The 57,671-nt window shown below is 42.2% G+C and carries 58 protein-coding genes and 3 tRNA genes (1 of these 61 only partly in view); 28 read left to right on the top strand and 33 right to left on the bottom strand.

What is annotated here, in order from left to right; all coding sequences use genetic code 11:
* The 12 genes from BQ7997_RS03050 to rho all read right to left on the bottom strand — a co-directional run.
* Positions 1–188 carry the 5' end (the start) of a DEAD/DEAH box helicase gene (locus BQ7997_RS03050; RefSeq protein ID WP_073343403.1) on the bottom strand. Its footprint begins 1,921 nt before the window's first position, so only the first 188 of its 2,109 coding nucleotides appear in the window; it begins with the start codon at positions 186–188; its stop codon lies beyond the left edge, outside the window.
* 121 nt (positions 189–309) lie between these two features.
* Positions 310–1,584, bottom strand: a complete 1,275-nt coding sequence (locus BQ7997_RS03045; protein ID WP_073343400.1) for a phage integrase SAM-like domain-containing protein — start codon at positions 1,582–1,584, stop codon at positions 310–312.
* Positions 1,585–1,728: 144 nt separating this feature from the next.
* A tRNA-His gene (locus tag BQ7997_RS03040) sits at positions 1,729–1,804 on the bottom strand.
* A gap of 64 nt (positions 1,805–1,868) precedes the next feature.
* Positions 1,869–3,023 carry a CapA family protein gene (locus tag BQ7997_RS03035; protein ID WP_022136765.1) on the bottom strand — a complete coding sequence of 385 codons (1,155 nt, stop codon included), beginning with the start codon at positions 3,021–3,023 and terminating at the stop codon, positions 1,869–1,871.
* Positions 3,020–3,901 (bottom strand): bifunctional methylenetetrahydrofolate dehydrogenase/methenyltetrahydrofolate cyclohydrolase FolD, encoded by an 882-nt coding sequence (folD, locus tag BQ7997_RS03030; protein WP_022136766.1) that lies wholly within the window; start codon positions 3,899–3,901, stop codon positions 3,020–3,022. Before folD ends, BQ7997_RS03035 begins: the two co-directional genes overlap by 4 nt.
* Before the next feature lie 133 nt (positions 3,902–4,034).
* Positions 4,035–5,417, bottom strand: coding sequence for a cytochrome c peroxidase (locus BQ7997_RS03025; protein ID WP_073343398.1), 1,383 nt, complete (start codon positions 5,415–5,417; stop codon positions 4,035–4,037).
* Between the two features lie 17 nt (positions 5,418–5,434).
* Entirely contained in the window at positions 5,435–6,223 is a 789-nt protein-coding gene (locus tag BQ7997_RS03020; protein WP_073343395.1) for a cytochrome c biogenesis protein, read from the bottom strand.
* Positions 6,207–7,085 carry a cytochrome c biogenesis ResB family protein gene (locus BQ7997_RS03015; protein WP_073343392.1) on the bottom strand — a complete coding sequence of 293 codons (879 nt, stop codon included), beginning with the start codon at positions 7,083–7,085 and terminating at the stop codon, positions 6,207–6,209. The genes BQ7997_RS03020 and BQ7997_RS03015 overlap by 17 nt, the downstream gene beginning before the upstream one ends.
* Before the next feature lie 500 nt (positions 7,086–7,585).
* Entirely contained in the window at positions 7,586–8,908 is a 1,323-nt protein-coding gene (gene ffh, locus BQ7997_RS03010; RefSeq protein WP_022136770.1) for a signal recognition particle protein, read from the bottom strand.
* Positions 8,909–8,965: 57 nt separating this feature from the next.
* Entirely contained in the window at positions 8,966–10,288 is a 1,323-nt protein-coding gene (locus BQ7997_RS03005; RefSeq protein WP_022136771.1) for an MATE family efflux transporter, read from the bottom strand.
* 192 nt (positions 10,289–10,480) lie between these two features.
* Positions 10,481–11,947 (bottom strand): sulfatase family protein, encoded by a 1,467-nt coding sequence (locus tag BQ7997_RS03000; protein ID WP_073343390.1) that lies wholly within the window; start codon positions 11,945–11,947, stop codon positions 10,481–10,483.
* 197 nt (positions 11,948–12,144) lie between these two features.
* Entirely contained in the window at positions 12,145–14,388 is a 2,244-nt protein-coding gene (gene rho / locus BQ7997_RS02995) for a transcription termination factor Rho (RefSeq protein ID WP_073343387.1), read from the bottom strand.
* A gap of 234 nt (positions 14,389–14,622) precedes the next feature.
* Here rho and BQ7997_RS02990 point away from each other — a divergent pair, with 234 nt between their 5' ends.
* The gene (locus BQ7997_RS02990; RefSeq protein WP_022136774.1) at positions 14,623–15,459 is read left to right on the top strand and encodes a 4Fe-4S binding protein; all 837 of its coding nucleotides are present in this window, start codon (positions 14,623–14,625) and stop codon (positions 15,457–15,459) included.
* On the opposite strand, the gene tilS is transcribed toward BQ7997_RS02990, so the two are convergent.
* Positions 15,444–16,724 (bottom strand): tRNA lysidine(34) synthetase TilS, encoded by a 1,281-nt coding sequence (gene tilS / locus BQ7997_RS02985; protein WP_073343384.1) that lies wholly within the window; start codon positions 16,722–16,724, stop codon positions 15,444–15,446. The genes BQ7997_RS02990 and tilS overlap by 16 nt on opposite strands.
* 164 nt (positions 16,725–16,888) lie before the next feature.
* Here tilS and feoB point away from each other — a divergent pair, with 164 nt between their 5' ends.
* The 10 genes from feoB to BQ7997_RS02935 all read left to right on the top strand — a co-directional run bounded on the left by feoB (position 16,889) and on the right by BQ7997_RS02935 (position 29,078).
* The gene (feoB, locus tag BQ7997_RS02980; protein WP_073343598.1) at positions 16,889–19,375 is read left to right on the top strand and encodes a ferrous iron transport protein B; all 2,487 of its coding nucleotides are present in this window, start codon (positions 16,889–16,891) and stop codon (positions 19,373–19,375) included.
* Complete coding sequence (locus tag BQ7997_RS02975; RefSeq protein ID WP_044657127.1) at positions 19,372–19,587, top strand: hypothetical protein; 216 nt, start codon at positions 19,372–19,374, stop codon at positions 19,585–19,587. The genes feoB and BQ7997_RS02975 overlap by 4 nt, the downstream gene beginning before the upstream one ends.
* 51 nt (positions 19,588–19,638) lie before the next feature.
* Positions 19,639–19,710, top strand: a tRNA-Cys gene (locus BQ7997_RS02970).
* 147 nt (positions 19,711–19,857) lie between these two features.
* The gene (locus BQ7997_RS02965) at positions 19,858–20,238 is read left to right on the top strand and encodes an ISAon1 family transposase N-terminal region protein (RefSeq protein ID WP_022136870.1); all 381 of its coding nucleotides are present in this window, start codon (positions 19,858–19,860) and stop codon (positions 20,236–20,238) included.
* 28 nt (positions 20,239–20,266) lie between these two features.
* Positions 20,267–20,602, top strand: a complete 336-nt coding sequence (locus BQ7997_RS26215; protein WP_073343381.1) for a transposase — start codon at positions 20,267–20,269, stop codon at positions 20,600–20,602.
* 20 nt (positions 20,603–20,622) lie between these two features.
* Positions 20,623–21,102 carry a transposase gene (locus BQ7997_RS26210; protein WP_073343378.1) on the top strand — a complete coding sequence of 160 codons (480 nt, stop codon included), beginning with the start codon at positions 20,623–20,625 and terminating at the stop codon, positions 21,100–21,102.
* Between the two features lie 107 nt (positions 21,103–21,209).
* The gene (locus tag BQ7997_RS02950; protein WP_022136779.1) at positions 21,210–21,959 is read left to right on the top strand and encodes a phage integrase SAM-like domain and Arm DNA-binding domain-containing protein; all 750 of its coding nucleotides are present in this window, start codon (positions 21,210–21,212) and stop codon (positions 21,957–21,959) included.
* 264 nt (positions 21,960–22,223) lie between these two features.
* Complete coding sequence (locus BQ7997_RS02945) at positions 22,224–23,474, top strand: site-specific integrase (RefSeq protein WP_073343375.1); 1,251 nt, start codon at positions 22,224–22,226, stop codon at positions 23,472–23,474.
* Positions 23,475–23,481: 7 nt separating this feature from the next.
* Positions 23,482–24,768 carry a site-specific integrase gene (locus BQ7997_RS02940; RefSeq protein ID WP_022136781.1) on the top strand — a complete coding sequence of 429 codons (1,287 nt, stop codon included), beginning with the start codon at positions 23,482–23,484 and terminating at the stop codon, positions 24,766–24,768.
* Between the two features lie 299 nt (positions 24,769–25,067).
* Positions 25,068–29,078, top strand: coding sequence for a hypothetical protein (locus tag BQ7997_RS02935; RefSeq protein WP_022136782.1), 4,011 nt, complete (start codon positions 25,068–25,070; stop codon positions 29,076–29,078).
* A gap of 34 nt (positions 29,079–29,112) precedes the next feature.
* Here BQ7997_RS02935 and BQ7997_RS02930 read toward each other — a convergent pair whose 3' ends face one another.
* The 7 genes from BQ7997_RS02930 to BQ7997_RS02900 form a co-directional block, all read right to left on the bottom strand.
* Complete coding sequence (locus tag BQ7997_RS02930; protein WP_073343372.1) at positions 29,113–29,391, bottom strand: helix-turn-helix domain-containing protein; 279 nt, start codon at positions 29,389–29,391, stop codon at positions 29,113–29,115.
* A gap of 134 nt (positions 29,392–29,525) precedes the next feature.
* Entirely contained in the window at positions 29,526–31,091 is a 1,566-nt protein-coding gene (gene tnpC / locus BQ7997_RS02925; RefSeq protein WP_159436740.1) for an IS66 family transposase, read from the bottom strand.
* 77 nt (positions 31,092–31,168) lie between these two features.
* On the bottom strand, positions 31,169–31,576 hold the full coding sequence (tnpB, locus tag BQ7997_RS02920) for an IS66 family insertion sequence element accessory protein TnpB (protein ID WP_235817251.1): 408 nt from the start codon (positions 31,574–31,576) through the stop codon (positions 31,169–31,171).
* The gene (locus BQ7997_RS02915; protein WP_235817250.1) at positions 31,524–31,901 is read right to left on the bottom strand and encodes a hypothetical protein; all 378 of its coding nucleotides are present in this window, start codon (positions 31,899–31,901) and stop codon (positions 31,524–31,526) included. Before BQ7997_RS02915 ends, tnpB begins: the two co-directional genes overlap by 53 nt.
* 285 nt (positions 31,902–32,186) lie before the next feature.
* Positions 32,187–33,095, bottom strand: a complete 909-nt coding sequence (locus tag BQ7997_RS25765) for a GNAT family N-acetyltransferase (protein ID WP_073343364.1) — start codon at positions 33,093–33,095, stop codon at positions 32,187–32,189.
* A gap of 16 nt (positions 33,096–33,111) precedes the next feature.
* Positions 33,112–33,594 (bottom strand): GNAT family N-acetyltransferase, encoded by a 483-nt coding sequence (locus BQ7997_RS02905; RefSeq protein ID WP_073343595.1) that lies wholly within the window; start codon positions 33,592–33,594, stop codon positions 33,112–33,114.
* A gap of 266 nt (positions 33,595–33,860) precedes the next feature.
* Positions 33,861–34,370, bottom strand: a complete 510-nt coding sequence (locus tag BQ7997_RS02900) for a GNAT family N-acetyltransferase (protein ID WP_073343361.1) — start codon at positions 34,368–34,370, stop codon at positions 33,861–33,863.
* A gap of 159 nt (positions 34,371–34,529) precedes the next feature.
* Between BQ7997_RS02900 and BQ7997_RS02895 the strand changes: the two genes are divergently transcribed.
* Positions 34,530–35,183, top strand: coding sequence for a hypothetical protein (locus BQ7997_RS02895; RefSeq protein WP_073343357.1), 654 nt, complete (start codon positions 34,530–34,532; stop codon positions 35,181–35,183).
* A gap of 179 nt (positions 35,184–35,362) precedes the next feature.
* Here BQ7997_RS02895 and BQ7997_RS02890 read toward each other — a convergent pair.
* Positions 35,363–35,436: transfer RNA gene (locus BQ7997_RS02890), tRNA-Thr, on the bottom strand.
* A 103-nt stretch (positions 35,437–35,539) separates the two neighbouring features.
* Between BQ7997_RS02890 and BQ7997_RS02885 the strand changes: the two genes are divergently transcribed.
* Positions 35,540–36,142 (top strand): TlpA family protein disulfide reductase, encoded by a 603-nt coding sequence (locus BQ7997_RS02885; protein ID WP_073343354.1) that lies wholly within the window; start codon positions 35,540–35,542, stop codon positions 36,140–36,142.
* Positions 36,143–36,273: 131 nt separating this feature from the next.
* On the opposite strand, the gene BQ7997_RS02880 is transcribed toward BQ7997_RS02885, so the two are convergent.
* Positions 36,274–37,005 (bottom strand): class I SAM-dependent methyltransferase, encoded by a 732-nt coding sequence (locus BQ7997_RS02880; RefSeq protein WP_073343351.1) that lies wholly within the window; start codon positions 37,003–37,005, stop codon positions 36,274–36,276.
* 98 nt (positions 37,006–37,103) lie between these two features.
* Here BQ7997_RS02880 and BQ7997_RS02875 point away from each other — a divergent pair, with 98 nt between their 5' ends.
* Both BQ7997_RS02875 and BQ7997_RS02870 read left to right on the top strand, forming a co-directional pair.
* Positions 37,104–37,289 (top strand): hypothetical protein, encoded by a 186-nt coding sequence (locus BQ7997_RS02875; protein ID WP_022136515.1) that lies wholly within the window; start codon positions 37,104–37,106, stop codon positions 37,287–37,289.
* Between the two features lie 110 nt (positions 37,290–37,399).
* Positions 37,400–37,777 carry a hypothetical protein gene (locus BQ7997_RS02870; RefSeq protein ID WP_139260879.1) on the top strand — a complete coding sequence of 126 codons (378 nt, stop codon included), beginning with the start codon at positions 37,400–37,402 and terminating at the stop codon, positions 37,775–37,777.
* Positions 37,778–37,876: 99 nt separating this feature from the next.
* Here BQ7997_RS02870 and BQ7997_RS02865 read toward each other — a convergent pair whose 3' ends face one another.
* From BQ7997_RS02865 to BQ7997_RS02840, 6 genes are all read right to left on the bottom strand, one after another.
* On the bottom strand, positions 37,877–38,254 hold the full coding sequence (locus tag BQ7997_RS02865; RefSeq protein WP_022136517.1) for a VOC family protein: 378 nt from the start codon (positions 38,252–38,254) through the stop codon (positions 37,877–37,879).
* Positions 38,255–38,267: 13 nt separating this feature from the next.
* A complete protein-coding gene (locus tag BQ7997_RS02860; protein WP_073343347.1) occupies positions 38,268–39,413 on the bottom strand; it encodes a DUF4468 domain-containing protein in 1,146 nt (381 codons plus the stop codon).
* Positions 39,414–39,426: 13 nt separating this feature from the next.
* Positions 39,427–40,158 (bottom strand): MBL fold metallo-hydrolase, encoded by a 732-nt coding sequence (locus tag BQ7997_RS02855; protein WP_073343344.1) that lies wholly within the window; start codon positions 40,156–40,158, stop codon positions 39,427–39,429.
* A 67-nt stretch (positions 40,159–40,225) separates the two neighbouring features.
* Positions 40,226–40,870, bottom strand: a complete 645-nt coding sequence (gene pdxH / locus BQ7997_RS02850; protein WP_073343341.1) for a pyridoxamine 5'-phosphate oxidase — start codon at positions 40,868–40,870, stop codon at positions 40,226–40,228.
* Between the two features lie 31 nt (positions 40,871–40,901).
* Positions 40,902–41,606 carry a pirin family protein gene (locus BQ7997_RS02845; RefSeq protein WP_022138226.1) on the bottom strand — a complete coding sequence of 235 codons (705 nt, stop codon included), beginning with the start codon at positions 41,604–41,606 and terminating at the stop codon, positions 40,902–40,904.
* A gap of 60 nt (positions 41,607–41,666) precedes the next feature.
* Positions 41,667–42,668 (bottom strand): 2-hydroxyacid dehydrogenase, encoded by a 1,002-nt coding sequence (locus BQ7997_RS02840; RefSeq protein WP_073343593.1) that lies wholly within the window; start codon positions 42,666–42,668, stop codon positions 41,667–41,669.
* Between the two features lie 211 nt (positions 42,669–42,879).
* Here BQ7997_RS02840 and BQ7997_RS02835 point away from each other — a divergent pair, with 211 nt between their 5' ends.
* On the top strand, positions 42,880–44,217 hold the full coding sequence (locus BQ7997_RS02835; protein WP_073343337.1) for an OmpP1/FadL family transporter: 1,338 nt from the start codon (positions 42,880–42,882) through the stop codon (positions 44,215–44,217).
* Positions 44,218–44,304: 87 nt separating this feature from the next.
* On the opposite strand, the gene BQ7997_RS02830 is transcribed toward BQ7997_RS02835, so the two are convergent.
* Positions 44,305–45,594 (bottom strand): DcaP family trimeric outer membrane transporter, encoded by a 1,290-nt coding sequence (locus tag BQ7997_RS02830; protein WP_073343334.1) that lies wholly within the window; start codon positions 45,592–45,594, stop codon positions 44,305–44,307.
* A 163-nt stretch (positions 45,595–45,757) separates the two neighbouring features.
* Between BQ7997_RS02830 and BQ7997_RS02825 the strand changes: the two genes are divergently transcribed.
* Positions 45,758–46,261: an RNA polymerase sigma factor gene (locus BQ7997_RS02825; protein ID WP_073343331.1), complete on the top strand. Its 504-nt coding sequence runs from the start codon at positions 45,758–45,760 to the stop codon at positions 46,259–46,261.
* A 93-nt stretch (positions 46,262–46,354) separates the two neighbouring features.
* On the opposite strand, the gene BQ7997_RS02820 is transcribed toward BQ7997_RS02825, so the two are convergent.
* Positions 46,355–46,639 carry a YtxH domain-containing protein gene (locus BQ7997_RS02820; RefSeq protein ID WP_022138220.1) on the bottom strand — a complete coding sequence of 95 codons (285 nt, stop codon included), beginning with the start codon at positions 46,637–46,639 and terminating at the stop codon, positions 46,355–46,357.
* A gap of 280 nt (positions 46,640–46,919) precedes the next feature.
* On the opposite strand from BQ7997_RS02820, the gene BQ7997_RS02815 reads away from it, so the two are divergent.
* From BQ7997_RS02815 to BQ7997_RS02800, 4 genes are all read left to right on the top strand, one after another.
* Positions 46,920–47,600, top strand: coding sequence for a queuosine precursor transporter (locus tag BQ7997_RS02815; protein WP_022138219.1), 681 nt, complete (start codon positions 46,920–46,922; stop codon positions 47,598–47,600).
* 8 nt (positions 47,601–47,608) lie between these two features.
* On the top strand, positions 47,609–48,268 hold the full coding sequence (gene queC / locus BQ7997_RS02810; protein WP_073343328.1) for a 7-cyano-7-deazaguanine synthase QueC: 660 nt from the start codon (positions 47,609–47,611) through the stop codon (positions 48,266–48,268).
* Between the two features lie 623 nt (positions 48,269–48,891).
* A complete protein-coding gene (gene queF, locus BQ7997_RS02805) occupies positions 48,892–49,347 on the top strand; it encodes a preQ(1) synthase (protein ID WP_022138217.1) in 456 nt (151 codons plus the stop codon).
* Positions 49,348–49,352: 5 nt separating this feature from the next.
* Complete coding sequence (locus BQ7997_RS02800; protein ID WP_073343325.1) at positions 49,353–49,997, top strand: HD domain-containing protein; 645 nt, start codon at positions 49,353–49,355, stop codon at positions 49,995–49,997.
* Here BQ7997_RS02800 and BQ7997_RS26080 read toward each other — a convergent pair whose 3' ends face one another.
* Positions 49,998–50,306, bottom strand: coding sequence for a DUF6922 domain-containing protein (locus BQ7997_RS26080; RefSeq protein WP_073343321.1), 309 nt, complete (start codon positions 50,304–50,306; stop codon positions 49,998–50,000).
* Positions 50,307–50,406: 100 nt separating this feature from the next.
* The gene (gene rlmH, locus BQ7997_RS02790; RefSeq protein WP_044654264.1) at positions 50,407–50,880 is read right to left on the bottom strand and encodes a 23S rRNA (pseudouridine(1915)-N(3))-methyltransferase RlmH; all 474 of its coding nucleotides are present in this window, start codon (positions 50,878–50,880) and stop codon (positions 50,407–50,409) included.
* A 127-nt stretch (positions 50,881–51,007) separates the two neighbouring features.
* On the opposite strand from rlmH, the gene BQ7997_RS02785 reads away from it, so the two are divergent.
* The 7 genes from BQ7997_RS02785 (at position 51,008) to BQ7997_RS02755 (ending at position 56,588) form a co-directional block, all read left to right on the top strand.
* Positions 51,008–51,400 (top strand): DUF4783 domain-containing protein, encoded by a 393-nt coding sequence (locus BQ7997_RS02785; RefSeq protein WP_044654252.1) that lies wholly within the window; start codon positions 51,008–51,010, stop codon positions 51,398–51,400.
* Entirely contained in the window at positions 51,393–52,241 is an 849-nt protein-coding gene (nadC, locus tag BQ7997_RS02780) for a carboxylating nicotinate-nucleotide diphosphorylase (RefSeq protein WP_073343318.1), read from the top strand. The genes BQ7997_RS02785 and nadC overlap by 8 nt, the downstream gene beginning before the upstream one ends.
* 269 nt (positions 52,242–52,510) lie before the next feature.
* Positions 52,511–53,062 (top strand): RNA polymerase sigma factor, encoded by a 552-nt coding sequence (locus BQ7997_RS02775; protein ID WP_073343315.1) that lies wholly within the window; start codon positions 52,511–52,513, stop codon positions 53,060–53,062.
* Positions 53,046–54,092: a porin family protein gene (locus tag BQ7997_RS02770; RefSeq protein ID WP_073343312.1), complete on the top strand. Its 1,047-nt coding sequence runs from the start codon at positions 53,046–53,048 to the stop codon at positions 54,090–54,092. The genes BQ7997_RS02775 and BQ7997_RS02770 overlap by 17 nt, the downstream gene beginning before the upstream one ends.
* Before the next feature lie 11 nt (positions 54,093–54,103).
* Positions 54,104–54,628: a DUF4943 family protein gene (locus tag BQ7997_RS02765; protein ID WP_022137232.1), complete on the top strand. Its 525-nt coding sequence runs from the start codon at positions 54,104–54,106 to the stop codon at positions 54,626–54,628.
* Positions 54,629–54,813: 185 nt separating this feature from the next.
* On the top strand, positions 54,814–55,542 hold the full coding sequence (locus BQ7997_RS02760; protein ID WP_083589151.1) for a DUF4858 domain-containing protein: 729 nt from the start codon (positions 54,814–54,816) through the stop codon (positions 55,540–55,542).
* Positions 55,543–55,613: 71 nt separating this feature from the next.
* Entirely contained in the window at positions 55,614–56,588 is a 975-nt protein-coding gene (locus tag BQ7997_RS02755; RefSeq protein ID WP_073343309.1) for an NAD(P)H-dependent flavin oxidoreductase, read from the top strand.
* A gap of 145 nt (positions 56,589–56,733) precedes the next feature.
* Here the strand turns inward: BQ7997_RS02755 and BQ7997_RS02750 are convergent, their stop codons facing one another.
* On the bottom strand, positions 56,734–57,417 hold the full coding sequence (locus tag BQ7997_RS02750; RefSeq protein ID WP_073343306.1) for a WG repeat-containing protein: 684 nt from the start codon (positions 57,415–57,417) through the stop codon (positions 56,734–56,736).
* Positions 57,418–57,671 lie beyond the last annotated feature (254 nt).

Raw genomic sequence — 57,671 nt, 5'->3', positions numbered from 1 at the left:
TCTGGTGGTCTGCCAAATAGTAAGTTATCCAAACTAGTTATTATTGTGTCTTGAGGTATGGTTTTAGTTTCTCCTACTTTCCTAGAGGATAATATCTCAATGTACTCTACAGATGCATCATGTAAGTCACCATAAGTATTAGGTACTACTTCTGCTTGTTCTTTTGCCAGTCTGTCTTTTATGCTCATGTCTCACTTAGTTTGTAATTAGTATATAGATTGTAAGTGAACAAATATACTAAAGAGCCTCCATAATTCAATCAATTACAGAGGTTCTTTTGTGTTAAACTTACTTCACTTTTGAACAAGACTACTCATTATGGTTGCTAAATACATACTCAATCACTTTCTTGTTAGCTTCATTCTCTATCTTGAAGTCTCTTTCAATATAGATGTCAGTGACTTTCATAGCCTCATCAATATGATTCAATGCAGCATGAACTGTATATTTATCTATACCTACTTTGTTAACAGCTAATGTAGCCCATGAGTGCCTTGCAGCATAGTACTCCAAATCATCAATTTTGAGTATCTTGCCAATCTGCTTTAACCCAAGATTGATGGCTCTGTTGAAGTTCTTATAGGTTGAGTATAAGTGGTAGAAGCAGAACACCTTCTTCTGGGTGTAATCTTCATATTTCTTCATTAAAGGTAACAGGATAGGAAGAACATCTACTTTCATCTTAGCCTTGTCGAGTCTTCTGCCTGTTGTCTTAGTCCTGTAATAGGTAATTGAACCATCTTCCAGTTCACTACAGTTATACAAGTCAGCAGAGTTCATCCCTATAAGACAGAAAGAAAGGATAAAGCAATCCTTAGCAAGGTTAAAGGGGCATAACCTTTCCCTACCATTGGTATTGATGATATAAGGCAGTTCCCATATCTTCTTGATTAACTCTGCTGATAATGCTCTCTTCCTAGTTGCTTCTTGCTTTGGTATCTCCAAATTCTCAAAAGGTGAATTAGGTATTCTAATGACATTCCTGTCATAGTCATTGTACTTCTTCTTGGCTTCATTGAATAGATGCCTGATACTCCCCATGTATAAAGATACCATTCTATTAGAGGGTATTCTCTTTCCTTTCTTCTGAAGTTCTACCACCTGTTTAGCCCTTTTCTTGTGAAGGTATTCCATGAACTCCATCATTAACAACTTGCTAACTTGGTTGGTATTCAGTTTGTCCTTTCCTAAGAAGGCAATGAAGGTATTAAGGGCAGTTTGATAATTTCTCTTACCCTTGACCTCTGTAGCTGCTAACCAGTCTTTACAGAACTGGATAAAATCAATAGGAGTATTCTTCTCCTTCTCTTTCTGGATATAATCAAGTACATCACTTAAGGTTAAATTGGAAGCCTCTAATGGAAGCCCCATGCATAATTCTTCATAGTATCTGACCAATTTGTCAGCTTCCTTGATGTACTTTGGATTCTTTAGCTTGAAGTCCTTAGTCAGGTCTTCTGTTCTTACAAAGATATGAGTGGCCAACCTCTTAACCTCTCTGTTATAGGTTACTCTAATCTTCACATTGAAAGTTCCACCAACTTTCATTTCATTCTTTCTGATTTCTACCTTGAATGTCAGCATGTTAGGTATTGTAATTTTCCACCAACAATTAGCCAACAATTGGACTTTAACAGGTTATTTTATACCAGATTTAGCACCTGAATGATACTCTACCAACAAAGAAAAAGTCCTCATAAGTATCTAACTTACAAGGACTCTCTCTAGGGGTGGAAGACCGGACTCGAACCGGCGACATTCAGAACCACAATCTGACGCTCTAACCAACTGAACTACATCCACCATGTCTGCGTTTCTCTAACGCGGTGCAAAGATAGATATTATCTTTTAATCTCCAAAAGATTCTACTACTTTTTTTGATAAAAAGTATATTCTTTTATTCCCCGATTGTGCTTGCTGAAAAGGGTTCGCGCGTCATTCGTGAAGATTTTCAACGAGTTACGTGCTTGTAAAGGAATTGAGTCAGCCGGTAGGTTGACGGGGAGTAATTGATGATTTTTTTTCCCGGATTGCATCGGGCGGGCTGTCCATACCAGACTGTACTCACAATTATTGAGACGTGTGGTACTATCTTTTACTAATTCCATCCTTACCATAAGTCCGCCATCCGTGCGGCGGGCAGACATATTGGAGATATAATTTCCCAGTGAATAGACGACGAGATGCTTGTCGTTTGTCAGACTGTCCGTGCGTACTTCGATAGGTTGTACCACGTGCGGATGCGAGCCGATTATGTGGCTGACACCTTTTTGGAGTAACCAGTCGGTCAGGAACTTCTGTTCTTTGTTCGGCAAGGATTGATATTCTATCCCCCAATGCATACAGGCGATGATTGCGTCCGGTTGCAAGGCTTTGCTCGCTTCGATGTCTTTGGCGATAATCATTGTGTCGATATAATTCACAATGTTGGGAGGGGTGACGGGTATGCCGTTTGTGCCATACGTGTAATTGAGCAGGGCGATGAGGAATCCGTTCTTCTCCAATAGGAGAGGATATTGTTTCTCACGTGTTTCGGCGTTGACATATGTTCCGGCATGAGGAATCTTCAGTGTGTCGATTAACTGGATGGTACGTTCCAGTCCGGCTCTGCCACGGTCGAGACTGTGATTATTGGCAGTTACGAGGACATTGAAACCGGCATCATGAATGGCGGTCAGATATTCATCCGGCGCACTGAAGGCAGGATACCCTTTATAGGGCTTTCCGCCTAGTGTAACTTCCAGATTGGCGATAGCGAAGTCCGCTCTGCCTATTTCTTCTTTGACATATTCGAAACAGGTGGAATAGTCATAGCCTTTTGCGGTACGGGCGGCATTGATTTGACCTTGATGCTGCATCAAATCTCCTACGAAAAGGAGTCGTAGTGTGTCGGCAGGTATGATACTGTCAACTGCGGAGAGGGTATCAGATGAGGTATTATTAATAGAATCTCTCCTTGCCTGCGACCGTGAGGAGCAGGACAGGGAGAGAAATATGAGTATCAGAAACAACGAATGTTTCATTGATAAATAGCTTTCTTGCCGGCCAGCAGCGTATTTTTCATCAACGATACAATCGTCATCGGCCCGACGCCACCCGGCACGGGAGTGATGAATGAACACTTCGGAGCCACTTCATCAAACTTCACGTCACCGGTCAGTTTGAATCCGGATTTCTTCGTTGCGTCCGGCACGCGGGTAGTACCTACGTCGATAACTACTGCGCCTTCTTTCACCATTTCGGCTTTCACGAAGTTGGGCTGTCCCAAAGCGGCGATGATAATGTCGGCTTCTTGACATTCTTTCACCAGATCTTTGCTTCGGCTGTGGCATACAGTCACGGTGGCATCGCCCGGATAAGCCTTCTGCATCATCAGTGCAGCCATCGGTTTGCCGACGATATTACTGCGTCCGAGTACGACACATTTCTTGCCCGAAGTTTCTATTTCGTAGCGTTTCAGCAATTCGAGGATACCGTTGGGAGTGGCAGATACATAGCAGGGGAGTCCGATGGACATGCGGCCTACGTTAATCGGGTGGAAACCGTCTACATCTTTACGGTAATCAATGGTTTCGATTACTTTCTGTTCGGAGATATGTTTCGGTAACGGGAGTTGCACGATGAAGCCGTCCACATCGCTGTCTTCGTTAAGTTCGCGTACTTTCGCAAGCAGTTCTTCCTCGGTCACGTCACTTTCGTAACGGATAAGTGAAGATTTGAATCCGCAAACTTCGCAGGCTTTTACTTTGGCAGCTACATACGTTTCGCTGCCACCATCGTGTCCTACAAGGATAGCTGCCAGGTGCGGACGTTTCCCGCCACGAGCCACAATTTCGGCTACTTCGGCTGCAATCTCTTGTTTCACTTGTTCGGAAATGGCTTTTCCGTCTATCAGAGTCATATTTTCAGAGTATTTATTGGTGATGGGCAAAAGTAAAATAAATAACTGAACTGTCCAAAAAGATTGGAGTATAAAAAAGAAGATGCTGTTGCCGGCATCTTCTTTCTTAGTAGATAATTCGCTCTCTTATTGTTTAAATCATGTTCTTATTGGTCAGTAGTTTGCCTTTGTATTCGCCTGTCAGCGTACGGAGGAAACCGACGATTTTGTCTACTTCCTGTTGTGGCAGGTCGATGCCCAACTGATACTTGGCCATGGCACGGACAGCATCGTCCATTGTTGCCATACTGCCGTCGTGGAAGTAAGGAGCGGTAAGTTCGATGTTTCTCAAACCGGGAACTTTGAAGCGGTGACGGTCGCGTTCTGTCTGCGTTTGTTTGAACCGTCCGTTGTCTTCTTCAGTCATTTCTGCCTGTCGTTCGGCAAAATAATCATGCTTTACGCCAATCAGTTCGTAGGACTGTCCGCCCAGGATTTCTCCTACGTGGCAGGTGGCGCAATCGTATTTCTTGAAAAGCTCGTATCCGGCGATTTCATCTGTGGTGATAGCGTCTTTCTGACCTTTCAGGTAACGGTCGAAACGTGAGTTGGGAGTTAATAATGTCTTTTCAAATTCCTGGATGGCGTTTGTGATATTCTTTTCACTAAGTCCGTCGGGATATACTTCATTGAACGCTAAAGCAAAGTTCTTGTCTTCCGCCAGTTTGCCGATAATCTGGTCGAAAGATTCGCAAGCCATTTCCACCGGATTCAACGGAGGGCCGGCAGCTTGTTCGGCAAGAGTTCCGGCACGTCCGTCCCAGAATTGAACGAAGTTATAGGCTGCGTTGTAGACTGTCGGAGCGTTCACGCCACCAAACTGGCCGCCTACACCTTCGGAATATTGTTTGTTGTCTACACCACCGGTATCCAATCCGTGACAACTGGCACATGATACGGTGTTGTCGGCTGACAGACGGGTGTCATGGTACAATAAATCTCCGAGAACGACCTTGCGTACATCTACCGCAATAGAGTCAGCGATGGGGCGGACGGGTTCGTTGGTAAAGTCAGGAGCGACTGCTACGTCCGTGTATAGCCCCATGCGGTGGTTCTTTACCCAACTGAGTGCCACTTCTTTTTTTGCATCATTAAAAGAAGCCCCCCAGTGTACGAGATAATACTTTGCCTGCGGCATTTTTCCGTCGAGGATTACTTTCTCTACTTTTGCCAGGTCTACCGGATTAAAGGGACGGCCTTCTTTCAGATCTTTTTCCATCTGGGTCATGTCGAAAGCACGGTAAGCTTCACTCACATCTTCCATCACGATTTTTCCGGCAACGGGCATACTTGCATAGAACGGTAGGTCAGGAGTCGATGTGTGACATCGCAGACATCCTGCGTCCGTAATGATTTGCTGCATTTGGGCGTTTGCTTCCAGATCACTGGAAGGAACCCGGTGCATGAGCCGGTAGGTGACTGCCAGTGCTGCCACTACCACCAACAGTGCAACGATTAGTTTTGTACTTTTTTTCATTTCACATTTGAATTAAATTAGTTGTTATTACGATTATATAAGTGCACGCTTTGTTGGGCGGCCGGCAAGTAGTTCACTCCATACCAGCACATTTGCAGGGCGAGGAAGGAGACGATGAGCATTGCGTACAGGCTTTTCCGCCCGGCTTTTTTGAAAAGGCGGAGATGTATATAGAGCAGGTATCCCATCCAGGTGATAACCGCCCAGGTTTCTTTCGGATCCCAGCTCCAGTAGTTTCCCCAGGCTTCCTTTGCCCAAAGGGAGCCGAGTAGCATGCCGATGGAAAGAAAGGCTACTCCGGCATAGACGAGGTTGTCCGCCGTGTGCAGATATTCTTCCTTGTGGTGGAATAATCCGGTCACTGCAATGATGAACGCGCATCCCAGAACGGAATAGGAAAACATATATACCGTGACGTGCGGGATGAACCATATGCTTTGCAGCGCCGGCATCAGTGACTGGTCATGTATCTCGGGTTTCATCAGGTTGATGATGATAAAGACGGTGGAGAGCAGTGTCGAGAAAGACAGAATCCAACGGTATTTCCATCTTATATAGGTAAGCAGTCCTGCCACTCCCATGAAGAAAGAGTACCATAGCCGGGTTTCTCCCATGGTGCGCAAAGGCGGGCGTTGAAGGAAGACCCACAATCCGGCAATGAAGATGCCCAAAATGATAATGCCGGCTGACGTAAAGGCTGTTGCCGCCTTGCTCTTCGTTGACGAACGAAGGGAGAATACGGCTCCTGCCAGCCATAAGCAGACGGATATGGCTGCAAATACATAGAAATTATCCCAGTTTATCATACTTTTTCGCTCCGTTAATGAATAATAGAATCGCTCCGGCCAGCATCATCAGGATGCCTGCCACTATCGCATATTTCCAGGGTTGCTTTACTACTTGCAAGATGCAATATTCACTGTGGTTGCCTTTTGTTACGTCATAGCCGGTGAGATATACGTCTTCTCCCAATCGGTAGGCGTACGGGTGATTCACTTCGAGCAGTGCTTTTTCATTTCCTAAACGTACATTTGCCGCAAAGCGGGAAGGACGTCCGTTCGGATAATATTCTACGGCAAAAGAGTCGAGCGCTATTTCATAGTCCAAATAATGCGGCGCGCCGTTCATGTCGAATGCTTCACGTGCCGGTTCACCTTTATATATAGGTATGCGTAGTGTCTGGGTATCACTGCTGCCGAAGAATCCCGCGAATAAGGCGAGCCATAAACCTGTATGGTTTAAGATGAAGCGCCACCGTGCTTGTTTGCGGTGTTGAAAAGCGTGAATGGTAATCATTCCCAGATTACTTAGTAATAAAAGAAGTATGGCTATAAATATCCAGCTAGTCATAAAGTTATAGCATCCTAGCAGGGCAAGAATACCTTCACGCGCCTCTGCCGCTGTATCTGATAGTTGTGGGAGAAGTCCTATCACTAAGCAGCCGCCGATAAATAATCCGATGGATAGCGCGCTGGTCTGAGGGGAGCAAAGAAAGCGGGTAAAACCTGAATTTTTGTATTCCTTATATAATATGTATAGTATGAAAAGCCATATTGCCGCAAAGATGATGTTGAGCGGAAAGGCAAGGAAGGAAACCGGGAAGTTTCCTGTGAATAGTTGCATGGCAACTGCCGATAATATATATCCTGTCGTATAGATATAACGCATACTCGTGTTTCTGTTTGTAATCTTTTGCAAAGTAATAAAATAAAAACGAATAAACATCTAAAATCTTTGTAAAATTGTAATCGTTACAATTGAATGGTAGCACTATTATGGATTTGATAGAATATATGCGGTCTTTTTAGCCTGGTTCTTTCTATCGGATTTGCGTAATGCGTGAACTATTCATCGTAATGATTAAAATATTCATTGCAGTGATTAAGGATTTTCACTGTAGTGAATAAGGATTTTGAGTGCAGCGGATTATAACTTTTTATGCAGTCGGGTAGTGGTCATGTTGTAAGGTGACAATAGTCACTTTATAAGGTGATAAATGTCATAATATAAGGTGACAATTGTCACTATACAATGGGACAACTACTAAGGAATAGTTTGAAAATCCATAAAGATACAAAAATAATAAGAGAAAAGCAATACCCTCTTACAAAAAAAGAGGAAGCCGTGGCTCCCTCTTTCTATTCGGAATTTAGAAATGATTCTTTCTTTTATCTCTTCATTTTCGGCATCATCTTGCCCATTTTGCTGCTGGTTACCATCTTCATCATTTTGCGGGTCTGGTCGAATTGTTTCAGCAAGCGGTTTACTTCTTGAATCGTTGTTCCGCTACCTTTGGCGATACGTGTGCGGCGTGAGCCGTTCAGAATTTCCGGGTTAGAACGTTCTGCCGGGGTCATGGAGTAGATGATGGCTTCGATGCTCTTGAACGCATTGTCGTCAATATCAATGTCCTTGATAGCCTTGCCTACTCCCGGAATCATGGAAGCGAGGTCTTTCAGGTTACCCATCTTCTTGATTTGGGCGATCTGGCTGAGGAAGTCGTTGAAGTCGAACTGGTTCTTGGCAATCTTCTTCTGCAGGCGTTTGGCTTCTTCTTCATCATATTGTTCCTGAGCACGTTCTACCAGTGAGACAATGTCACCCATACCGAGGATACGGTCGGCCATACGGGCAGGGTGGAACTGGTCGATTGCTTCCAGTTTTTCTCCCGTACCTACGAATTTGATAGGCTTGTTGACTACCGAACGGATGGAAAGAGCCGCACCACCACGGGTATCACCGTCGAGCTTGGTCAGTACTACACCATTGAAGTCCAGGCGTTCGTTAAATTCTTTGGCTGTGTTTACGGCATCCTGACCGGTCATGGAGTCTACCACGAACAGGATTTCGTTCGGGTTGATGGCTTCCTTGATGGCAGCGATTTCGTTCATCATCTGTTCGTCTACTGCCAGACGTCCGGCTGTATCGACGATGACGAGGTCATATCCTTTGGCTTTGGCTTCCTGAATAGCGTGTTGTGCGATTTCTACCGGATTCTTGCTATCCAGTTCGCAGTACATCGGAACTTCAATCTGTTCTGCCAGTACACGCAACTGTTCGATAGCAGCCGGACGGTAAACGTCACAAGCTACGAGTAACGGCTTGCGATTCTTCTTGGTTTTCAGCATGCGTGCCAGCTTGCCGGAGAAGGTAGTCTTACCCGAACCCTGCAAACCTGACATCAGGATTACTGCCGGACGGGAGTCGATATTGATTTCGGCTGTCTCTCCACCCATCAACTGGGTCAGTTCGTCGTGCACAATCTTCACCATCAACTGGCTCGGCTTCACAGCCGTAAGTACGTTCTGTCCAAGTGCCTTCTCTTTCACCGTATCCGTGAAATTCTTGGCAACCTTGTAGTTTACGTCGGCATCGAGAAGTGCCTTGCGTACGTCTTTCAGCGTCTCCGCCACGTTGATTTCGGTGATTTTGCCTTCACCTTTCAGAATCTTGAATGACCGTTCCAGTCTTTCACTTAAATTATCGAACATAGTTGTTTAATTACTAATTAATATTTGAGCCTGCAAATGTACAAAAATCTCTCGTATTTATATCTTTTTATTCTGCCATTTTGCTTTTTTGAGATAAATATAACTTGTTATCAGCAGCAAGGTATAGTACACTATCTCAATCGTAAAGCAGATTTCAATCGGTGCTTTGAGCCACATTCCGATGAATATGATGTATGAACCGTAGATGATGATTGTAATTGTTTCGAGCAATAAGGCGGCTTGCGTATTTCCCGTGCCGGAGATTCCGTTGAAGACGACATTGGCTACCGACGCGATGAGCATGGCGATGCAAATGACATATACTGAGGGCACGGACTCTGTGATAAGTGCGGCTTCACTGGTATAAATAGATAACAGGAACTGTGGAAACAGTGCCGACAGCGCTACCAGTCCCAGCATGATGAAGAATGAGAACCGGGCGATTTTATTGATAAGCGGCATCACGAACTTGATTCCACCTGCTCCGATGGCGTTGCTTACAAGGCTGTTGGTGGTGGTTGCCAGTGCATTGACCGGAATCAGCAGTACGACGTAGATGCTTCGGACGATATTGGCGATTGCCAGTTCCCGTTGCCCCAGTCGTTCTACGGCTACAAAGAAAACGAACCAGGTGGCCATCGACAGGAAATATTGCAGCATCGTGAAACAGGAGATGCTGAGAATACGCATCAGCAATGCGGGGTCGAACGACCGCAGCCGGTTTAGCCCATATTTCTTCAAGTCGACTGTGATATATGTATAGACCAGGAAGAAAAGTATTGAAGAGGCTTCTGCCAGTACGGATGCGATGGCGGCTCCCTTGATACCCATTTCGGGCATACCGAACTTACCGAAGATTAATACATAGTCCAGCACTACGTTTGTCAAAGCCATGACAACTGCGTTGATTGTGAGTACTTTGGTTCGTGTGATACCAATGTATAATGCCCGGAACATGACGTTGATAAAGGAGAAGAAGAATCCGTAAATACGCCAGTCCAGGAATTCCATGGTTCCTTCGTAGATGGATTCTGAAGAGACGAGCAGCCGCATGATGTTGCCACCGAATGCTTTGGTGAATCCGAACAGTATCAGTGCCATGGCAAAGAGGAACATGACACCCTGAATCATGACCGGGCCTACATCCGTATAGCGTCCTTCGCCATTGCGTCTTGCGATGACAATCTGCGAACCGGTGCTGAATCCGAATGCAATGGTGAATATGCATATATAGAATAACCCGCCCATGGCCGAAGCTCCAAGGGCTACTTCACTCACGTGTCCGAGGAATGCCGTATCGGTGACGTTGATGACATTTTGCGCCAGCAAGCTGAGTAGTATCGGGTAACTGACACTCCAAATCTGTTTGTTGGTATACATAATTAAGGGATTAAGTTTACAGTTTGCAAAGATAACGCTTTATTTCGATTCGGGAGTAACGGGGTAGATGAAAACTATTTCCGGTTGACATCATGCCGGACGATGGTTTCGGGTAGTTCTTGTGTCAGCCGCATAATACGGAAGAAAAAAAGAGAGCGAAGATTTTCTTGTAATCTCCGCTCTTTTTTTATTTTATTTTCTTTTGAGAATCTCACGTGCTCCGGGACCTTCGTGATTGGGATAGCCCGGGGTGTGATTCCTGCACCGTGGGTCGGCATCTACTTTCAGGCTGCGATAATCGTCATTTGTCCGGGTGATGTAGTCATCGAGCATTGCACGGTGTTCTGCAAGAACCTTTGTATATTTAGGGTCTTTGGCAAGATTCTTACGTTCTCCCGGGTCTTTCTTCATGTCGTAGAGTTCTTCTCCGTTACCTTCCAGGTAGTGGGTGTATTTGTATCTTGGGCCACGTACCATGCGTCCCGGGGTAGTTATGTATTCATATTCGCTATGCCATTCGGAAACGGCATACGGATGGGTTTTCGTTTGTTTCTCTCCTTTTAATGTAGGGGCAAGGCTGATTCCTGCTTTCTCTGCCGGAACGGAAATACCTGCCAGGTCGCAAAGAGTAGGCAGAAGGTCTATCGTGGGCTGTGTGAGCAGGTGGTCTACCGGCTTTTTCTGTTGTTTGATGCCGGGGCCTGCAAAGATGAACGGAACATTTGTCATTTCATCATAGAAGCTGATATGCTTGGTTACCATACGGTGTGAAGCCATTCCGTCACCGTGATCGGCTAAGATGACTACGATGGTATTCTTTCCGGCGGGTGTGGAGTAGAGTGCTTTCAATACGCTATCTACCTGTTTGGATACCATTTTCGTATAGTGTTGGAAAGCGGCAATGTAGTGGCGGTAGTTTTCTTCGCTCCAATGGGAAGCCTGCGTCATGCGGCGGTGACTGCAACAGATATACTGTACGGGAGTAGGGATACTGCTCCAGTCCTCGACATCAAAGTTGGCAGGCAGTTCGGGAAGAGTACCGCTAATCGGACGGTCTGTATGTACACCTTCATTCGCTCCTACAAATCCGCAGATGTTATGTGGGTTTTGAAAATCGGCAATGCAAATGAAAGGCTCCTCCGGCGGATTGCTCAGATAGGCTACTACGTCTTCACAGGTTCCTACATCCAGGAAACTATCGTTGTTGACAGGAAATTCAGGGTCGGTGAACGGTTTGGCTACCGGTTCTTTATGTTTGAATCCTCTTAACGAACCCATGTCATGAGTCTTTCCGAAGTGTACGGCTTCGTAACCGTTCTCGGAGAAAAGGCTTCCTAATGTCGGAACGTTTTCCGGTATACTTGTGTTGATGGGCTCACTGGAATTGGAACGTACATTGGTTTGATGAGGCATCATGCCGCTCCATAAGGCTGCGCGTGAAGGTTGGCTGAGGGGGCAGCCTACATAAGCATTGGAGAAGATAACTCCCCTTGAAGCGACTTCGTCCATAGGAAGGGTGCAACCTTGTGTATGTCCGTAAGCGCCTACGACGCGTTGCGTTAAATGGTCGCATTGGATAATCAGGAAATTCGGCTTTTCTTGTGCCTGGGCTGCTATGCCGCATAGGGCTAAACCCATAAAAGGATAAATCGTTTTCATTCTTGGTTAGAATTTAAGTGGTGTTGATTTTGAAGCAAAAGTAGGAAAAAAGGGAATGTAAAAAAGGGCAGGGGAGTAGTTTTGGACGCAATTGACAGTAATTTGTACAAAAATGAAATATTGAAAAAGAGAATGGTGGCCAAACTGCGATTCTCTCACAGTATGACCACCATTCATCATTTATTGTTTTCCGTTGATTAGCTGTTCATGCTCATCAGGAATTCGTCGTTATCCCTTGTTTTTTCCAGACGGTCTTTTACGAAATCCATTGCTTCAATCGGATTCATGTCGGCAAGGTATTTGCGTAATATCCACATGCGGTCGAGAGTTGTCTTGTCAAGCAGCAGGTCGTCGCGACGAGTACTGGATGCAGTGATGTTGACTGCCGGGAAGATACGCTTGTTGGACAGGTTGCGGTCGAGCTGCAACTCCATGTTACCCGTACCCTTGAATTCTTCGAAGATAACTTCGTCCATCTTGGAACCGGTATCAATCAGGGCCGTGGCGATGATAGTCAGTGAACCGCCGTTCTCGATGTTACGTGCGGCACCGAAGAAACGTTTGGGCTTGTGCAGTGCGTTAGCGTCGACACCACCGGAAAGTACTTTACCGGATGCCGGAGAAACTGTATTGTATGCACGTGCAAGGCGAGTGATAGAATCGAGGAAGATAACCACGTCGTGACCACATTCAACCAGACGTTTTGCTTTTTCCAATACGATACCTGCGATTTTTACGTGGCGTTCTGCCGGTTCGTCGAAAGTAGAAGCGATAACTTCCGCGTTAACGCTGCGCGCCATGTCGGTTACTTCTTCAGGACGTTCGTCAATCAGCAACATAATCATATACACTTCCGGGTGATTGGCTGCAATGGCGTTTGCAATATCTTTCATCAAGATAGTCTTACCGGTCTTTGGCTGGGCGACGATTAATGCACGTTGTCCTTTACCAATCGGAGCGAAAAGGTCTACAACGCGGGCAGACATAGAGTCTGAATAGCCGCCTTTACAAAGTTTGAACTTTTCATCCGGAAAGAGGGGAGTCAAGTGTTCGAAAGGAACGCGGTCGCGAACGAAAGCGGCGTCACGTCCGTTGATTTTCGATACCTTGACCAGCGGGAAATATTTTTCGCCTTCTTTTGGCGGACGGATAACACCTTCTACTACATCACCGGTTTTCAGACCGAACAGTTTGATTTGTGACTGTGATACGTAAATATCGTCCGGAGAAGAAAGGTAATTGTAATCAGAAGAACGGAGGAATCCGTATCCATCCTGCATGATTTCCAAAACGCCTACTCCGTTGAGGATATCGTCAAATTCGTAAGGCTTTTCGCGCTCGATAACTTTGCGCTCCTGTGGTTGCTGTGCCGGAAGGTTCTCATGAGCATTATTCTGCTGATTGCCACGCGGCATAGGCAGGCGCTGTTGGTTCTGATTCTGATTTTGGTTATTGTTGCGCTGGAAATTATTATTGTTGTTATTATTGTTACCGGCGTTGTTATTATTATTGTCACGTGGACGAACAATACGCGGACGTTGCTGTTGAGCTTGCTGCTGTTGCTGGGATTGTTGCTGCTGCGGATGAGAAGAGGGCTGTTCAGATGCCGTTTGTACCGGTTCTGCTTTGGTAGCCTCGAACTTACCGAACAGTTCGGTAGGAAGCTCTATTTTTTCAGAAGGCAGGTCTTCGATTGGGATGAAATCATCATCATCGGCATTGGACAGGATATTGCTTTCCTCATCAATAACAGGTGCAGCTTTCTTTTGTGGCTTTGCTATTACTTTCTTTTCAGCAGCAGGTTTGTTGGCTTCTGCAGCAGGCTTGTTTGCTTCCACAACAGGTCTGTTTGTTTCAGTAACCGGTTTATTCTCTTTTTCTTTCTTTTCGGCAGGTTGTTGCACCGGAGCGGCTTTCTTTGCAGTTTCAGCAGGCTTTTCTGCTACAACAGCCGGTTTTGCTTCCGCTTCTTTGGTAGCTGCCGGTTTGGCGTTTTCTACTTCTTTTTTCTCAGCAGCGTCAGCACCCTTGCGTGGACGGCCTACTTTACGTTTGGGAGCAGCAGTGTTTTCTGCTTTGGCTTCAACGGCAGGAGTTTCTTTTTCTTTGTTTGCACTTACCTCTTTGGAAGGTTGTTGTGTTTTAGCAGGAGCAGCCTCTTTGTTTTTTGCCACTTCTCCACTCTTTGTTGCGGAAACTGCCTTGTCTTCTTTTTTGGCAGGAGTTACACGCGGCGAACGCTTTTTCTTGTCTTCTTTGCGCTCTTCTTTGAGTTTGTCTGCGGCAACTTTCTTAGTAGCTCCTACAATGGCCTGTTCATCGAGTATTTTATAAACAAGGTCTTCTTTTTTGAATGAGTCTGCTTTTTTTATGCCTAACTCTTTGGCAATAATTTGAAGCTCCGACAGATCTTTGTCGTTTAATTGGATAATGTTATACATATAGTATGGTAAGTTATTAATATTTCTTTTAGCTGAATTATGGACAGCATTACTACAGCTTATAGCCACAGATATGCAAGCATACGTTTTGTTTTTTATTATGAATTAGGGATGTATGTGTTGAATCGTAGAATGTTTCAACGGGGCAAAGATAATAATTTTTTTTGGTTTCATGAACAATCAACCATTTTTTTCCACGTAAAAGTGTATCTTTGCTATATAAAAGAAAATAGTATGACAGTAAATGAAGCTTATTTAATTTATTTTTCGCCTACACACACATCAAAACAAATAGCGGAGGCGATTGTTCACGGAACGGGCATAAAAAATATTCTTCCCGTAAATGTCACTCAACAGAGTGCTGAGGAAATCGTAATCCCCACATCTGCATTGGCTGTTATTGTAGTTCCTGTATATGGCGGACATGTTGCTCCTTTGGCAATGGAGCGTTTGCAGAATATTCGCGGACTGGATACCCCTACTGTCTTAGTCGTGGTTTATGGAAACCGCGCTTATGAAAAAGCTTTGATGGAACTGGACGCTTTTGCCGTTCCTCACGGATTGAAAGTGATTGCTGGGGCGACTTTTATTGGAGAGCACTCTTACAGCACCGAAAAGCATCCGATTGCCGCCGGACGCCCTAATGACGCCGACTTGGCTTTCGCTACGGATTTTGGAACAAAAATAATAGAAAAAATACAGACTGCCGATAGTATGGATACTCTTTATCCGGTAGATGTACGTGCCATCAGACGTCCGGCCCAACCCTTCTTCCCTTTGTTCCGTTTTTTGAGGAAGGTTATAAAGCTCCGCAAAAGCGGCACGCCACTTCCCCGTACTCCTTGGGTGGAGGATGAAAGTATGTGTACTCATTGCGGACTGTGTGTGGTGCATTGTCCGGTAGGAGCCATTACCAAAGGGAATGAATTGCATACGGATGAAACCAAATGTATCAAATGTTGTGCCTGCGTGAAAGTCTGCACCAAGAAGGCAAGGGTATATGATACTCCTTTTGCTACATTACTGTCTGATTGCTTCAAGAAACAGAAACTTCCTCAAACTATTGTATAGATAACGACACGTCGGGTCGTTTCATCAATACGAAAGCGGTTGTCTGTCCGTTCGCCTATCAACCACGCAATGCGTTCTCCGCAACAGAGTACCCACTGGCGTTCTTTTTGGCTGATAGAAAATTTGCGGTCGGTCAGATAATCGCTTACTTTTTTCTTTCCTTTCATTCCGAAAGGGATAAAGGTATCGCCAGTCCGCCATTTCCGATAAGAGATTGTTTCGTCCAGTTTGTCTGCGTCGAAACAGGCAGTTCCCTTTTTTCGTGGAATCTGAAAGTCCGAAGTATATTCTTTTTCTTCTTTGATGATTTGAAAAGGGAGTTCTTCTTTATCTTCCGACTGAATTTTTTCTAATAAAAGAAACTCCCTGTCTTTAATCACTCTCCATTCTTTACTGCTGAACTGCTTTCCCGATTGTCCGTGAAGTGAATGGACGATGTCTTTGATTTGTGCGGAGTTGAATCCCAATGGATGTAGTATTTCAAATAAAAGTGCTTCGGGTGCCGGTTCTTTTACTAATTCGCAGATTCGGATACCTTCTGTTGTGGCTATTCTCGTTTTGGCTTCTTCTATATACCTATTATATATAGTAGCCACATCACTCAGGTAATTGCTGGTTTCTATCAGGCTGTTTTTTACGGATGGATTAATGGTCTGCATGAGCGGAAGAAGGTTGAGCCGGATTTTGTTACGGGTATATTCGTCTTCCAGATTAGTGCTGTCTGTCACATAATCCTGTCCGATGCTTTGCAGGTATCGCATGATTTCTTCCCTGTTGATACAAAGTAACGGGCGTACGATAACTCCATTGCGGGGGCGGATTCCCAATAATCCGGTGATACCTGTTCCTCGGATCAGGTTCAGCAGTATCGTCTCCACACTGTCATCCTGATGATGGGCAACTGCTACGACATCGGCACGGCATTGGTTTCTTATTTCTTCAAACCAGTTGTAGCGTAGTTCACGGGCTGCCATCTCGATGGAGATATGTTTTTCGGCAGCGTATCGGGTAGTGTCAAAATCAATTGTATGCAGATGGATTCCATATTTCTTGCATAGTTGGCGGACGAACTGCTCGTCGCGGTTTGATTCTTCGCCGCGCAGATGGAAATTGCAATGCGCCGCTTCACAAGGATAACCTGCCGCATGAAGGATGCATAGCAATGCCACCGAGTCGGCGCCGCCGCTCAATGCGATCAGGATTTTACTGCCGGAAGAAAATAAATCCTCTTTTTCTATATACTGTTTAATCCGTTGTTGTATCATATTCTGCAAAGATAATAGTTTATTAAAGTATCTCAAGTGAATGACCGTTGTTTTTAGTTGCAGGCAGTGTCTTGGAATACGAAAAAGCTTGTTATTTAAAAACAATCTAAATAATTTGCATGCTCCGAAGTTATGAATTATCTTTGCCGAAAATTTTGAGAGTTATGCGTTTGTCCGAATTAAAAACAGGCGAAAAAGGTGTCATCGTTAAGGTATTGGGGCACGGTGGTTTTCGTAAACGTATTGTGGAGATGGGTTTTATCAAAGGTAAGACGGTTGAAGTACTGTTGAACGCTCCACTAAAGGATCCCATTAAATATAAAGTCCTGGGTTATGAAATATCCCTTCGTCGTCAGGAAGCTGAGATGATTGAAGTAGTCAGTGAAGAGGAAGCTAAAAAACTGGCTGAAGAGGCTATTTATCATGAAGGACTGCCTGAAGATATATCTGTAAAAGAAGAAGAGATGAAACGATTGGCGTTAGGTAAACGCCGTACCATCAATGTTGCCTTGGTCGGAAACCCGAACAGTGGCAAGACTTCTTTGTTTAACCTGGCTTCCGGTGCTCACGAGCATGTCGGAAATTATAGTGGCGTGACCGTAGATGCCAAAGAAGGTTATTTCGATTTTGAAGGTTATCATTTTCGCATTGTCGATTTGCCGGGAACCTATTCTTTGTCTGCATATACACCGGAAGAGATTTATGTCCGCCGTCATATTATCGACGAAACCCCGGATGTGATTATTAATGTGGTCGACTCTTCGAACCTCGAACGGAATTTATATCTGACTACCCAACTAATTGACATGAATGTCCGTATGGTCGTGGCTCTGAACATTTACGATGAACTGGAAGCCAGTGGAAACACATTGGATTACCATTTGTTGAGCAAATTGTTCGGAGTTCCGATGTTGCCTACGGTAAGTAAGAAAAATCGTGGATTGGATACTCTGTTTCATGTTGTCATTAATCTCTATGAAGGAGTCGACTTCTTTGATAAACAAGGGAATATGAACCCGGAAGTGCTCAAGGATTTGACCGAATGGCATGATTCTTTGGAAGATCGGAAACACCATGAAGAGGAACACTTGGAAGACTATGTGCGTGAACATAAGAAAACCGGACGTGTGTTCCGCCATATTCATATCAATCATGGGCCTGATTTGGAGAAAGCCATTGAAGCGGTAAAGGAGGAGGTTTCCAAGAACGAATTTATCCGCCATAAATATTCCACCCGTTTCCTGTCTATCAAATTATTGGAGAACGATCCGGATATAGAGAGCTTTGTGCGCACTTTGCCGAATGCGGAAAATATTCTCAGTATTCGTGATAAAATGGCTAAACGTGTTCAGGGCACGATGAATGAAGATTGTGAATCTGCTATTACGGATGCAAAATATGGTTTTATCAGTGGTGCTTTGAAAGAGACATTTACAGATAATCATTTGGAGCAAGCGCAGACTACAAAAGTGTTGGATGCTATCGTTACTCATCGTATCTGGGGGTATCCCATCTTTTTCCTTTTCATGTATCTGATGTTTGAGGGCACGTTTGTGCTTGGGGAATATCCGATGATGGGAATTGAATGGCTAGTGGAACAGATTGGTGATTTGATACGTAATAATATGTCCGAAGGGCCGTTGAAGGATATGCTGGTTGACGGTATTGTCGGTGGAGTAGGGGGAGTCATTGTCTTCTTGCCGAATATTCTTATTCTGTATTTCTGTATTTCGTTAATGGAGGATTCAGGATATATGGCACGTGCTGCGTTTATTATGGATAAGATTATGCATAAGATGGGGTTGCACGGAAAGTCATTTATTCCGTTGATTATGGGATTCGGATGCAATGTGCCTGCAATCATGGCTTCCCGTACGATTGAGAACCGGAAGAGCCGCCTTATTACGATGTTGGTTAATCCGTTGATGTCCTGCAGTGCGCGTCTGCCTATTTATTTATTGCTGGTAGGGGCTTTCTTTCCGAACAATGCCAGTCTGGTGTTGTTAAGTATTTATGCGATTGGAATATTGCTGGCTGTGTTATTGGCACGTTTGTTCAGTAAGTTTCTGGTGAAAGGGGATGATACTCCGTTTGTGATGGAGCTTCCGCCTTACCGGATGCCGACAGCAAAGTCGATCTTCCGCCATACATGGGAGAAAGGGGCACAGTACTTGAAGAAGATGGGAGGAATTATAATGATTGCTTCTATTATCATTTGGTTTTTGGGTTATTATCCGAATCATGATGCCTATGAGACGGTAGCTGAACAACAGGAAAATTCATATATAGGTCAGCTTGGCCGTGCAATAGAGCCGGTGATAGCGCCCATGGGATTTGACTGGAAGTTGGGTATCGGCTTGATTTCGGGAGTAGGAGCGAAAGAATTGGTTGTAAGTACTTTGGGAGTTCTGTATGTGGATGATCCGGAAGCTGACGAAGCTAGTTTGGCGGAGCGGATACCGATAACTCCATTGGCTGCTTTCTGTTATATGTTGTTTGTGCTGATTTACTTCCCGTGTATTGCGGCATTGGCAGCTATCAAGCAGGAATCCGGCAGTTGGAAATGGGCTCTCTTCGCTGCCGGTTACACGACGGGATTAGCCTGGCTTGTTTCATTCGCGGTTTATCAGATTGGAGGACTATTTGTATGAATAATTGGCAGGAATGGGTAGTCGGAGTACTGATTGTACTCTGCATTGCCCGAGTCATATACGGAATTTATGTTTTTTTTCGTCGTACGCGGGAAAGCGCTAATCCTTGCGACAGTTGTGTAAGTGGCTGTGAACTAAAGGATATGATGGAGAAGAAACGGAACGAATGCAGTGTAAAGAAAAAAAGTACAAAGAAAAATTGCTGCGGATAGTTGGTAATTTCAAAATTTGTACTACCTTTGCAACCGCAAACGAGAAATAACGGTTCCTTGGATGAGTGGCTTAGTCAGCGGTCTGCAAAACCGTGTACGGCGGTTCGAATCCGCCAGGAACCTCTAAAGCCAAAGAAGGATTAGAATGAAAATTTCTAATCCTTCTGTTTTTTAAGTACTTACGTCCTCTGTGGTGGAAGGATTGGAAGAAGAAATTTCGGCTCAGTCTGAAAATTTGGGGGATTTGGTTAAAATATCTACTTTTGCATCATGAAAACTCCTTCTCAATCCATAGCTTTAATTGATGCCCTAAGCTTGTTCTTACCTTCGGGCTTACTTGATTATTTTACGCTTGTTGACAGTATTTCTCAAGATACCTGTTTTATCCTTTATTTGGAAGAGAAAGCTGTTATCCCTGATGAATATTCCGACCTTCATCTTCATTCCAAAGGCTTCTTTCCCGAGATTGAAGTACAAGATTTCCCTATCCGTGGAAAAGCAGTTTATTTGCGTATCAAACGTCGTCGTTGGGAAGAGCCTACAACAGGACAGACCTATAGTCGTGACTGGACTTTGGTAGCCTCCGGCACTCGCATTACAGCAGAGTTCGGAGCATTTTTAAAAGAATTACTTAGACAATCATGCCGTTAGCTGCCAAAGCGTAGCTGAACATTATTGTATGGATGGTAAACAGCTTCAGAGTCAATACAAAGAACATTTAAGTGATTATAAAGACTGGGAACAAAAAGAGCATGCCCAAGATTATATTCTTTATCCCAAGAATGTCGGCTATCGTCTTTGTATAGACGAGACAGCCCTAAGCAAGGGAGAGCTTTACACAATCATTATCAATAAGGACAAACATGGAAGAAAAGGTTCTATTGTGGCAGTCATTAAGGGGACTAAAGCGGAAGACGTTATAGCTGTACTGATGTTGATTCCGGAAGATATACGCCGGCAAGTCAAGGAAATCACTTTGGACATGGCCGCAAGCATGTATAAAATCGCCAGATAATCAAGGAAGAAAACAAGCGGATGAAAGAAGCACGAAAGAGAGGAATTGATTATGAACCGGAAGTATTTGAGAATGGGGATACAATCAAACAACTCCTGGCCAGAAGTAGATATCTTCTTTTTAAATCACCTGATAAATGGACCAAAAGTCAGAAGATTAGAGCAGAAATTTTATTTAAACAGTTTGAGGATATCAAGCATGTATACTACTATTCACTCCAGTTAGGAAAGATATTCTCGGCTACTTATGACAAGGATGTGGCAAGAGCCAAACTCGCGTTATGGTACAATAAAATAGAAGAATATGGATATGACACATTTTCCACTGTGGCTAATTCCATTGAAAACCATTATGAAAGAATATTGAACTTCTTTGTGAACAGAAGTACGAATGCGGAGGCAGAAGCATTTAATGCCAAAATAAAGGCATTTAGAGCATCATTTAGAGGGGTAGTAGACAGAAAGTTTTTCCTATTTAGGTTAGCCAAAGTATATGCATGAGGGAATTAACACTAGTTAATCCCCCAAGATTTACAACTGAGCCGAAATTTCATAGTTTTCAGCTTTTGTTTTACAATTGTTTTACAGTAAAACAGCGAAGAATTGTAATGAAAGCTACGATTAAGATTGAGTTGCGCAAAGACTACGCAACCAAAGAAGGCAAACAAATGGTTTGTCTGCGTTACACTGCTTACCGTCGTTCTACTCTTATTAGTATGAACATAGCAGTCTACCCTAAGCATTGGAACAAGGTATCGAATACAGTACGTGGTTCTGAACCTCGTTGTTACTACTATAACAAAGCCATCAGTGAAGTATATCAGAAGGCAGATACGATAGTAATGGAGAACTTCTTTACCCCATTGTCTATCCCTCAATTCTTGGAACGCCTGAAAGATAAGCATCACGGCAATACGGATTTCTATGTTTTCATAGAGAATGAGATAGAGCAGCTAAAGCAATCCCGTGCAGTTGGAACGATTTCCAACTATTACAAGCTAATCAATACCATGAAGGAGTGGAAACCTACCCTTTCTTTTGGCGAGATTACTTTGGACTTTATCCAGCAGTTCCACAATCACGAATTGGAAGTTGGTAATATTCTTTCTACTGTTTATAAGAAGCACTCTAACTTGAAATTTCTGATTGGTATCGCTGTTGATAAGGAAAAGCTGGCAAAGAACCCTTATGAAAAGTTTGAAATCAAAAAGAATATCAAGGCTCAAAATAGCGATGTACTTACAGAAGAAGAGCTTAAAAAGCTGCAAGCGGTGTACGATAAGAAAGAATACAGCAAAGGGAAACAGGAGGTACTAAGAGAGTTCTTGTTTAGCTGCTATACCAACCTATCACAGTAGCAGCAAGGAAAGAAAAAGAAAGGTAATTGAATAGTTATCAGCAAACTATGTCTTTCGATGGCTTCGGCTGTCCGATGCCGGAATTGTCGAAAAATGCAAAGTAGCGCAGCCTTTCCGCTTCTATAACGTTACCCATTTGGAACGATGCAAAACAAGGCAATTTGACGGCTTTGATTGGCTGGCTATAACGCTGTATGTCTAAGGTTTACATTGCTCAAATAACTCACAAAGAACGTAATTTTACCAACTTAAAATGTGAGTGTTATGAGTGACGAATTAAAAGTCTCCTTTTACCTGAAACGGGAAGGAAAAAGCGGATTGGCATCAACCAATCCGAATGAAGTTTATCCGATTGTCGGAAAAATCATCATCGGGAAAAGCATTGCCCAATTCGGTTCAAAACTGAAAATCGAAGAAAGCCTTTGGGACGTCAAATCGGGGCGGGCAACAGGGAAAAGCCGCAAGGCTACCCAACTTAACCGAGAGATTAATAAAATTAATCTCTCTATACACGCGCATTACAAGGACATTCTAAAGCGGACGGGAAAGGTAACCGCTTCGGAAGTGAAGAACGCCTTTCAGGGCATGGCATCAGTACAAAAAACGTTGCTTGTGTTTTTCGAAGAAATCATGCAGGAATTTCATGCGAGAATCGGAATCGACAGGTCTGCATCGACTTACCCGAAGTATAAGAACGCTTACAAGCAAATGAAACGCTTCATTCTTGCGAAGTACAAGGTTCAGGATATTCCGCTGAATCAGTTAGACCTGCCTTTTATCGAAGCCTTCGATTTTCATTTGCGGGTCGAACGGAAAATGACGGATGAATCGGTGGCAACGGTTATTTTTCTGCTATTTAAAGCGGTACGTTTAGCCCTGCATCGGAATTTGATAACTTACCCGCCGTTCTTGGGTTTCAAAGTCAAAAAGCCTGAATTTCAAATCCGTTCACTGACGAAAGAAGAATTTGAACGGCTTATATCCACGCCGTTGGAATCGCAAAGCCAGTGCTTTATCCGTGATTTGTTTGTCTTCGCCGCTTTCACGGGCATTTCCTACGTGGATTTGAAAAAACTTACTTGGAAAGATATTGTTACCGAAGAAGACGATAGCCTTTGGATTTCCATGTCGCGCCAAAAGACGGGCATTCCGTTCCATGTAAAACTGTTGGATATTCCCGTAAAGATTTTGGAAAAGTACAGAGGCTTGGCAAAGGAAAATCTTGTTTTTCCCGTATTGGGGCAAGGCAGAATCAACTATGCCCTAAAAATTATCGCCCGACATTGCAGGATTGATAAAGCGATTTCCTTCCATCAAAGCCGGCATACCTTCGCTTCCCAATTGTGCCTGTCGCAAGGCGTTCCAATAGAAAGTGTCAGCCGTATGATGGGGCATCGTAATATTCAAACTACCCAACGATACGCCCGTGTCAATAACGAGAAAATCGGAAACGATATGAAAGCGTTGTCCAAACGGCTTGCCAACAAATTCTCCTATGTCCAACAATCAAAGTAACATCACTATGCAAATCAATAGAAGCACCTTCGGAATACTGTTCTACCTCAATACGAGTAAAACGAAAAAATCGGGTAAATGTCCGATAGTCGGACGGATAACTGTTGACGGCAAAAGTACGACATTCAGCACGGGGCTTGATGTTTTACCCGAACAATGGGATGCCAAATCGGGATTGGCGGTCGGTAAATCCAAAGAAGTAAACGGTATTAATCAGGAAATAGAGAAGTATCGGACAGAAACTGAGGAACATTACAAAACCCTTGTAAGCGACAACGGCTATGTAACTGCTGAAGCCTTGAAAAACGCCTTACGGGGCATCGGGCTTAACCAAAATACCGTCATGCAGGAATATGTTAGTTTGGTAGAAGAAAAACGGAAAAGTATCGGAATCCGAATCGAGGCAAGTACCTATCCCGTTTATCCTACGGCATTGAGCCATTTTAAAGACTTTCTACGGGAAAAATACGGTGTCGATGATGTTCCGTTCGGGAAAGTCGATGTTGCCATGATAGAAGCCTTAGCCTACTACCTGAAAATAGATTTGCGGATGACGCCCCGCACGGTAAAAACGAACATGGTTCCTTTCCGTACGATTGTCAAACGGGCGTTCCATAAGGGAATGATACGGCAAGACCCGTTTTTCGATTACGTTCCCGAAAGAATCATGCCTAAACGCCCGTGGCTAACCAATGACGAAATAACGCGGTTGATGAAAGTAATCACCAAACATGCCACGTGGAATTTTACCCGCGATATGTTCATTTTTTCGACCTTCACGGGTATTACGTTCGTTGACTTGGAAAACCTGAAACATACGAATATTCATACGATGGAAGACGGCAGCCTTTGGATTGTGTTGAACCGACAGAAGACGGGAACGGCTTCGTACATTCCATTATTGGATATTCCGAAGCAGATTCTTGATAGGTATAAGGATTCGGAATTTGCAGGAACGAATGGAAAGGTTTTCAAACTGCAACACCATGTTTGTGTGAACTGGCAATTGAAACGGCTTGCCAAAGCGGCGGGTATTGATAAACGACTGACGTTCCACATGAGCCGTTTTACGTTCGCCACAACTGTTTGCCTGACACAAGGCGTGCCGATTGAATCGCTTAGCCAAATGATGGGGCATTTATCTATTAAGACCACCCAAATTTATGCAGAGGTTACCAAAACGAAGATAGACGAGGATATGACGAATCTGGCAAAGACTATAGAGGGCAAATATGATTTATCGGATGCTCCGACAAAGAAACGGATTCGGAAGGTAGTATTTGCCAACGAATAGGATAAAAATAGCGGCAAGACCAAATATCTTGCCGCTTGTTGAAATGAAGTTCGCTCCTATTTCTGATACGGGTTTACTGGATTTTCATATCAACCAAAGACGATATGTCGAAAAACTCCAAGACGAATCCGTCTTTTATGATGATAGGTACAAAAATGTCTCTATTTAGTTGATTTTAAACTAAAACTTCCTCACAAATGGGAGGCAGTCTGATTTTATATTTAACTTTGCAGTTTCCAAGTTAACAGCTGTTTTGACAGAAAATTGGAACTATTTATATATTGATTAAACATATTATCATGACAGACCATCAACTTAAAGAGAGCATAAAGCACTTTATAAATTCATATACACATCAAGCATATAGTCGCCACATTGATAAAGATGTTACAGAAACTGATTTATTATGGGATTCATCTCGTTTTTGGGCTCATATCATTCATAAATCTGTGCCAATGCGGGAGAAAATGACACACAAAGAATTTTTGGATTACAAACAACAGTACGAAGCCCAAAACAATATTATTATAGATAGTGATGCGTTATTTGATAGATTTTGGTTGCGAAATATTCTGGGATTTATTGAAGTCCCGGACGGAATACGCCGTTTATGCTACACATTCGAAGAAATTTCAAAATCAAAGGAAGAATTAGATTTTTTAGATTTCCTTTATTATAGTTTACCCAAAGGCAGTAAGAAGATAGCAAAAATCGACATTGAAAGTAAACTTTCAGAATATAACACAATAAATAATACGACTATAACTGCCGATGTCATTTGTGAACGGTTTGAAATAAAGAATGATACCATAGAGCTGAGTAACTATGAATACTATTATGCCCCATTCTTAACCTATTGGCAAGATTTTCAGTTCCTATTTTCCTTAGATGAGCAATACAGAAAAGAACCGAAAGGGTTACAGATTTCACAATCTAATTTTTGTTCGATACATGCTACGTTTAGCCAATTGTATCCATATATGCCATCAATTGATTCTCTGCTTGAACAAAGAGTGGTTAGTTTTGAATCAGAATCGAATTCATATCTTATTAATTTCTACAATACGGAAATTAAATATTTTGATTTGAGTGATAAGATATGTGGATTCTTTTGGGAACTACTATCCAATGATATTTCTTTTTCGAATGATAAAGAACGTATTTTAAATTATTTGTCAAAAATTCTTTATTGGGAGAATTCTTCAGAAGGCTTATGCTATTGCTCAGAAAATGCAAAAAAACGTTTTCTGGATGCCGCGTTCCAAATTGTTAAAGAAGAATCAGATTTGGATGGAGTAAAAAATGAGTTAAAAAAGGTGCAGGTAGATTCATATCATATTCATGGGATTTATGAAATAGTATCAGATAAAATAGAAAACAATTACCCCCTTAGAAATTCGGATTTATTTGAATTGTATGAAAGTGTATATGAATTAGAACATAACGCGCATATTACGTTCCTTCATGACCAAGGGTCAAGGAATTGGATATTTTATTTATTACGAATAATTGTGATGTTTGATTTTGAGGTAGAAACAGACAACATAGATGATGGTGATAAAACTATTTATCACTATAACAGAATAACACAATTGCTGAAGGGTAGTAAAAACAAGCCATCATTACTGGGGCAGATTGTTAATACTATTGCTCATCGGAGAAGAGATATTATACCTTATTTGCTAACTGATATTGAATTTGTTTCTTTATGCTTTCAAATTATTGATGAATTTCAATTTTTGGAAGACGAACAAGATACTCTTCGAAATAAGCTATGGGGAAAATGTTTAGAATTAGGGTTAATGACTATACGTTCCCACTTTAATGATAAAATTGCATCTATATTGATATTTCAAATTTTCCGACAAATCAACAAACATAAGTATGACAATCCGAATAACCGCCACTCCGAAATACGAGACAACAATAGAGAAAGACCCCTATTAGATTTGATAGAAAAAAGCACATTAAATAATCGTTTTTACGGATTTCGGACTAATGATGATTACCTCTTTCCCCATTTGTTTGAAGACTTAACAGGACTTTTTGTAAACTTCGAAGAGAAAAATATATATAACAATGGAGTTGTTAAGTTACCCTTATTAAAACTTGATGGCTTGGCTTGGTTGATGAGGTGTTCTACATATTGGAGGTACAAAGAGCAGCTGGGGGAATTTAATGTTCAGGGATTATCTCAGGAATTTTATGATATTTATATTGATTGTATCGAAATAAACAATGTGGAGAGATACAATTTTGGAGATAAGAAGTTGGAGATGTCGATTCCCATTTGGGCTGAAAAGAATGAAAGAACAAGTGTTGTTGACTGGCTTTATCCTGTATGGTTCCTTTATAAAAATCGATTGTTGAATAAATTTCTTGAACCAGAGTTTATATTTGAAAATCAAGATAATTATTTTAATCAGCAGAATCATTTTACGGCGGAAAAACTGAGAAGTCATATAGGAATTTTGCTGCAAATCCATAAGAAATTAGTTTTACCGGTTATTCCTCATAGCCTGAAAAAAGAAATTCTCAATAAAATAAGGAGGCGTATTGAGGATAAAATCATTAGCTATATAGATGATAATTCAAATAACATCCCAGAAGAAGGAAAGATTGATATATTTGATTATCAGCAGGAATGGAAATTTCAATCATCAGGAAATGAGGCATTGTTACCCCAAATTGCGCAAGCTATTAATTATTTCAATGATAAAGATGGTCTAATCAAAATAATTATAAGTACAAATGATATAATTAAGATACTGACTTTCGCAGAATATATAACATCTGAAACCATTAAACAAAGGTTAATAGACAGAGTTCAGCAATCAGACGTAAGTTTATTTTTAAAAAGTTCCAATTGGATTCCAGAAATCCAAACTACTTTATCAAAATTAATTCAATATCCAGAATTAATATCCCAAATAGAAGAAGCCATATCTTTTTGGGAAAAAGAAGTTACGTCGAAAAAGAATAAAAAAAGAGAATACCAGAAATTTCTTTATCAAGCCAAACTTCTTCTGGCATATTTCAAGGAAGATGAACAAAGTCTAAATGACATTTCTTTGCCGGACGATGACGGGCCTACTGTTATCGGAGAAATTTCAGATAATGAATCGAAAATTTTTTATCGAGCATTGATAAGGTTAAAAGACAATCCTTCCGATTCATATAAGATTTTTGACAGTCTTTCCAAAATGCATCCTAAATATGTGAATATTGCTTTAAATAGAATGGCTGCAAAGATAAAAATGGCTGATAAAGATGGAAATATTGATTACTATAACGAAGCTTTAGAAGAATGGGAAGAATATGTAAACGTACATGGCAAAGATGTTGATGAAAACAAATTAGGAGACACGTTTATCGCTAATAAAATGTTGATTTATTTTAAAACCCAGCAATATGAAATGGTAAATAGAATTTATTCTAATTTAGATATGTTATCCCAGATGAAGCCTGAAATTCTAAGGATGAACATTGATGCCTTTGTTGCATTAGGGAAATCCGCGGAAGCCTCTATTTTGCAAAAAGAAGCTGAGGCATATCACAAAGCGACTTTTAGTGGTGATTTAGAAGAAGTAAAGAAGATAAAGAGCCCAATTAAAGAGGGTAATATTATTGAAGAATTGAAGTCACACTATCACAAAATATTTTCTAACAATCCTGATAAGCTTATTAAAATTTTCCCGGAAAATCTCAATGGAAAAACTATAATAAATGAATTTGTGACCAAAGAGATAGCTTTAGCAGCGAGTAAGATGCTTGATAAGATAATGGCTATTGATAAAATAGAAGGGGAAAATAAATATAATGACATTATCGAATTAGTTGTTGATTCAAGAATAAATCCTTGGGGTTGGAATGTTGGTGGACAATCAAGAGGAGGTTTTTCTAACCCTAAGGATAAAGGTACTCCTAAAGAACCTGGAGAACGTGATTTACCAATCATGGATATTAACAAATCACCGTTCTGTATATGCGAAGCTTTTGTTTATAGAGATAAACCACAATCAATAGACCATGTTCAGAAAATATTTAATTACTACCATCAACATAAGAATCTGATAATTTTGATTTATAATCTAAATCATGATAATTTTGAAAATAATTGGGCTGAATACATTACGGAAATTGTTCCAAAAGCATCTTACCCCAATGACTGTGACTTCAAGTCTATAAATGACGCAACAAGCCTGTTTGAGTATGAAAACTCAGCAATAAAAATTGCTCAATCTAATCATGGTAAAGATATTACAATGCATCATATTTTTGTAAATATTGACTATAGAAATAAACGCTGATTCGACATATTCGAATCAGCATTTAGCAATTAAATTAATGGCAGTTACTTTCCAACAGTTTCAGAATCTCCGACTGTGGATATAGTATCTTCCCTTTAATCCTGATAAACGGTATTTTACCCGTGTCCCGCCAATCCTGTAATGTACGGGGGCTGATGTGCAACATTTGACAAACATCTTTATTCGTCAGGTACTTTTCACCGTTCAGGTGCGGTGTACGGTTTTTCAGAGCTTGCCCGATGGTGTCTAATAGCTCGTCCATAACCATGAAGAACGAAGAAATTTCGTTTGATTTATTATCCAGTATTTCCATATCCGTTTTCTGTTTAATTACGCATATAATCGCCCAATGACGATAGTTTGTAAGCATTCGGTAAACCACGTTGCAAATATTGTGAATTAGTTCCGAATCGGTGCTATTCGTAGTTAATTCGGAACTAATAGTATCTATTCGGAACAAGTTTGATTGGATTTTGCCCAATTACGTGGTAGAAGTTCTGTCATATCCTTTTTATCCCTTTCATAATATGGGATTTTACTCAGGACATCTTCCATCCAGATTCTAGGGTCTACTTCTGCAGACTTGCAGGTGGCTATCAGAGAGTACACGATGGCAGCCCTGTATGCGGATGCGTCGTTGCCGCAGAACAGATAGTTCTTTCTTCCCAAAGCCAAAGGTCTTATGACATTTTCTATGCGGTTGTCATCAATTTCTATTCTTCCATCGTTTACGTATCTGGAAAGCCTGGGAAGAAGCGCGTACGTATATTCGATAGCTTTACCCATGCGGCTTTTAGGAAGCACTCTAAGATAAGCATCCTGCAGCCACTTTTCAAATTCAAGTATCAGCGGATAGGCCTCACGAATACGTTTTTCCTTACGCTCTTCAGCTGTGAGTCCGGCTTCACCGGCATCAGACTCTACCTTGTACAGCCTACCGATGTAATGAATCGCCTGTGTGGCCAGCGTCCTGTTTTCTTCCAGGGCATCCACGTACTTCCTTCTGACATGTGCCCAACAGCCGACCAGAGTGATTCCTTTCATCTGCTCAAACTGTTCGTAAGCTGCATAGCCATCGCATTGCACAATGCCATGGTAGCATCCCAGCAGTTCACGGGCTACCATACCCGAACGGCTGCCACGGTCATAATGGAACATGACGTCTCCCGTGATGCCGTCGCGCACGCACCACTCATACCCCTTTTTCGCTTTATGTTTCTCATTGTCCATCACAGGAATGACACTCTCGTCCACTTGTATATAATCACTGGAGAGTATCTTCTGTTTGAGCAGGTTGTACAGCAGCTTGAGTTTCTCCACCGCCATTTCATACCATCCGCACATGGTAGATTCGCTTATGCTAATTCCTGATTCGCGATACTGCTGTATCAGACGGTAGAACGGGAGATGATACATGAACTTGCCGATGATAATGTCTGTCAGAACCGAGGAGTCTGCCATACATTTGCTGACCGGAACAAGAGGTAGCGGGTGAATCAGAATCTGCCTTTCCTCGGGGTATTTCTCCATATCGGATTTACTTATCACTTTGTGACGGACGGTCTTCAGAATATATACTTTTGCCGGAACACGTTCCAGGCGTGAACTCTCTTCCTTTCCGATTTCAATGAAATCATCCTTAAGCCTGCCTTCCTCGTCTGTTGTCCCTTCGGGGTAAAGATCAATAATCTCTACAGGCAGTGAGGAAGTGTCCAGAGACTTGCGGACCGGTTTTTCCTTTACTTTTATAGTTCTGGTGATTTCTTCTTCACTCTTGCGGACTTCCTCCTCAAGCCGGGATATTTCCATGGAGGACATTGCTTCCTTTGAGAACAGAAACAGCTGGTTGGGATCAAGCGGAAGACTCTTCTCGCTCATCCGGCCAAAGACTTTTTTCCGGAGCCAGTACAGGGATTGTTCCAGCGAGGAAACCCTGCTGATAAGCGCCGCTTTATCCTGACGGAGCTTCTCAATTTCTTCCAATAAGGCTTTTTCCTGTTCTTCTGTAAGCATCTGCATCTCATTGTTTCACAATGTAAATATACTAAAATCCCATGGCATACAAAAGCGAACGGAGTAAAAAGCCGGTACTATTTTCGAAGCTTTTGCAGGTTTTCAAGTCTCGTGCGTCGCGAATCGCGGGCTTCCATGATACCCTCCACAATCATGACAAGTTCTCGCCATTCTATATTTGCACAGACCTCATTATCGCTGGCAGAATCAGGCTTACCTAAAGTGCCGGCTTCCAGAAGTTTGGAATACAGCACCATGCCGCCTGGCTCCCAATGCAGGAGTTTTATACGGTCACGGGTACGGTTTATGAAGATATACACGTTGCCGTTGCAGGGGTCCTGACCCATGGCGTCTGTGATGATACCGCTGAGGGTATGGAAGCTTTTGCGCATATCAGTCGGGCGGTTATACAACAGATAGCGCATACTGTCATTAAGGCTGAACATGGTTGCAGGACTGGATGATTGAAAACAGTTCCTTTTCATTTAGCTCACCGCAAATGCGTATGGCACTACCACCCGGTGTACGTATTTCTATCTCTTTCAATCCGCTTGGCGTAGCCGGTGTACTTTTCTGTTTCCGTCCGGTTGTACCGGCAAATGAAGGAACCGGAACAAAAGATCCACTGTGCGGGAGCTCGATAAACTCACCTTGAGCCGTTTTACCCGATGATTGCTCGCCGGCATAACGGGATTTGCTGTCATAAAACCGCCATACAGGGATGTTGAGTTCCTCTAATCTTGACTTATAAGTCACTTTGTGCTCTTTGCAGTAGTTCATTATCTCTACTACTTCTTCTCGTGTCATCATAACTTTGCTTTTTGGACGTAAAGTTAATGACGGAAGTTTGAGGAAAAAATACGTGGTTTACCGAATGCTTACAACCTACAATGGGTTTTCGTGTTACTTAGTGAGATGAGGAGCTTATTTTTTCAATCCAAGTTAAAGGGGTAGGAGGTTGCATAACGTATCACAAAATCGCAGCATTTAGTGACCGCCAGGAACCTCACGAACCCTTTCAGATGACTTCTGAGAGGGTTTTTCTTTGCTCTTAGCTGAAAATGTTACCAGACAATTCAAGTGAACTATATCAATCTATATATTCTTTTTTAATTTGATCAGTGCTTGTTTTTCGCCGTTTTTTCCTATCCAGCTTTCGATGTCATAAGGTTTATATCCTAATTGGTAATATAGTAGAATGCCTTTGGTATTTTGGTTAAAACAAGAAAGATGGATTTCTACTACATTATATTTATTTTTAGCTATCTGTTCCATTGATTCAATAAGGTATTTGGCAATACCTTTATTTCTGTATTGCAAATCTACTATGACATTCCCAATTGAGCAATACCTGTTTATCTCTAATTCATAGAAGTTCGCAAAACCAACTATTCTATCTTGTAGCAAGACAACAGTGGAGTCCCATCTTTTCATTATAGATGCTCCCAGTTCTTCAACAGTTAACGGATAGTTAGCCTTAGGGAACATGAAGAACAATTCTTCTGCGCTTTGGGGCATCTTACATACTTCTGCAAGATCGGCTTCACAAATAGTCCTATGCCGTAGTTTGTTCTGTATCTTAATCATGGGAGTGTATCTAAGCCCATCGGTTTCCTGTTCTTCGGTTGTTTTAGAAAAGCCCAAACTTTCATAGAAACTTATGGCATAGGATGAAGAATTCACTGTTATTTTATTCACTATTTGATTGGCATAAGCACAATTGAATAATTCTCTACCTATGCCTTTGCGGTGATAGTCTGGATTTATGAAAAATAGAGAGATATGTGTGCCGTTGGATTTAGTACCAATTATACCGACAAGCTCATTGTTATCAAAAGCTCCCCAAATAGTAAGCTCATTCATTAATTCCTTGTTATAAACGAACTTTTTAAATGTTTTTAATCCGCTGGCATTGAAGTCTGTTGTTCCGCATTTAGTAAATACAGCAAGTGATAATTGTATCGCTTTGTTGTATTCTTCATTATTTAATTTCCTGATATTCATGTTATAACCCCTTATTTTATTTATCCAGATCTTTTGCCATCCAGAAGTTAGTTAGACAACATTGATTAGCCCTGCGCTTTTGCTCCACTTTCACTATGTAGCCGGATTTTTCAAAGAAAGGACGGGCTGTTATACTCACTTCTGATGTGATTTGCTTAATCCCCTCTGCAATTGCATACCGCTCTATTTCTTTCAAGAGCATAGTGGCAATGCCTTTACCCTGAAAATCCTTGTGAATGAACATGGAGTGTAAATAACCTTGCGGTGTAATGGATGAAAAGCCGACGATCTGCGATTGTTGGTCAACAGCCACAATAAAATAGTGCGTCTCTATCATCCCTTTTATTTTAGCGAGGTCATCTCCACAGGATGCCCAGTCTTCCACTTCTTCCTGTGAGTAATCACGCCTGTTTACTTCAAGTACTGTATTCTTGTATAAATCTCTCAGCGCAATAACATCTGGTTGCTGCGCTACTCTGATTGTAAAGTCTCTTTTCATATTTTGGTTCATATGCTTTTAGATTGTTTTATATAATGAAATTGCAATATTAGGCAAATGGAAGAAGAAAAACATTGAAATAATTCAAGCTTTTTCTTTATTAAGTATTTTTTTCTTATGTGGCTAACAGTTTTAGAAGTTAATTCATTTTTCGATTATCAGCAATAGCTTTTGGCATGCCTGCTGCCACAAGACCCGAAATATTCTTGTGCGAGCATCCCCCATTCTTTTGGGGACACCGCTTTCCTGAATTTCTCTATTTGTTTTTAATTTATTGTTTTTCTATAGTTTCCATCGTTTTTCTTGGTAAATCCATTGTTTAATAATGCTTTTATTGAGATTATGTTTTCTTCAGAAGGATCTGCGGCTATTTCTTTGCCACCGATTTGAATAATTTTTTCTTCCAGAAGTTGAATGATTCTTTTGCCGATACCCTTATTCAAATATTCTTCTTCACCAATCAGATAGCCGATTTCGTATGTGTGATTTTTTTCTGTAATGTCTCCATATAATTCCTTGAAGTCGTGTTTCTCATCCTCCAGATCTTTTAAATAAAAACAATCAGTGTAGAGGCAGTATCCAATTTTCCTGTTATTGCAGTAAACAATAAGATGTTTTATGAAACTATATTTTCCATTTCTTTCGTTTATCTCGTTTAGCCAGTCCTCTTTTTCTCCAAACCATTTTTTGATATATTCCTTGTCCAGCCATTTATCGAATAATGGAATGTCTTTTTCCGTTAGAGGTTTTAATTCAATTCTGCTCTTATTTATCATAAACTCATTTTAAGTTGTTCATTCGCTTTTAGTAAAAAGCGGATTTTCTTGTAAAAATACTAAATAATTTTTAGGTTTTTCCCTATTGACGATTATAGGATTCACTAATTAAGTATGATTTTCCTGTGTTACTTTTGTAGTAAACCAAAAGAAAACATTATGAAAAAGATTTTATTCATTCTATTTGCTGCACAGTTTGTTTTAGCTCCTTATATGACAAAGAGCTATGGTGCAAGGGCTGTCGAGGAGAATCACGAATATTCGATGGGCGATCAGGGAAAGAGAACAGTCAAGAAAGACATCTTGGGAAATATTATCATTGAGGATGATAGAGGTAATAGAAAAACAGTCAAGAAAGACATCTTTGGAAACCTTACTATTGAGGATGATAAAGGCAACCGAAAGACTGTAAGAGAAGATATTTTAGGGAATATTACAATCGAAGATAATAAGGGTAATAGAAAAACTATTCGGGAATATATTTTTGGAAATACCATTATTGAAGATAATGAGGGTAACCGCAAGACTGTAAGAGAAGATATTTTTGGGAATACCATAATCGAGGACAATAATGGTAATAGAAAAACTGTCCGGGAAGATATTTTTGGAAATACCATTATCGAAGACAATAAAGGTAATCGGAAGACAGTGAAGGAAGATATCTTTGGTAATACCATAATCGAGGATAATAAGGGTAATAGGACAACTATTAAGAAAGATATTTTTGGTAACCAAATAATAGAAGATAGCAAGGGAAATAGGAAGATTATTAAGAAAGATATCTTCGGAAATACAATTATTGAAAAGTATTAAAGTATGTGACTGGGGATGTCTGATTCTTTCGTTATCTTTGTATCGAAATATATCAGAAATTAGTTGAATGTATCCATGAATCGTATAAAAGGCATACTTTATGCGGCAGTATCCTCTTCCACTTTTGGGCGGTATAAAAAATGCTGTTTATCTGATGATAAACAGCATTTACTTTGAAGAGCCTCTTGTCGGATTCGAACCAACGACCCCGAGATTACAAATCACGTGCTCTGGCCAACTGAGCTAAAGAGGCGTTATTTTCTTTTGCGGGTGCAAAGGTATGAAATTCTTTTAAAAATGCAAATACCTCACGCACTTTTTTTATATTTGCAGTCTCACTAATGATTGATAAGAAGATGAAAAAGAAAATTATGAATGTATGTGGTATGGCGTTTCTCGCCATAAGTATATTGGCATGTTCCGGTCAGAAGAAAGGGGCGGTGAGTGCTGAGGCTACAAGAGACAGTGTGGAAGTAGCTTCGGAAGCATTGACAGTCGAAGCGGATAGTACAGGATATATCGTTCGGGTAGGAGAGACGGCTCCCGATTTCACGATTACGCTGACCGATGGCAAACAAGTAAGTTTGTCCTCACTTCGGGGTAAAGTCGTAATGTTACAGTTTACGGCAAGCTGGTGTGGTGTGTGTCGTAAAGAAATGCCGTTTATTGAAAAAGACATCTGGCTGAAACATAAGGACAATACTGACTTCGCATTGATTGGTATCGACCGTGACGAACCACTTGACAAAGTACTTGCCTTTGCTAAATCTACAGGCGTCACCTATCCGTTGGGACTAGATCCGGGAGCTGATATTTTTGCGAAATATGCATTGCGTGAATCCGGCATAACGAGAAATGTATTGATAGATAAAGAAGGAAGAATTGTAAAGTTGACTCGTTTGTATAATGAAGAAGAGTTTGCTTCCCTTGTGCAGATGATTAATGAAATGCTGAAGTAATATACAGCTATTCTTCAGCGGATTATATCATATAGAAATAGTGACGCTATCTCATCGGGATGGCGTCACTATTTCTGTTATATAGCGACACTATCCTGACTGCATACCGTCACTATTTCCTCATGGGCTATTCAGGCAAGACTTAGCTTTGCCAAATAATCGTAATGTTTTCCTTCTTTTACCAGTTCGGCTTTAAAACCATATTCGGACGCATATAAGCTAAGTGTCTGGAAATCGACATATAACCAGTCGAATGGTTCTCCTTTCACATCCTTGTATTGCATCTGAAAATCAATTTCCCCGTAATAATCTCCGGCCAAATCAATCACTATACTGCCATCCTCTTCCTCGAAAAGATAACGCAGATCGCTGGAATCCATCCATATACATCCGCCGGGACGAAGGATACATTTCATTCGCCGGAAGAAATCGGGCATATTACTTAGTTTTCCGATAATTCCCGAACCATTCATCAGCATCAGGACAGAATCAAACGTTTCAGTAAATGTCCCGTCAAAAAGATTGGTAAGACGAACATCATTGACTCCCCGCTGTTTCATTACTTCGACAGATAGCGGAGAAATATCAATGGCACATACCTCTTTTCCCATTTCCTGAAGTGCCAATGCATGGCAGCCACTTCCTGCACCAACATCCAATATCCGTCCTGTAGCCATTTGCAGAGCGGTTCGTTCCAGTACAGGCATGGACTGGATATTGCGGAATAATTCCTTGACGGGAATCACATCTTCTTCGAATTGAGATGAAAATACCCGCAAGCGGTCGGCTCTGCGATGGTTGAAATAATCAGAAATAGCGGTTCCCATCGGATCCCTTTCTGCGGAGAGAATTGTTGTTGCCATTGGAGGTTACATATTGTTTTAGTCGACAAAGATAAATAAATCCGTAGAAAAGGATTATCTTTGCACATGTAAATGTGAATATTAATAATGTATATTATATGAGTATTGAAGAAGCAATCATGGGTGGAATCGTCTTTAAAGGTAAGAAAGATAAGCCCAAAGAAGAGGAAAAAGTGAAGACAAAGGCGAAGAAAGCAACCTATATCCGAGGACAACATGGTTCGGGAGCTGCGAAAATGAAAGCAGATATCCGGAAGAAAAGAGCAAATCGACACAAAAAATAAACATCGTGATAATCAATATTTTTATTTGTATAGCGGCAATTGTACTATTTTTAAGAGGCATTATTTTCCTGCTAAAGACAAAACTGATCTGGATGCTATATGTCCAAATTATGGAGAGCTACAGTATGAAGGTGACAGGAAGGGTAGTAGATCTGGAAGTTAAGACCAGGACGAATGGCGTTAATGGTGTCATTACGGTAAATTATCCCATAGTGGAGTATAAACTGGGTGAAGAGAAAGAAATGAATCGTCAATCTGCCGGCTATGATATAGTAGTTGAAGCGGATAATAAGTCTCATATGCTGTATGCTCAAAAGTCCCCTCACATAGGAGATAAAGTAACAGTCATGTATAATCCGGATAGTTTGGATAAAATATTCGCATTTCCTAATATGCCTTTTACTAGATTATTATGTAGGCTGTTTCTTCCTGGGGGAATTTATATTCTGGCAGGTATTTTGGGTGTCTGCTATATATTTGTTAAATGACTGGTAAGAGAGTGAAATACTTTCCAAAATAATTCCCCCTGTCACATATAGTTGTAACAGGGGGAATATTATAATTGGGATATTCTAACGCCCTTTCAATTATTTCTGTGGTAGTATCTCGATCCAGTAGTCGTCCGGATCGTTAATGAAATAAAGCCCCATGGCCGTATTTTCAAAACATACACAGTTCATTTCTTTGTGATAAGCTCTGACTGCATCATAATCGCCGGCCACACGAAAACAAAGATGGCTTTCATTCTCGCCCAGTTCGTAAGGAGCGGTATGGTCTTTCAGCCATGTCAGTTCAAGGAGAAAGCCTGTCTCGCTGTCTGTCAGGTAGACTAATGTGAACGAACCGTCGGAAGCTTCCTTCCGGTGATGTTCTTTCAGGCCGAGCGCTTTCTCATAAAAAGCGATGCTTCGTTCCAGGTTTGTGACATTGATATTAAAATGGTCAAATTTACTTTTTATTTCCATTGTGCTATCTTCTTTATTGTTTCATTAAGAGTTTCACAATCTCTCCGACATATGTGCGGGGTTGTCCGGCTTGCGGAGCGGTTTGTGAAGGAAGTTTCTTACATTCGATAACAGCCGAAGGAACAGTTTGGTTCGGAGCATAGAGTTTCAATACATAGCTGTCCGCCTTTTCGATAGCGTCATAAGACTGGTCGGGCGAAAGCGTGCAGTAAGCGACAGCTTTGCCTGACTGGTAACCCAGCGCGCCACCAGCATTGGCAGTCATATTTGTCATGTTGAACTCATCCTTTCCGATGCTGATAACTAATTTTCCACTTCCCATCAACGCATATACTTCGCCCGGAATCTGCTTCAGGTCAACCTCTGTATAGCCCGGCATATCTTTTGAAGCCTTGCCTGCCGGAGTAGCGGGCGTGAGAGTTGCGGCAGGAATAACTTTCTGAGCAGGTTCGGCAGTTGTAACCTTGACATCTGTCTTGGCATCTGCACCACCAATCACGATCGGGCCTGCGGCTGCAACGATGGACGGAGCTTTTTGCTCTTCTTCCTTCTTCTTTTTCTCTGCTCTTGGACGGGTATCCGGCGCTCCGAAAGCAACAGCTACATCCATGAACATATCATCTGCGAAATCTACCGTTTTTCTGCGCCACTTAGCCAGTCCGCGTACCAGTTTGGTCTTTGCTTTGTTAAGCGCATATTTGTCGGTAATCCATTCTTCCGCTTTATATTTCTCCGTATCACGGTAGGTGAAACGTATCTTTTCCAGTTCTACGAGGCAGCTTCCCGGTTTGCAGGTAACTGTAATCTGATAATTGATTAATGTACGGTCTAAAGACAGAGCGCTTGAACTGAAAACAATCCATTCCTCACCGACACCCGCAATTGTTCCTTTTGCTTCGTCGGAATAAACGACGCGGCTGTCAATATTCTTGTTTTCTTTCAGACGTTCGTTCATCCACTTGGTTATTGTGTCGAAAATTTGTGCCTGACTCATTCCGGGAATCTGGAATTCCTTGGAGAATACTACTTTACCATCCACTTCGGGAACAGCGCCTACAAGATACCTCGTATCATCTTTTTTGTCTTTTGCAGAGTCTGCCTTCATTGCCATCGGCAACATAAGGAACAGGGTAAGAAACAGAATCGTAAATTTATTCATAATTATAATGTGTTTATTTGGTAATTTCAAAACTTTCGCCCCGACGGGTGATGCTGATAAAACGGCATCCTGCATCTTCGGCAAAACTTTGAAGCGCGTTGCCGCCTTCATAATCTTCACTGAAGTGCATGGGCACAAATATAGTAGTTTTTATTTGTTCGATGAACTGTTTTGCCCCTTTCATGTAATCTTTTCCCATTCTCCGATCTACCGGAAACAGTACTAAATCAATGATTGGCGCTTTTTCTTTTAAATATTTAACTTCTGCAAGGAAATCACCGTCGGCTTTTCGTATCTCCGCTTCGGTGGATTCTTCACTCCAGTGCCAGTTGTTCAAGTCTCCGGCATGGAAGATGCTCCACCCCTGAAGATGAATCAGAAACGAACTGCCGACATCCGTCGAACCAAACGCGTCGATGCGGATGGTGTCATCCTCGTATGTCTCTCCTTTTTTTATATAGACGGCATCTCCGGCTTTGGCGCGTCGTGACTTCAGAATATCTTTAGAAAAAATATATTGAATGTCCGGACGCTGTTCTTTCCACGTCAATATGTCACGGTTGAAGTGATCGGGGTGGAAATGGGTAGCCAATACGTACAACTTACCCGGCCTTTGCAGCAGATAATCATGTACGATTCCCCGGTTATGTTCGGTTTCGGAAGAATCCTTGTAGTAATCAATGATAACGGTCACGCCTTCCGCTTCGATGGCAAAACCGCTGTGATAGATATAATCCAGTGTCATAAGCTGAATGTTTTATAGTTGCAATATTACGTATTCTAGTTGGAGTTGCCAAGAAAAATCGACGAAATCAGGGAGCAAGGCGACTGATTTCCCATTCTCCATCCGGTTGCAGGGTATATAAGAAGCGGTCGTGCAGACGGTTCGGACGTCCCTGCCAAAACTCCATTCTCGTAGGGGTAACGGCATATCCGCCCCAGTTGCCGGGTCTTTCCACATTTTTTCCTATCCATCGGGCAGCTTCCTTGACAAAAGCCCGCATCAACTGCATCCTGCTTTTGACAGGCTGGCTTTGCGGAGAGATTCGTGCACCGATCCGGCTTTTATAAGGACGCACACGAAAATATTCATCCGACTCTTCGGGCGGGACTTTGGCAGCCGTTCCTTCTATATGAACCTGCCTTTCGAGCGCATGCCACACAAAAGAAAGGGAGATATATGGATTTTGTGCCAACTGCCTTCCTTTGCGACTTTCGTAATTCGTGTAAAAGACAAACTTTCCGTCATGGAGTCCTTTCAGCAACACAGTGCGTGTGGATGGCCTTCCTTCGGGAGACACAGTGCCCACAATGACAGCGGTCGGCTCGTCCACCTCTGCGTCAATCGCTTCTTGCAGCCAACGGCTGAAAAGTGAAAGCGGGTCGCCGGGAAGTTCATTCTCCCGCAACCCGCTTTTGGTATATTCCTGTCGGATATCAGCTAGATTTGTTTTCATCTATAAACTGTAACTTCTAATTAATAATCCATCACATGGGTACTTCTATCAATAGAATATGCGAGTCCTTCAATGTTTCCAGTTCAAAACTGTTGGTTTCATAAATACCCATTCCGTCGCGGCGTTTCATCACTTCGCCTTCTACTACAATTTCTCCTTCGATAAGAAATATATATACACCTGCATGACTCTGATGCATATGATAACCTAATTTCTTTCCGGCTTCAACCTTGCCGATAGAGAACCAAGTATCTTGCAAAAGGGAAGCGGGGGTGCTGCCGTCGGGTGATACGATTACCGCCAACTCATTCGGGCGTTCCAGTTCGGTGATATTGAAGTCCTGGTAAACGGGACGTGTATTCCGTTCTCTCGGCATAATCCATATTTGCAGAAATTCCACCGGTTCTACGGGACTTGCATTCATTTCACTATGGAAAATTCCTGTTCCGGCACTCATGGTCTGGATTTCCCCGACGGTGATAATCCGGCTGTTCTTCTTGCTGTCTCCATGTTGCAGATGTCCTTTCAGGGGAATCGAAACGATTTCCATATTCTTGTGCGGATGCGTCTGGAATCCTTCTCCGGGGGCGACCTTGTCATCATTCAGGACACGGAGGGCACCGAAATTGATACGGTCGGAGTCGAAATATTCATCGAAACTGAATGTATGGTAACTATCCAGCCAATCGTATTGGGAATGTCCTCTTGTATCAGCCTTATGTATAACTTTCTTCATAATTTTCTCCTTTTTCTTGTTGATTATATATCCTGTAAACAAAGCAATAGACTAAAAGTTTTATCTCTTCACTTCATTTAGCAGAGGTTTGTGATTGATGAAATCTTTTATGTTTTGCAAGGTTGTCAGGGCAATATTCTCCATCGCTTCGCGTGTGAAGAATGCCTGATGGGAGGTGACAATCACATTATTGAACGAGAGTAGGCGGGCAAGCACATCATCGTCAATGATGCGGTCGGACTGGTCTTCGTAGAAGTACTCACTTTCTTCTTCATATACGTCCAGACCTGCGGAACCGATTTTCTTATTCTTTAACCCTTCAATCAGCGCATTGGTATGAATCAACTGTCCGCGACCGGTATTGATAATCATCACTCCGTCTTTCATCTTGCTGATGGAGTAGTCATTAATAAGATATTTCGTTTCTTCAGTGAGCGGGCAGTGTAGCGAGATAATATCCGAACTATGATATAATTCGTCCAGTGAAGTATAAACAATCTGCTCTTCCCGTGCAAAGTTATAATCAGGGTAGAGGTCGTAAGCCAGCACATTCATGCCAAACCCTCTTAAGATATGAATCAGGATTTTCGCTATTTTCCCAGTGCCGATGATACCTGCTGTCTTTCCGTGCATATCAAAACCCATCAAGCCATGAAGGGAGAAATTGCCGTCTTTAGTACGCCAGGAAGCACGTGGAATTTTACGATTCAACGATAGCATAAGAGCCACCGTATATTCGGCAGTCGCATAGGGTGAGTAGGCAGGTACGCGTACAACGGTAATTCCGGCAGTGGCAGCCGCATCCAGATCCACATTGTTGAATCCGGCACATCGCAGCGCCAGCAGTTTTACTCCATTAGCTGCCATGATGCGGATTACTTCTGCATCGGCAACATCATTTACGAAGATACATACAACATCTGCGCCTTGCGTCAGTAGTACATTGTTCTTATTCAGATTTCCTTTGTAATAGCGTATCTCAAATCCGAATTCTTTGTTTCTATCATTGAAAGAAGATTCGTCATAAGGCTTTGTGCCAAAAAATGCAATAGTATAGCCCATCATATTATTCTATAATTTATTATACTATAAAAACGTAAAAACAGGTGGATTTGTTTGCTCTCTGATTGATGGTAAATGTAGATTGTTTCATTAGAAACAGTTTGTTTTTTCAATTAAAATGGGTGGGTGAATGAAAATAAATGCACAAATATATGTCTCGTGTGCAATAATATTGTATCTTTGCGCCCGAAATAATTTAAAAAAGATTTAGATGAGAAAAATTTCCTTGATTGGATTTGTAATGCTAATCGTTTCAATTCCAACTTTTGCCGGAGGTCTTCTGACAAATACTAATCAACACGCTGCTTTTCTTCGTATGTTATCTCGTGGTGCTACTATCGAAATAGATGGTGCCTTGTCTAATCCTGCCGGTCTGGCTTTTTTGCCGAATGACGGTTTCCATATGGGATTGAGCATTCAGAGTGCTTTTCAGACGAGAAATATTGATGCCAGTTTTATGAGATATACTATGAATGGTGCGACGCCTTCCACAGAATCTTATGCCAAGTATTATAAAGGAAAAGCTGCTGCACCGGTTATTCCCAGTGTGTTTGCCGCATATAAGAAAGGTGATTGGACTATTTCCGGTTTTTTTGCGATTACCGGTGGAGGTGGAAAAGCATCATTCGATGACGGTTTGCCTATGTTTGAGTCATTAGCTATGGCGGGTATCTTTAAGGCAACAGCAGGTGCCGGTAATCCTGTTTCTCCTAATATGATGAATATCAACAGTGCAATGGATGGTAAACAATATATTTATTCCGTACAATTAGGTTTGTCTTACAAGATTAATGATTGGCTTTCCGTATTTGGTGGTGGACGTATGAATTATTTTACGGGTGGTTATGAAGGTTATTTGGATGCCAAACTGAAAAAAGATTATGGTGGTGGGGAGTTGATGAATTTAGCATTGGATTGTGATCAGACTGGTTGGGGGTTGACTCCTGTCATCGGTGTGGATGCTAAGTTCGGCAAATTTAACTTCGGTGCAAAATATGAATTCAAGACTAACTTGAATATTGAAAATAATACGAAGAAGAATAATGCTGAAGATGGTGTATTGGCACCTTTCAAGCACGGTGTAAACACTCCAAATGATATACCTTCCATGCTTTCAGTTGCGGCTGCTTATGAAATTTTGCCAGTGTTGCGTGCATCTGTTGAGTACCATTTCTATGATGACAAGAAAGCGGGAATGGCTGATGGAAAACAGAAATATCTGACAAAGGGAACAAATGAATACTTAATGGGTATCGAATGGGATGTAATCAAACGATTGACCTTGAGTTGTGGTGGACAGATTACGGATTACGGATTGTCTGACAATTTTCAGAGCGATACCAGTTTCTCTTGCGACTCCTATACATTAGGTGTTGGAGCGAAAGTGGTATTGAGTGAAAGAGCTAATCTGAATGTTGGTTATATGTGGACTACCTATGAAGATTATACTAAAACTTCAAAGAATTATAATGGTACGGAATTGCCCGGTACTAATGTATATAGCCGCACTAATAAAGTATTCGGTGTGAGCCTTGACTACAGATTTTAATTGTGCATAATCCGCTACAATTTTCTATAGCAGAAGCCGTCTCAAACAACAGTTTTGAGGCGGCTTCAAACTTTTATACCGATTTAATTAGAAAGAATACTGTACCAGCATATTCAACCGGTTGGCATGACGGGTTGAAGAACTGAAATCACTCCGCCATCCTCTCAAATACTCGACGCCCACTTGCAGATTACTGCTTACATTCCAGAAAGCATTCGCTACAAGATACTGTCCCTTGCGGTAAGATTCCGGATTTTCGCTTGGATATCCGTTCTCAGAATAAAGTCTGGATAAACTATATGTTCCGGAAACAAAGAAACTCGGGCAAAAATTATATTGCAGTCCGGCATACCATCCCAACATCGGAAGAACCTGCATTTTTCCTTCATCGTCAGGATCGGGAACAATGTCCACATTGAGATTGCTTAAATCATTCAGATAAGAACCGATGCCCTTACCATAGTTGAACTGTCCGTAAACCTGCAACTTCTTTGTGATATTGAATGTAGTGGATGCCTGCAAACCGAATCCGGTAGTCGAATAAGCCTTGTTATATACATTGCTTGAATAAGTCATGCTGCGTACGATTGCGCCAAGTTTGATATGACTGCTACTGTTCCAGTTATATTGTGCGGAAGCGGCAAAGTCCGGCATCCGTTGGGTGTTGACGGAAACATCGCTGTTGGTAGTGCCATCTACCGAAGGCATTTCCATGGCAACGCCGAATTTCCAGTTTTTCAACTTGTCGCACATATAGCTTAATTGCGTGGTACGATAGAACGCCGAACCGTTAGGGCCTGCAAAGTCGATAGTAGGAGGAAGCGCGGAAAGATCCATGAACGAACCATAACTATATCCGATGGTAAAACCGAGGAATTGCGCATACGCATTTTGCAATTCAAAAGTCTTTCCGTCTCCGCGGAAGTTACCGGCGGTGTAAACCACGAAGTCACCGAGATGTTTCGTACGTCCCACCAGTTTAAGGAATAGGGTGGAAGTGGTGATGTCCATCTGGAACTGATTCCTTGCAAAATTTCCCTTTCCCGGTTGGGGAATCAATGCCGGATAGAAATCGACGTCGTCAACGATACCGTTAAAGTCATACTCTGCCGTTGCACGGACATAACCGCCGATGCCCAATGCAAACTTACCCTTCTGGTCAGTCAGCAGAAAGCGGGGAGCGTTCGGGTCATGGAAACGCATCTGCGAACGGTCGTTCATGATCCGGATAATTTCATCTCCTGCCTTATCACGAGAGACAAACATGATGGAATTGGGTTCTTCATCTTCGATGATTACCTTCTTTTGTGCATGGGCACAGAGGGGGAAGATTCCCATCCCCAGTAGCATAGCTACCATTTTAAAACTAGTTTTCATTATCAGTTAAGTTTTAGGTGAATGCCCAATGAACAACTAAAAAAAGAAATGGTTGAGAGGGGCAAAGGAAAAATTGCCAAACTAACCGGAAGAATTGCTATTTATATTCATTCTAAAAAACCGGATCTTTGTACCGTACTAATCAGATAAAAGAAATACGACGATGGGAAAAGTAGAATTTACTCAAGGAATATTAGACATACAGTCGGATTTGCACCGCTTCGCATATAAGCTCACTGCAAACCGTGATTCAGCTAATGATTTGGTTCAGGACTGTGTGTTGCAAGCATTGGACAATCATGAGAAGTTTACGTATAGCAAGAATCTGAAAGGATGGATGTACACTCTCATGCGTAACATCTTTGTCAATAACTATCGCCGTACTGTCCGCGAAATGAATATCATGGATGATACCTATTCTGTAAATCAACAGCACATGATTGAAGACGAAGATGGTGGCAAGTTTGAGTTTGCCTATGATATGAAGCAACTGTATCGTGTGTTACATACCATTCCCGACGATATGAAAGTACCTTTCCAGATGTTTGTCGCCGGATTTAAGTATAGAGAAATTGCCGAGAAACTAGGATTGCCGATGGGGACGGTGAAAAGCCGTTTGTTCTTCATCCGTAAACGGTTGAAAGAAGAATTGAAAGATTTCTCCTGATACAATTCTTTTTGATTGAGTGATGTGTTTTAAGGTCAAAGTGATGAGCCTTCCTGCCATAGACGACAACTGGCGGGAAGGCTCATTTTGTTGTTAATCCATCATTTCCTGGACTCTGTGTTTAGCCTTTTGAGCAGTCTCCTGCGCGGTATGGGCTGCTTCCGTGGCTTTTTCTTTCACTGTGTTAGTCGCTTCTGTCGCTTTTTCCTGAGCAACATGTGCGGCATGTTGTACTTTCTTTTTCAAGCTTTCGCCCGAATGTGAACTCGCTTCGGCACCTCTTTCCTTAGCTTCTTCGGCTCTCTCTTCAGCAAGCCGGGCATTTTTCTTTTCCTGCATTGCTGCTTCTTTTACGTCTTTCTTAAATTGATGTTCCATGATCTGGTCTTTTAGTTAAACATGGATTTTAAACACGTGGCCGTCTGAAAAGGATTCCCCGATTAGGAAATTTTCATTCTTTTTCATTCATCCAAATATTTGTATAGGTAGCATCCTTCCTCTTTATCGAGGATATTCATGAGTTGCAACCGGTCAATCATCAAATATCTTTTGCTTTTTCATAGTTTTTCCTCTATCTTTGCAGCCCGAAAGAAAAAGAAAGTATGATGCCGTGAATAGCGGTCGTGTATTCTAGAACACCACGTAAAAAACAGGAATTATGAAAGAGAAAGTATCTGTACCTTTTATGCTGCTTGGCATTCTTTTTAATGTATGCCTTATTGCGGCCAATCTTCTTGAAACGAAAGTAATCCAAATCGGTAGCTTGACTGTAACCGCCGGATTATTGGTTTTTCCTATTTCTTATATAATCAATGATTGCATCGCCGAAGTTTGGGGATTCAAGAAAGCGCGTCTGATTATTTGGAGCGGTTTTGCCATGAACTTCTTTGTGGTAAGTCTTGGATTGATAGCAGTTGCCATTCCTGCCGCTCCTTTTTGGGAGGGAGAGGAGCATTTTGATTTTGTGTTCGGTATGGCGCCCCGTATTGTGGCTGCCAGTCTGATGGCTTTTTTGGTCGGTTCGTTCCTCAATGCTTATGTGATGAGCAAGATGAAGATAGCCAGTCAGGGCAAGAATTTTTCCGCCCGTGCCATTTGGTCTACTGTTGTCGGTGAGACTGCCGATTCATTGATTTTCTTCCCGGTAGCATTCGGAGGAATTATTGCATGGAAAGAACTGCTCATTATGATGGGAATCCAAATCGTACTGAAATCCATGTACGAAGTGATGATTCTTCCGGTCACTATCCGTGTGGTGAAAGCGATTAAGAAAATAGACGGTAGCGATGTCTACGATACCGATATCTCCTACAACGTACTGAAAATCAAAGATATTTAAAATATTGTATGAATAGAGAAGCAGCATTGGTTGTGTTCAGTGGTGGGCAGGATTCCACCACCTGCCTGTTTTGGGCAAAGCGCAACTTCAAGAAAGTATATGCCCTGAGTTTCCTGTATGGCCAGAAACATCAGAAGGAAGTGGAGCTTGCACGGGAGATAGCCCGTAAAGCGGAAGTGGAATTCGATGTGATGGATGTATCCTTCATCGGAAAACTGGGACGTAACTCCCTGACTGACGCTACGATGGTTATGGATCAGGAAAAACCGGCAGATGGTGCTCCCAATACATTTGTTCCGGGACGTAACCTGTTTTTCCTGAGCATCGCAGCAGTATATGCCCGCGAACGTGACATCAATCACTTGGTAACGGGAGTTTCCCAAACAGATTTCAGTGGTTATCCCGACTGCCGCGACGCGTTTGTCAAGTCACTCAATGTGACATTGAACTTGGCTATGGATGAACAATTCGTAATCCATACTCCTCTGATGTGGATTGATAAAGCCGAAACATGGGCTTTGGCGGACGAACTGGGAGTGTTGGAACTGATTCGCACCGAGACTTTGACATGCTATAATGGTGTACAAGGTGATGGTTGCGGACATTGTCCGGCTTGTACGTTGCGTCGGGAAGGACTGGAGAAATATTTAAAAAGTAAGAATCAATAATATCTCTACACAGAGATTAAAAATGCATTTTCTGCTGTCATCTGTCACATTGCTGTTGCTAATCGTTTGAGTATAAAATGAATAGTCTGTGACAGCAAGTGGTGACAGCAACTAAATTCGACATTCTGCCGTCACATCTCTTGTCACCGGTAAGCTCTGATAAATAAGATAGTAGCTTCTGTTCGGGAATTGTATCGGCTTAATTCAGTTTCAACAGCTTGAAACTGTTGTTTCACGGCAAGAAACCTGAGTTTCATTAGGGGAAACTAAAGTTTCATCAGCGAGAAACTAAAGTTTCAATGGTAAGAAACTAAAGTTTCAACGGTGAGAAACTAAAGTTTCTATTGCTTGAAACTATTAGTTTCAAGGCTTGAAACAAAGTGTTCATCACCTTGAAACACTTTGTTTCGCCGTATGAAACACGCCGTAACACATAGAACGCGGATAAATCCCCCGTGGGGTTAAAGAATTACGGTGATAGGTGACAGATACGGTGATAGGTTGTAAAATGAATCATTCACCACTCAAATGCTTATGAATAAGGCGTTTGGGGCTAGTCGGTGATAGGTGAAAGAGGAAATGCGTTTTTTATCTATGTAGAGGATTGCAGTAAACGAGTACAAATGACAGAATTAAAAGACCAACTTTCCTTATTAGGAAGAAAAACCGAGTATAAGCAAGATTATGCTCCTGAAGTATTAGAAGCCTTTGATAATAAGCATCCTGAAAATGACTATTGGGTACGTTTCAACTGCCCTGAATTTACGAGTCTGTGTCCTATCACTGGGCAACCGGACTTTGCCGAGATACGTATAAGCTACATTCCTGATATAAAAATGGTAGAAAGCAAGAGTTTGAAACTCTATCTTTTCAGTTTCCGTAATCATGGTGCTTTCCACGAAGACTGCGTCAATATCATCATGAAAGACCTTATCCGGCTGATGAATCCCAAATATATCGAAGTAACAGGAATCTTTACTCCCCGTGGAGGTATCTCTATCTATCCGTATGCCAATTACGGCCGTTCGGGAACAAAGTTTGAGCAAATGGCAGAACATCGTTTGATGAATCGGGAGTAGTACATATGAATACTAGTTTGCCAATAGAACTCCGTGAGTATATTCAGCAGAATATAATTCCGCAATATGTCAACTTCGACAAGGCACATCAAATAGACCATGTTGAAAAAGTAATTGAAGAAAGTCTGAAACTGGCTTCTTATTATGATGTCAATCTGCCGATGGTCTATACGATTGCAACTTATCATGACTTGGGACTGTGTGAGGGACGTGAGTTTCATCATATAGTATCCGGCAAGAAATTAATGGCGGATGAAACTTTGCGACATTGGTTTACGGATGAACAACTGTTGCAGATGAAAGAAGCGATAGAAGACCATCGTGCATCCAACAAACAGATTCCGAGAAGTATCTATGGAAAAATAGTTGCCGAAGCCGACCGTATAATAGATCCCGAGGTAACGTTACGCCGTACCGTTCAGTATGGATTGTCCCATTATCCGGAAATGGATAAAGAACAGCAATATGCTCGCTTTCGTAAACATCTTAATGATAAGTATGCGGAAGGGGGATATTTGAAGTTATGGATACCTCAGTCGGATAATGCCGGACGGTTGGCGGAATTACGGAAATTGATTACTAGTGAAGATAAATTGATTAAAGTGTTTGATAGGTTGTATTTAGAAGAAAAGACTAGGCTTTTATTATGATTATTCTGTGTTCCAAATAGTAGGATTCCGTAAACTTTCGTGATAACATCTATATTTTTCTTTGGAGGTATTTGAGATACAACAGATATATGCTAAAGCTTTTCGATCCAATGAACGCAAAGATTTGCAGACTGATACGATTTTATCTAATCCATAATAAGACCGTATTAGCAACCAATCTGCCAGAGTGCCATATTCCAAGACGCGTTGGATAATTTGTGCCGGACAGGTATCCATATCAGCCTTCGATATATCTATATCCCAAAACAAATGGGGAGACAATTTTGATATGTATTCTTTCTGTTCCATGGTCTATAGTTAATGAGACTTTATCTTTTTTACAAAGGAACTATTTTATTTCAGATTAACCAAGCGGGTAACTCCTTTTAACACCGTCACCGGCATGTTTTTACTCGTGATGATACGGCCCCCCGTTCAATATCGTCATCGCCCGATAAATCTGTTCCACGAATATCAGTCGTATCATTTGATGCGAGAAAGTCATTTTCGACATTGAAATCTTCTCATGGGCTGCCTGATAGACTTTCTCGGAGAAGCCGTAAGGGCCACCGATAATGAAAACCAGCCGTTTGTTGACCGTATTCATTTTCCGTTTCATGTAGTCGGCAAATTCAAGGGAACGCATCTCTTTTCCGTGTTCGTCGAGCAGCACCACCACATCTCCCGGTTGGAGCGCTTTCAAAATTAACTCACCTTCCTTTTCTTTCTGTACTTCCATCGAAAGACTCTTCGTGTTTTTCAGTTCGGGAATCACTTCCATATCAAAAGTGATATAGCGTTTTGTACGCTGTACATAGTCGTTGATAGCTGTAATATAGTGTTGTTCTACGGTTCGTCCTACGACGAGCAGAGTTGTCTTCATGCCTTTATAATTCTGATTAATGCACAAAAATAGGCATTTTTTATGTTATTCTGCAATTAATGCTTACCTTTGCCTATCATTAGTTGAAAGTTTGAGTCTTTAAACTTCAACTTAAAAGCTTGTAATTATGAAAAAACGAGTGCTCGTAGGAATGACCGCTTTGCTTCTTTCCCTCTCGTTGCTAATGGCGCAAGAGATACCGGCAGGAGTGATTACGGCATTTAAAAGAGGAAGCTCGCAAGAGCTGAGTAAGTATATGGGGGACAAGGTAAACCTGGTGCTCCAAGGTCGCTCGACAAACGTTGACAAGCAGAAAGCAATGGCTACGATGCAGGAATTCTTTACGGAGAATAAAGTCAGCGGATTTAACGTGAACCATCAGGGAAAACGGGACGAATCAAGTTTCGTTATCGGAACGTTGGCTACTACTAAGGGGAACTTCCGCGTGAATTGTTTCCTCAAGAAAGTACAGGATAAATGTTTAATACACCAAATAAGAATTGACAAAATCAATGAATAAGGAAAAAGAACTGATCGACAAACTGATCGACCTTGCTTTTGCAGAAGATATAGGTGATGGTGACCATACCACCCTTTCATGTATCCCCGCTGCGGCAATGGGAAAATCAAAATTGCTTATCAAAGAAGCCGGCGTACTGGCAGGCATCGAAGTGGCTAAGGAAATCTTCAACCGTTTCGACCCGACTATGAAAGTCGAAGTCTTTATTAATGACGGAACGGAAGTGAAACCGGGCGATGTAGCGATGGTAGTGGAAGGAAAAGTGCAGTCACTGCTTCAGACCGAACGCCTGATGCTGAACGTGATGCAACGTATGAGCGGTATCGCCACAATGACCCGCAAATATGCAAAGAAACTGGAAGGCACAAATACCCGCGTACTGGATACCCGCAAGACGACTCCGGGGATGCGTATTCTCGAAAAGATGGCTGTGAAAATCGGTGGCGGTGTGAATCATCGCATCGGTCTGTTCGACATGATTCTTTTGAAAGATAATCATGTGGACTTTGCCGGAGGAATTGACAAGGCTATCACCCGTGCTAAAGAATATTGCAAAGAAAAAGGGAAAGACCTGAAAATAGAAATAGAAGTCCGCAGCTTCGACGAACTGCAACAAGTTCTTGATCTCGGTGGGGTAGACCGTATCATGTTTGATAACTTCACTCCCGAAATGACGAAAAAGGCAGTAGAGATGGTAGCCGGCAAATACGAAACCGAATCTTCAGGCGGTATCACTTTTGACACTCTTCGTGACTATGCCGAATGTGGCGTAGATTTCATCTCCGTAGGTGCTCTGACTCATTCAGTGAAAGGACTGGACATGAGCTTCAAGGCCTGCTAAATGAAAAAGAGAAGATTGTCATGAAGATTTCTTAAGACGCGCGTAACGCGGATGACACGGATAGTAAGACTTTGATAAAAAGAATCCGCGTTATCCGCGTTATTTGTATCTGAAGACTGTTTCCCATCTTCCCTGTTTTTGCATATGCTTCAGAAAAAACTTTTGTATTTGTATTCTTTAACATTTTCTGTTGCAGCATTCCTCAAACTCTTGCGTCTAATGGATAAAACGACGCAGACATACGTTCGATTTTAAAAAAGGTAATTGACTTGGAAAACGAGATAGAACTGGTAAAGGGCTGTCGGGCAGGAAAGGATTCAGCCCGAAAGGAACTTTACACTCTCTATTCCAAACAGATGCTGGCGGTTTGTTTCCGCTATACGGGCGATATGGATGCGGCGCACGATGTACTGCATGACGGTTTCATCAAGATTTTTACCAACTTCTCCTTCAGGGGCGAATCTTCGCTCTGCACATGGATAACCCGGGTGATGGTCACTCAATCACTCGATTATTTGAGACGGGAGAAACGAGTCAGCCAGTTGGTAGTGCATGAAGAGCAACTTCCCGATATCCCCGATATATCGGACTCGGGAGGAGGGGCTGGAATCTCCGAAGAGCAGTTGATGGCATTCATTGCCGAATTGCCGGATGGTTGCCGAACCGTTTTCAACCTTTATGTGTTTGAAGAAAAGTCGCACAAGGAGATAGCCAGGATGCTTCACATTAAGGAACATTCGTCTACTTCGCAGTTGCATCGCGCCAAATATTTGTTAGCAAAAAGAATTAAAGAGTATAGGAACAATGAAGAAAGAAAATGATGAAATAACCGATCTGTTTCGCACGCGTCTTGCTGATGCAGGGATGAGTGTCCGGGATGGCTTTTGGGAAGAGCTATCGCAGGATATTCCTGTGGCTTGCCAACATCGCCGTCGGATTCTGCTCTTCCGTGTGGCGGCTGCGGCATCTGTATTGCTCGTTTTGGCGGCTTCGTCGGCTACTTTCCTGTATTTCTCTCCCAAGGAAGAGATGGAAGAAGCATTTACGAAGATAGCCGTGACGAATGGGGGACAGATGGATGGAGACGGAATACGTGTCAATCAACTGCCATTGCCGGTGGAACCTGTTTTGCCGAAACCGGCTCCTAAGTCTTTCGGTATGTTGTCGCAATGTGTGGAAGAGGAGGATTCGCTTTCTATTACCTTCTCCATGTCGTTCTCTTTTTCGTCGACTACTACGGGAAGTGGCAATCGTTACGGTAATCAAGGTTATAATGGTTATTGGCAGGCTGCAAATGGAAATACGGAATCATCTACTATGCAGGAAGAAACCGCAAGTCCGGCTGTTACTCCCGAAAAAGTTGTGAAGAGACATCGCTGGGCGATAAAAGCGCAGTTAGGTACTGCACTTCCGGCAGAGGACGGTACTTATAAAATGCCGGTTTCCGCAGGGGTGACAGTAGAACGAAAATTGAATGATTACCTGGGGATAGAAACAGGACTGCTTTATTCCAATCTCCGTTCGGCAGGACAACATTTGCATTATCTAGGTATCCCTGTCCGGGTAAACGTGACGTTGGTGGATACGAAGAAAATTGACCTTTACGCTACCGTAGGCGGGATAGCGGATAAATGCATAGCCGGTGCTCCGGACAACAGTTTCAAGGAAGAACCTGTCCAACTGGCAGTGACTGCCGGCATTGGAATCAATTATAAAATTAATGACCGGCTTGCGCTCTTTGCCGAACCCGGTATTTCGCATCATTTCAGCACTGATTCGAAACTGGCTACGGTACGCACGAAACGGCCGACTAATTTTAATTTACTTTGCGGACTTCGCATGACGTATTAATCCTTATGAAAATGAAAAAGACACTTGTAATGCTGTGGATGGCACTTTGCCTGATTGTATCGTTCAGTGGATGCAGCAGCGAAGAAATGGATTATAACAATCCGGATGTTGCTCTTTTTGTGAAGCAATTGAAGTCGGGTACGTATAAGATGAAGAATGATAAAGGAGTGGTGGAAGTTCCTCATTTCATGGAAGAGGATATTCCCGAACTTTTAAAATATGCAGAAGATCTGACAATTATACCCTCTTTCCCGTCGGTTTATAATACGAACAACGGTAAGATTCGGTTGGGTGAATGTATGCTTTGGGTGATTGAGTATATCCGTCAGGGCACACCGCCGTCAATGGGTTGCAAAATGGTGTTGGCGAATGCTGAAAATTATGAAGCAATCTATTTCCTGACCGACGAGGAGGTGCTCGATGCAGCCGCCTGTTACCGTAGCTGGTGGGAAGAACGGCAATATCCGAAGACCCGTTGGACGATTGATCCATGCTATGACGAGCCGCTTTGCGGATCGGGCTATCGTTGGTGGTGACACTCAATAAGGAGTTGCGTCCGGAATAAGAAATAGAAAACATTCATGTAGGAACGTTTGTTTGTATCAGTAGTCTTTTTACTGCTGACAGGGGCTTGCTACGCTCAATGGACTGCTGAAAATCGGGTTGAGGCAGGTATGTATGAAGCGTTTGAAAGGTATTAGGTAATGAAAGAATAAAGAGGATGAATAGATTGATGAAACGTTTTTGGGCAACTATGGCATTGTGTTTTGTAACTTTACTTGCGTATTCGCAAGTCTGGACGGCGCAAGACTCATTGCATCTGAAGAAGTTGCTGGATAGTGACCAGGAGTTGCACTTAAATATGGATGCTGTAAAGTCGATTGATTTCGGCGGCGCGGTGGGAAGTCCCAGGATGTCGGAGGAGAAGAAGTGGATGCTGCCTGACGAATCGCTGCCCGAAGCATTACCTAAACCGAAAGTGGTGTTGAGCCTGATGCCGTATAAGGCAAATACCCGTTTCAATTGGGATCCCGTCTATCAGAAAAAGATAAGGGTGGATAAGAATACCTGGCGGGGGGATCCTTTCTACGAGCTGCGCCATCAAAGATCATACTCCAACTGGGCGCGTAATCCGATGGCAAAGGGGATGCGTAAGTCTTTGGATGAGATACAGGCGAGCGGAGTACGTTTCCGCCAGTTGAGTGAGCGTGCCAATGGGATGTTTGTGAATTCGGTAGTGATGGACAGCCCTATTCCTTTGTTTGGTAGCAGCGGAGTATATATCAATGGCGGAACTATCGGCGGACTTGATCTGATGGCCGTCTTTACGAAAGAATTTTGGAATAAGACAGGGAGAGATAATCATGCCCGTACCTTGGAGGTTCTGCGGACTTATGGAGACTCGACGACTGTGCTGATAAATAAACCAATCGAACAGATTGCCCGGTAAGGGCGTTATATATGTACTAATGCTTTCTCATAGGGATATGGAATCATTAGCTCATTGATAAATTATTAATTATGAACAGAATAACTTCTCTTCTAGGGATTCAGCATCCTATAATTCAAGGTGGAATGGTATGGTGTAGCGGTTGGCGGCTTGCTTCCGCAGTGAGTAATGCAGGTGGATTGGGGCTGCTCGGTGCAGGTTCCATGCATCCTGAAACTTTGCGTGAGCATATCCGTAAATGCCGTGCGGCTACGGAACTTCCTTTTGGTGTGAACATACCTTTGATGTATCCTCAAATAGAGGAAATTATGAATATCGTGGTAGAGGAGGGAGTGAAGGTTGTTTTTACTTCTGCCGGAAATCCGAAAACATGGACAGGATGGTTGAAAGAACGTGGAATTACAGTTGTTCATGTGGTTTCTTCCTCGCGTTTCGCTGTGAAGTGTGAAGAAGCAGGAGTAGATGCGGTAGTGGCTGAAGGGTTCGAAGCCGGCGGACATAACGGTCGTGAAGAAACAACAACTTTCTGTCTGATTCCTGCCGTACGTGAAGCTACAACCTTACCGCTGATAGCTGCCGGTGGTATCGGAACGGGAGAAGGCATATTGGCTGCCATGGTCTTGGGAGCTGAAGGAGTGCAGATGGGAACCCGTTTTGCTTTGACTGAAGAGAGTTCGGCAAGTCCGGTGTTTAAGGATTATTGTTTGAGCCTTGGCGAGGGGGATACTAAGTTGTTATTGAAGAAACTGGCTCCGACACGTCTGGTGAAGAATGGTTTCCGGTATGCAGTGGAAAAGGCGGAAGATAATGGCGCTTCTCCCGAAGAATTGAGAATGCTGTTGGGAAAGGGACGTGCCAAAAAAGGTATGTTTGAAGGCGATCTGGAAGAAGGTGAACTGGAAATAGGACAGGTTTCTTCCATTATATCCCGTCGGCAGTCGGTGGCGGAAGTGATGAGCGAATTGATTGAGGCTTATCGGCAAGCGGCGGAGAAGAAATATTTATTTGGGTATTCCGATGAACATAATTTACAAATTAAGGGTTAAGCGGGCTCCAATGTACGAATAATGAGGTGACTTTTTCAAGCATTCTCTTTATACACAAAAAATTGAGGGTATCCTTTTCGGGACACCCTCATGTTTTAGAACAGAATGTCGTTTGTTGAGATGAATTGATGCGTAGAGTGGTTGTTTACAGACATTCACTGCCCTGTTTGTTGATTTTCATGCTTTTTCCATAGAGACCCACTCGTGCTATATTGCAATAAAAGGGTTCTGCAATATCATATTTGAAAGGAAGTATTTCCTTGTTGTCTTTGTCTATATATCCCCATTTGGACGATTGACTTTCAATGCAGACGGCAGCCAGTCCTTCCGAGAAAGGGCATCCGTTGTCATATTCTAACGGAATGACGACTTCGCCTTTCATGTTGATGAATCCTACCTTATTGTTTAGGGAGACGAGGGCCAGTCCTTCCGTAAATTGTTCTATCTGATTGTAAATCGGCGGAAGAATATAGTTTCCTTGTCTGTCAATCAGTCCCCATAATCCATCGTTACATACCCGTGCACATTCTTCTTCGAATGAGTGGGCCGCAGAGAATTTTAGGGGGATCCGTATTTGTCCCGTGCAATCAATGTATCCATATTGAGAATTGAGTACTACCATCGCTAATCCTTCTTTGAAAGAAAAAGCCCGTTCATACTTTAGAGGAATGACAATATCATATCCTTTGTTGATGTATCCCCACTGGATTTTACCTTTAGCCGGAGCCAGTCCATTCGAGAAACGGCCGATTGCCGAGAAACGCTTTTTCTTATTAGCTACCCCATAAGCTAAAAAAGAAGTCAGGAGCTTTGTAATAGTGCTGCTCATCTTATTGATTGTTTGTGCGGTAAGCGTCCCTGATACCGTGTATATACAGAAGAAGCGTGGACGTCGTTAGTTCATCCTATTCAAGGCTCTGGTAAGCCCAACGGCGAATGAACAACAGAGTCCACGCCCTTGTATAACAAAGACGTGAACGCTTAGTTGTCATTATCTCACCGTTGATGAATTTACCAGATTCTGAATAGAGATAATATTCTAAACGCTTCTACGTTATTAATCGTAATAAGTCGCTACAAAGA

It is taken from the genome of Bacteroides congonensis (assembly GCF_900130125.1).
Classification (GTDB): Bacteria; Bacteroidota; Bacteroidia; order Bacteroidales; family Bacteroidaceae; genus Bacteroides; species Bacteroides congonensis.
The sequence above is the reverse complement of the archived record's forward strand: the minus strand, read 5'-3'. Positions and strand labels throughout refer to the sequence as shown.

Bases quoted from the DNA above. Each gene is read 5' to 3' on its own strand.
- BQ7997_RS03045 (WP_073343400.1), bottom strand. From the start codon at position 1,584: ATGCTGACATTCAAGGTAGAAATCAGAAAGAATGAAATGAAAGTTGGT.
- BQ7997_RS03035 (WP_022136765.1), bottom strand. From the start codon at position 3,023: ATGAAACATTCGTTGTTTCTGATACTCATATTTCTCTCCCTGTCCTGC.
- folD (WP_022136766.1), bottom strand. From the start codon at position 3,901: ATGACTCTGATAGACGGAAAAGCCATTTCCGAACAAGTGAAACAAGAG.
- BQ7997_RS03025 (WP_073343398.1), bottom strand. From the start codon at position 5,417: ATGAAAAAAAGTACAAAACTAATCGTTGCACTGTTGGTGGTAGTGGCA.
- BQ7997_RS03020 (WP_073343395.1), bottom strand. From the start codon at position 6,223: ATGATAAACTGGGATAATTTCTATGTATTTGCAGCCATATCCGTCTGC.
- BQ7997_RS03015 (WP_073343392.1), bottom strand. From the start codon at position 7,085: ATGCGTTATATCTATACGACAGGATATATATTATCGGCAGTTGCCATG.
- ffh (WP_022136770.1), bottom strand. From the start codon at position 8,908: ATGTTCGATAATTTAAGTGAAAGACTGGAACGGTCATTCAAGATTCTG.
- BQ7997_RS03005 (WP_022136771.1), bottom strand. From the start codon at position 10,288: ATGTATACCAACAAACAGATTTGGAGTGTCAGTTACCCGATACTACTC.
- BQ7997_RS03000 (WP_073343390.1), bottom strand. From the start codon at position 11,947: ATGAAAACGATTTATCCTTTTATGGGTTTAGCCCTATGCGGCATAGCA.
- rho (WP_073343387.1), bottom strand. From the start codon at position 14,388: ATGTATAACATTATCCAATTAAACGACAAAGATCTGTCGGAGCTTCAA.
- BQ7997_RS02990 (WP_022136774.1), top strand. From the start codon at position 14,623: ATGACAGTAAATGAAGCTTATTTAATTTATTTTTCGCCTACACACACA.
- tilS (WP_073343384.1), bottom strand. From the start codon at position 16,724: ATGATACAACAACGGATTAAACAGTATATAGAAAAAGAGGATTTATTT.
- feoB (WP_073343598.1), top strand. From the start codon at position 16,889: ATGCGTTTGTCCGAATTAAAAACAGGCGAAAAAGGTGTCATCGTTAAG.
- BQ7997_RS02975 (WP_044657127.1), top strand. From the start codon at position 19,372: ATGAATAATTGGCAGGAATGGGTAGTCGGAGTACTGATTGTACTCTGC.
- BQ7997_RS02965 (WP_022136870.1), top strand. From the start codon at position 19,858: ATGAAAACTCCTTCTCAATCCATAGCTTTAATTGATGCCCTAAGCTTG.
- BQ7997_RS26215 (WP_073343381.1), top strand. From the start codon at position 20,267: ATGGATGGTAAACAGCTTCAGAGTCAATACAAAGAACATTTAAGTGAT.
- BQ7997_RS26210 (WP_073343378.1), top strand. From the start codon at position 20,623: ATGAAAGAAGCACGAAAGAGAGGAATTGATTATGAACCGGAAGTATTT.
- BQ7997_RS02950 (WP_022136779.1), top strand. From the start codon at position 21,210: ATGAAAGCTACGATTAAGATTGAGTTGCGCAAAGACTACGCAACCAAA.
- BQ7997_RS02945 (WP_073343375.1), top strand. From the start codon at position 22,224: ATGAGTGACGAATTAAAAGTCTCCTTTTACCTGAAACGGGAAGGAAAA.
- BQ7997_RS02940 (WP_022136781.1), top strand. From the start codon at position 23,482: ATGCAAATCAATAGAAGCACCTTCGGAATACTGTTCTACCTCAATACG.
- BQ7997_RS02935 (WP_022136782.1), top strand. From the start codon at position 25,068: ATGACAGACCATCAACTTAAAGAGAGCATAAAGCACTTTATAAATTCA.
- BQ7997_RS02930 (WP_073343372.1), bottom strand. From the start codon at position 29,391: ATGGAAATACTGGATAATAAATCAAACGAAATTTCTTCGTTCTTCATG.
- tnpC (WP_159436740.1), bottom strand. From the start codon at position 31,091: ATGCTTACAGAAGAACAGGAAAAAGCCTTATTGGAAGAAATTGAGAAG.
- tnpB (WP_235817251.1), bottom strand. From the start codon at position 31,576: ATGAAAAGGAACTGTTTTCAATCATCCAGTCCTGCAACCATGTTCAGC.
- BQ7997_RS02915 (WP_235817250.1), bottom strand. From the start codon at position 31,901: ATGATGACACGAGAAGAAGTAGTAGAGATAATGAACTACTGCAAAGAG.
- BQ7997_RS25765 (WP_073343364.1), bottom strand. From the start codon at position 33,095: ATGAATATCAGGAAATTAAATAATGAAGAATACAACAAAGCGATACAA.
- BQ7997_RS02905 (WP_073343595.1), bottom strand. From the start codon at position 33,594: ATGAAAAGAGACTTTACAATCAGAGTAGCGCAGCAACCAGATGTTATT.
- BQ7997_RS02900 (WP_073343361.1), bottom strand. From the start codon at position 34,370: ATGATAAATAAGAGCAGAATTGAATTAAAACCTCTAACGGAAAAAGAC.
- BQ7997_RS02895 (WP_073343357.1), top strand. From the start codon at position 34,530: ATGAAAAAGATTTTATTCATTCTATTTGCTGCACAGTTTGTTTTAGCT.
- BQ7997_RS02885 (WP_073343354.1), top strand. From the start codon at position 35,540: ATGAAAAAGAAAATTATGAATGTATGTGGTATGGCGTTTCTCGCCATA.
- BQ7997_RS02880 (WP_073343351.1), bottom strand. From the start codon at position 37,005: ATGGCAACAACAATTCTCTCCGCAGAAAGGGATCCGATGGGAACCGCT.
- BQ7997_RS02875 (WP_022136515.1), top strand. From the start codon at position 37,104: ATGAGTATTGAAGAAGCAATCATGGGTGGAATCGTCTTTAAAGGTAAG.
- BQ7997_RS02870 (WP_139260879.1), top strand. From the start codon at position 37,400: ATGGAGAGCTACAGTATGAAGGTGACAGGAAGGGTAGTAGATCTGGAA.
- BQ7997_RS02865 (WP_022136517.1), bottom strand. From the start codon at position 38,254: ATGGAAATAAAAAGTAAATTTGACCATTTTAATATCAATGTCACAAAC.
- BQ7997_RS02860 (WP_073343347.1), bottom strand. From the start codon at position 39,413: ATGAATAAATTTACGATTCTGTTTCTTACCCTGTTCCTTATGTTGCCG.
- BQ7997_RS02855 (WP_073343344.1), bottom strand. From the start codon at position 40,158: ATGACACTGGATTATATCTATCACAGCGGTTTTGCCATCGAAGCGGAA.
- pdxH (WP_073343341.1), bottom strand. From the start codon at position 40,870: ATGAAAACAAATCTAGCTGATATCCGACAGGAATATACCAAAAGCGGG.
- BQ7997_RS02845 (WP_022138226.1), bottom strand. From the start codon at position 41,606: ATGAAGAAAGTTATACATAAGGCTGATACAAGAGGACATTCCCAATAC.
- BQ7997_RS02840 (WP_073343593.1), bottom strand. From the start codon at position 42,668: ATGGGCTATACTATTGCATTTTTTGGCACAAAGCCTTATGACGAATCT.
- BQ7997_RS02835 (WP_073343337.1), top strand. From the start codon at position 42,880: ATGAGAAAAATTTCCTTGATTGGATTTGTAATGCTAATCGTTTCAATT.
- BQ7997_RS02830 (WP_073343334.1), bottom strand. From the start codon at position 45,594: ATGAAAACTAGTTTTAAAATGGTAGCTATGCTACTGGGGATGGGAATC.
- BQ7997_RS02825 (WP_073343331.1), top strand. From the start codon at position 45,758: ATGGGAAAAGTAGAATTTACTCAAGGAATATTAGACATACAGTCGGAT.
- BQ7997_RS02820 (WP_022138220.1), bottom strand. From the start codon at position 46,639: ATGGAACATCAATTTAAGAAAGACGTAAAAGAAGCAGCAATGCAGGAA.
- BQ7997_RS02815 (WP_022138219.1), top strand. From the start codon at position 46,920: ATGAAAGAGAAAGTATCTGTACCTTTTATGCTGCTTGGCATTCTTTTT.
- queC (WP_073343328.1), top strand. From the start codon at position 47,609: ATGAATAGAGAAGCAGCATTGGTTGTGTTCAGTGGTGGGCAGGATTCC.
- queF (WP_022138217.1), top strand. From the start codon at position 48,892: ATGACAGAATTAAAAGACCAACTTTCCTTATTAGGAAGAAAAACCGAG.
- BQ7997_RS02800 (WP_073343325.1), top strand. From the start codon at position 49,353: ATGAATACTAGTTTGCCAATAGAACTCCGTGAGTATATTCAGCAGAAT.
- BQ7997_RS26080 (WP_073343321.1), bottom strand. From the start codon at position 50,306: ATGGAACAGAAAGAATACATATCAAAATTGTCTCCCCATTTGTTTTGG.
- rlmH (WP_044654264.1), bottom strand. From the start codon at position 50,880: ATGAAGACAACTCTGCTCGTCGTAGGACGAACCGTAGAACAACACTAT.
- BQ7997_RS02785 (WP_044654252.1), top strand. From the start codon at position 51,008: ATGAAAAAACGAGTGCTCGTAGGAATGACCGCTTTGCTTCTTTCCCTC.
- nadC (WP_073343318.1), top strand. From the start codon at position 51,393: ATGAATAAGGAAAAAGAACTGATCGACAAACTGATCGACCTTGCTTTT.
- BQ7997_RS02770 (WP_073343312.1), top strand. From the start codon at position 53,046: ATGAAGAAAGAAAATGATGAAATAACCGATCTGTTTCGCACGCGTCTT.
- BQ7997_RS02765 (WP_022137232.1), top strand. From the start codon at position 54,104: ATGAAAAAGACACTTGTAATGCTGTGGATGGCACTTTGCCTGATTGTA.
- BQ7997_RS02760 (WP_083589151.1), top strand. From the start codon at position 54,814: ATGAATAGATTGATGAAACGTTTTTGGGCAACTATGGCATTGTGTTTT.
- BQ7997_RS02755 (WP_073343309.1), top strand. From the start codon at position 55,614: ATGAACAGAATAACTTCTCTTCTAGGGATTCAGCATCCTATAATTCAA.
- BQ7997_RS02750 (WP_073343306.1), bottom strand. From the start codon at position 57,417: ATGAGCAGCACTATTACAAAGCTCCTGACTTCTTTTTTAGCTTATGGG.